Here is a 55,075-nt window from a genome sequence, read left to right as displayed (position 1 = left end):
TGTACGAGATGCCCGGGTTGTCGGCGACCTGGATCGCGGCGGCGCGCGCGAGCTGGTTGGCCTTGCCGGTCACGAAGTTGTCGAACGTGAGCACGGGGTTCAGCTTCGAGCGTTCGTACATCGAATCGGCTTCACCGCCGGCGGCGGGCGCGGCGCCGGGGCCTGGGCGCCACGTGCGGCGGCCGGCGGCCGCTTCGTGCGCGGGCAGGCTGGGCAGGTCGATGTCGGCGTCGTCGGCGTTCAGGTGGTGCGCGGCAGCCGCCGACGGCGTCATCGGCGCGTCGGCCGGTGCTGCAGCAGCCTGCGCGCTCAGGTTGGCGGCGATCGCGGCGACCTGGGCGGCCGGGCCGCTCGGCGCCAGCGGCGCGCGCGGGGCGGCCGGCGCCGCGCCGGCTGCGGCGCCGCGCATGCCCGCCTTGGGATCGAGGACGAACTGGACTTCGATCGGCGTGTTCCAGAATTCGCGGGCCAGATCGGAGATCCGTCCCGAAAACTGGCTCTTGACCCAGTCCAGCTTGAAGCGGTTCGGCGCGGCGATGGACAGCGTGTTCGCCGACGCATCGAAGGCCACCGGGGCCAAGGGTTTGATCCACGTCACGTACTGCTGGGGCGTCAGCTCGCGCTCCAGCAGTGCGGAACAGTGTTGCCAGAAATCGTTCATCAAGTAACTGTCGTTTTTTGCGTGCACAGCGCGGCTCGCCGGCGCCCTTGTAGCGGTGGCGCAACAAGGCCCGAAGCGGTCGTGCGAGCGTGCCTCGGACGCCTGCGTCACAGTCGTGGAGGGGCAGGCGCGGGCCGAAGCGGCGTGCGGGATTCTTGGAGATAAGGCGAGATTCTACCGCCAAACGCGGCCACAGCGCGAGTTATCCACAGGCCGGGGCTGTGAGTCGCGGGGCCGGATCGGCGCGGGCCGGCACAGGCGGACGACTCCTAAAGTATTGACCGTCAAGAGAAAAACGGTTTAAATAGCGGGTTCCGCGAAAACCAATCCTGTATTCCTGGCGATTGCGTTCGCCCGAATGCCTCCGGTTAAGGGCACGCGGTCCCCTGAATTTCGACATTCTCGAACAAGTGAGAACATCATGAAACGTACTTACCAACCGTCCGTGACGCGCCGCAAGCGCACCCATGGCTTCCGTGTCCGTATGAAGACGGCAGGTGGCCGCAAGGTCATCAACGCTCGCCGCGCGAAGGGCCGCAAGCGCCTCGCCATCTAAGGCAGGTTGCGCGCTGTGTCCGCCGTCCGCAGTCCTGCGGAAGGTGCCGTCGAGCCGGGTGCGAATCCGTCGCAGACGAAAGCCGCCTTCCCGAAAGCTGCGCGACTTCTGAAAACGGATGAATTTTCATCCGTTTTTCGTTTGCGCCCTTGGCGGCGCTCCGCGCACTTCGTGATTTACGGCAAGCCGACCGGTCAACCCGCGCGTCTGGGGCTGGTCATCGGCAAGAAGTATGCGCCGCGTGCGGTAACGCGTAACCTCGTGAAGCGGCTGGCGCGCGATGCGTTTCGCTTGCGCCGGGCCGAGTTCGCCGGTTACGACCTGCTGCTGCGGCAGCACACGCGCTTCGACAAGAAAGCGCTGCCGAGCGCGGCTTCCGCCCCGCTCGCGGCGATGTGCGCGGCCGAGATCCGCGAACTGCTCGACAGGGCAGTCCGGGAAATCGCCCGCCGTGCGTCGAAGCCCGCGTCCGAGTGACGCATCCGTGCCCGGCGCGGCGTTCGCGCCTGCCCGGCCGGTTTTGACGCGGCGCCGTACGGCGCCGCCCAAGGTATGGAAACGGTACTGATCGCCTTGCTGCGCTTCTACAAGGTTGCCGTGAGCCCGATGCTCGGCAACCGTTGCCGTTTTTATCCTTCCTGTTCGGATTACGCGCGCGAGGCAATCCAGTATCATGGCGCCGCGCGCGGCACGTATCTCGCCGTCAGGCGCGTGTGCCGATGCCATCCGTTTTCCGCGGGCGGCATCGACCTCGTCCCGCCGCCCAACTCCGACACTCGCGCTCACGGCGAAGCCGACGCGCGGTCCCATCGACTCTGAGACAACGCATGGATATCAAACGCACCGTCCTATGGGTGATCTTCTTCATGTCAGCTGTCATGCTGTACGACAACTGGCAGCGGTCCCATGGACGCCCGTCGATGTTCTTCCCGAGCGCCACGCAGACGGTCCCCGCGGCCGCGGCCGGCGGCGCATCGGGCACGGGCGCGACGACGAACGCAGGTGACGTGCCTGCCGCCGCGGCCGGCGCCGCACCGTCGACCACGGCTCCGGCCGCGCAGGCGCAGCTCGTGAAGTTCTCGACCGACGTGTACGACGGCGAAATCGACACGCGCGGCGGCACGCTGGCGAAGCTGACGCTGAAGAAGCAGGGCGACGGCAAGCAGCCCGACCTGTACATCACGCTGTTCGACCACACGGCCGGCCACACGTATCTCGCGCGCACGGGCCTGCTCGGCGGCGATTTCCCGAACCACAACGACGTCTACACGCAGCTGAACGCGGGCTCGACGTCGATGACGGGTGACCAGAACGCGCTGAAGCTGTCGTTCGAATCGCCGGTGAAGGGCGGCGTGAAGGTCGTGAAGACCTACACGTTCACGCGCGGCAGCTACGTGATCGGCGTCGATACGAAGATCGACAACGTCGGCACCGCGCCGGTTTCGCCGACGGTCTACATGGAACTGGTGCGCGACAACACGGCCGTCGAAACGCCGATGTTCTCGCATACGTTCCTCGGGCCGGCGGTCTACACGGACGCGAAGCACTTCCAGAAGATCAACTTCGGCGACCTCGACAAGAACAAGGCCGACTACGTGACCTCCGCCGACAACGGCTGGGTCGCGATGGTGCAGCACTACTTCGCGTCGGCCTGGATTCCGCAGCAGGGCGTGAAGCGCGACATCTACGCTGAAAAGATCGATCCGACGCTGTATCGCGTCGGCGTGAAGCAGCCGGTCGCCGCGATCGCGCCGGGCCAGTCGGCCGACGTGCAGGCACGCCTGTTCGCCGGTCCGGAAGAAGAGCGCATGCTCGAAGGCATCGCGCCGGGCCTGGAGCTCGTGAAGGATTACGGCTGGGTGACGATCATCGCGAAGCCGCTGTTCTGGCTGCTCGAGAAGATCCACAGCTACATCGGCAACTGGGGCTGGTCGATCGTGCTGCTCACGATCCTGATCAAGGCGGTGTTCTTCCCGCTGTCGGCCGCGAGCTACAAGTCGATGGCGCGCATGAAGGAAATCACGCCGCGCATGCAGGCGCTGCGCGAACGCTTCAAGAGCGATCCGCAGAAGATGAACGCAGCGCTGATGGAGCTGTACAAGACCGAGAAGGTCAATCCGTTCGGCGGCTGTCTGCCGGTCGTGATCCAGATCCCGGTGTTCATCTCGCTGTACTGGGTGCTGCTGGCTTCGGTCGAAATGCGCGGTGCGCCGTGGATTCTGTGGATTCACGACCTGTCGCAACGCGATCCGTTCTTCATCCTCCCGGTGCTGATGGCCGTGTCGATGTACGTGCAGACGAGTCTGAACCCGACCCCGCCGGACCCGGTCCAGGCGAAGATGATGAAGTTCATGCCGATCGCGTTCTCGGTCATGTTCTTCTTCTTCCCGGCCGGCCTGGTGCTGTACTACGTCGTGAACAACGTGCTGTCGATCGCGCAGCAGTACTACATCACGCGCAAGCTCGGCGGGGCCAAGAAGAAGCCGGCCTGACGCCCGTGGCTCACGCGGGCGGCCCGTCCGCCCGCGAGGCACAAAAAAAGCCGCATGGTTCGCCCATGCGGCTTTTTGCTTTTTGCGGCGCCGGTTCAGCCCTTCTTCGCGTCGCCCGAATCGCCGTAGAACTGCTCGACCAGTTCCTGCACGAGGTAGCGATGGTGCGGCGACAGCGCTTCGATCTTCGACGCGAGTTCGATCGTCTCGGGCGTCGGCGGATAGCGTTCGTCGCGCGGCAGCGGTTGCGGCGTCGGGTGTTCGATCACGCTCGGCGACGGGCCGTAATGCAGCCAGTGGAGTTCGACGCGCAGCCACTCGGCGAGCGTTTCGAGTTTGTCGGACGTCGGAATCGTGCGGCCCGTCAGCCATTTATGCGCGGTCTGCGGCGAAACGGGGTGCGTTCCGCGATGGCGCAGATTGAATCGGTTCGCCAGCTCCGTCGCGCCGGTGACCTTCTCCGGGCTGCGCCGCAGGGCGAACTTCAGGCGTTCCGAGAACGCGGCTTTTTCTTCGGGTGTCGGCATGGGGGAGATTGTGCAATTCCACCGCCGTGTTTCAGACAACCATATAGGATAAACGTATCCCATTCAGACGAATCCCGGTCCTGGCGTAAGCGAATACCGAAATTGAGGGCCACAGCGTTGGGCCGCACCGGAAGGCATACTCGTCCTAAACGGAGGCGGTGGCATGGCGCCGGTATGATACTCGGCTTATCCCTGGCGGGATAAATTCGGGCGAGTCCGAATCCTGACGGGCAGCCGATGGCGTGTGAGCCGGCACGCTACAATGCCGGCGTTCCGATGCCCGAACTGTTGCGCGGGCGCACCATGTTGATTGCTCACCCGATTCGTCCAATTCCCATGCTTGCTACCGATTCCGATCCGATCGTCGCCATTGCCACTGCCGCCGGCCGGGGCGGCATCGGGGTTGTCCGCGTGTCGTTCGGGCGCGGCGGCGAGGCGGCCGCGCTGCCGCTGATCGACGCGTTGTGCGGGCAGGCGCTCGCGCCGCGCCATGCGAGCTACGTGCCGTTTCTCGATGTGCACGGCGCGCCGCTCGACCGTGGAATCGCGCTGTATTTCCCGGCGCCGCACTCGTACACCGGCGAGCACGTGCTCGAGCTGCAGGGGCATGGCGGGCCGATCGTGATGCAGCTGCTGTTGCAGCGCTGCCTGGATGCGGGGCGCGGCTTCGGGCTGCGGCTCGCGGAGCCGGGCGAGTTCACGCGGCGCGCGTTCCTGAACGACAAGCTCGACCTCGCGCAGGCCGAGGCCGTCGCGGACCTGATCGAGGCGAGCACCGAAGCCGCGGCGCGCTCGGCCGGGCGCTCGCTGGACGGCGCGTTCTCGCGGCAGATCCACGCGCTCGTCGACGACGTGATCACGCTGCGGATGCTGGTCGAGGCGACGCTCGATTTTCCCGAGGAGGAGATCGATTTCCTGGAGGCGGCCGACGCACGCGGCAAGCTCGCGAAGATTCGCGAGCAGCTCGCGCATGTGCTCGGCGACGCGCGGCAGGGCGCGCTGCTGCGCGAGGGGTTGTCGGTGGTCCTGGCGGGACAGCCGAACGTGGGCAAGTCGTCGCTTTTGAACGCGCTGGCGGGCGCGGAGCTGGCGATCGTCACGCCGATCGCCGGGACGACGCGCGACAAGGTGGCGCAGACGATTCAGGTCGAGGGCATTCCGCTGCACATCATCGACACGGCCGGGTTGCGCGAGACGGAGGACGAGGTCGAGCGGATCGGGATCGCGCGCACGTGGAGCGAGATCGAGCGCGCGGATGTCGTGCTGCATCTGCTGGATTCGCGCACGGGGATGACGGCGGACGACGTGGCGATCGCGGCGCGGTTTCCGGACGGCGTGCCGGTGGTGCGCGTGCTGAACAAGACGGATCTGACCGGTGTGCCGGCGTGCGTCGAACATCCGGTGGCGGAAGGCGACCTGACCGAGGTGCATCTGTCGGCGAAGCGTGGCGACGGGATCGACCTGCTGCGCGCGGAGCTGCTGCGGATTGCCGGGTGGCAGGCGGGGGCCGAAGGCGTGTACCTGGCGCGCGAGCGGCACCTGATCGCGCTGCGGGCCGCGCAGGCGCATCTCGAGCAGGCGGCGGATCATGCGGAACAACGGGCGCAGTCGCTCGATCTGTTCGCGGAGGAGCTGCGGCTGGCGCAGGAGCAGCTCAATTCGATTACCGGGGAGTTCACTTCGGACGATCTGCTGGGGGTGATCTTCAGCAGGTTCTGTATCGGAAAATAACCAGTCGCCCAAGGTTGTCCAAGGTCGTCTAGTCACCCCTCTGAAACCCTTGTGTACGTTAGGGTTGGTCGTCTAACGTTGCCCAAGGTTGTCTATTGACATCCAGATTTTGATGGTACACATTTAGGTACACGCAAGCGTTGTGTCCCAATCGATGTGTACCAACCATGCCGAAAACCGTCGTCCCGCTGAATGACACCCGCATCAAGGCGCTCAAGCCGAAGGCGGCGCGCTACCGTATTTCGGACGGTGGCGGCCTCGTGCTGGAGGTCATGACGTCGGGTTCGAAGGTTTGGCGCTACCGGTACACACTGCACGGCGAACGGCAGCCGATGGTCACGATCGGCGACTATCCCGCAGTCACGCTGCAGGATGCGCGCGAGAAGGCCCGCCGCTACGCTGAGATCGTCGCCAAAGGCGTTTCCCCTATCGCTGATGCCAAGAAGGATCGCGGCGCCGTGAAGCGCTTCGATACGGTTCGGGAGTTCGGCGAAGATTGGTACACAACCCAGATCGCGGAGATGTCGCCCGAGTACGGTCGGACGATCAAGCGGGCGCTGGAGAAGGACATCTACCCGGCGATCGGCAACAAGCCTCTGCCGGATGTGACGCCTGGTGACGTGCTGGCGATCTGCGACCGGATAAAGGCCCGTGGCGCCCCGAAGATGGCGCTCTCGACCCGGAACGTCATCAAACGACTGTTCGAATATGCAATCGCACGCCAGCTTGCGCTGACGAATCCGGCTCATGCCGTCGTCGCGCGCTTCGTCGCCACTCAGGACAGCCGCACGCGAGTCCTCTCCCCTGATGAGATCGGGACCGTGCTGCGGGCCGTCTACGCCTCAGACATTCGCCGCGCGCTCAAGCTCGCGATCCACCTGCTGATCCTGACGATGGTTCGGAAGTCCGAGCTCATCGAGGCGCGGTGGTCGGAGTTCGATCTCGACGCCGGCATCTGGCGCATTCCTGCTGACCGGATGAAGAAGGACAAGGAGCATTGGGTCTACTTGTCCTCGCAGGCCGTTGCGATGCTCCGTGAGTTGTACGAGCAGACGGGCAATCACGAGCACGTGTTCCCGTCGACGCGCGGCCGCGGTGACCAGCCGATCGCCAAGAGCACGCTCAATCAGGCGGTGCGCTCGCTCAGCCTTGATGTTCAGCACTTCGTCCTGCATGACTTCCGACGTACCGCCTCGACGCATTTGCACGAAATGGGCATGTCGTCGGACGCGATCGAGAAGGCGCTTGCGCACTCGATCAAGGGTATCAAGGGCGTCTACAACCGGGCCGAGTATGCCGACGAACGCCGGAAGATCCTCCAGCTGTGGGCCGAGTTTGTCGAGGCGCAGGTCGGTGGGGAGAGGAAGGTCGTGATCGGGAATTTCGGCCCGTCAGCAGCCTGATCGATATCGAGTGCCTATGATGAACGAATACGAAGTCGAAATCGTGCAAGGCAAGTTGGACGTGGCTCTGTTCCACCTCTACCAGGCGCGCCGCCGCCATGTTCGCGATCAGCATTTGCCGCCGGCCGTGCAGATGCTTGAGGAAGTGAGGGAACTGCTTGAGGGGCGGCGTCCAGACGGCGGCGCGTAAAGGTTCCCGACTGTCGGTTGGTCAACTTACTTTACGACTTGCCTCTGCCTAGCTCGACGGAGCGAAAAGCCGGAAACCTTCACCGGCCTGGCAGGGGCTCCTGGTTGAGGGCTCGCACGGAAGGATGCGACGAATGAAACAACCAGAAAGGCTGTCGCTGAAAAAGGCGATAAATGCGACGAAGAGGCGATTGAACCGACCGGGAGACTTGGCCTATGTGATTTTCTTCCCGAGTGCTATAGGGCCTATCACGCTACCCGGTCGGTTTATGCCCAATCAATTGGACGACTCCGTGAGACAGTTCCGGCAACCGGAAACCGAGCGCTATCTACGTGACGACCTATACGCCAACGGTGGATGGCTCGAATCAGCTGCGCACCTAAGCGATAGGGAAATAGCCCTTTTAGGCGATGGCTGGGGCGGCCGGATTCTGCCTTCGGGTCTTGTCGGTAGTTGGGGAAATCCGACGGATTTGGAGGAAGATTTACAAATAGCCTACGCATTAATTCCAGCTGGATTTACAGAACTGCCCGTGTCGCCTGTCGTGCTTACCATCATTCGTGAAGTGGTTCTGATGCTTCACAAGAAATACGCACCTGATGCGGACATTGGCCGCGCGCAATCTGATGCGCAATCAAAGAGGGGAAGTAAGGGGCGGCGCGCAAAGAATAACTCCGGTGGAACGCTGGCCGACGTTATCCGCATACTGAGCCGCGAGCATCCTGATTCAAGGCCGTCCGAGATATGGCCGCACTTGAAACAAGCGATACAAGAATGGTCTGGTGGCGATGTGGCTGAAATCGAGGGTAGCGGCGATAGCCGTTCATACCGATACGTTCCACCAAATGCTGAAAGCGAGGACGCTGTTCGCCCGATTTCTTATGGACAGTTTCGCAAAGAGCTGCGTAAATCTAGAGGCGGAAAAAACGGCAATTAACCGGGTTGCGGCCCGGGTGCTTCTTTTAATACGGACATCGACGAGCACAACCGTGCATGTGTCGAGACAAACTCTAAGGAGAGAGTCGATGTCCGTGAATACCAAGGGCCTTCGCCCTACCCAAGCCGCCGAAAAGCTCGGTATCGGCATGAGCACGCTCTGGTCGCGTGCGAAGCACGATGCTGATTTTCCGAAGCCGGTGAAGCTCAGCAGCCGCACCACCATCTTCATCGAGGCTGAACTCGATGCCTATCTCCAGAAGCGCATTGCTGAATCGCGCGGCATGGTTGCCGCGTAAGGAGGCTGCGTATGACCGGCAAAAACAACAAGGGCCGCAACCCCTGCCAGGGCGCGACCCAGATGACCAGCAAGGTCAATCATAGAGATATGTCGGCCGCTGCGCAATGTAAGCGCGTGCTCGAATATCTCAAGGCCGACGGGCAAACCACCTACAGCTTGCGTGCCAAAGGCATCAGTCACCCTGCGCAACGCATCAAGGAGCTTGTCCGGCTCGGTTATCGCATCTACTCACATCGTGTCTCGGCAGTCGACTCGGACGGGTTCCTGCACGCCAATGTGGCGCGATACAGCCTGCTTGAACGCGAGCCGGATCTTGTCGACATGATGGGGGCGGCATGACGCATGGGCAAGTCGAAGCGACACAGCACATCGAGCCGCGATGCGGGTGGCTTTGTGCCGATTCCCTGGATGGTGCTGGACAGCCAGGCATATCTGGACCTCTCGCACCCTGCCAAGGCGCTGCTACTGGAGATTGCCAGGCAATTCCACGGGGACGACAACGGGCGAATGATCGTCACCATAGCCCATCTGAAGCCACGGGGCTGGACGTCCAACGACACGATCCAGAGGGCCAAGCAGGAGCTTCTGGACGCCGGTCTGATTTACGAGACGGCCAAGGGGCGCAGGCCAAACCGAGCGAGCTGGTACGCGCTGACATGGCTCAGCCTGGACAAACTGGACGGGTACGACGAGGGATCTGCGGCCGGATTTGTCCGCAGTGCGTATCTGAAAACGCAGCCCTTACACCGGGAGACGGTGTAGAGAGCACTCCTATTGCACCGGGAGACGGTGTAGAGGCCATCTCTCCTACACCGGGAGACGGTGCAATAGAGGCCGTTTTTGCCACTCTCTCTACACCGCCAGACGGTGACCCTCTAGAGAAGCCATCTACACGGGCAATTTCCCAGACTGAGGTACAGCGATGAACCAGCAATCGATGCTGCCCGAAACTGAAACGTTACTGAAACGGAAACGTCGGCACGAAGAGGCCACGATGGCCGAGTTCCTTGATGCGTGCAAGGCTGCTGGCGAAAAGGCGATCCCGGCCGACGATCCGGCCTATCGCTACGCAGAGCGGGCCGGCATTCCCGATGATTTCCTGGAGATCGCATGGCTAGAGTTTCGCGAGCGCCATCTCGACAACCCGACCAAGAAATACCGGGACTGGCGGGCGGCCTTTCGGAATAGTGTGCGCGATGGCTGGTTCCGCTTATGGCGTTTTGCCGATGGGCAATGTGTCCTGACCGTCCAGGGGGAACAGGCTGCGCGCGTGCACGGAAAGGCAGTGCAGCTGCATCCCGGCAAATTCGATCCGGTCGCTTACGTGAATCGCAACCGGAAACCGTCGCGCCATAGTGGCTTTGATCAGATCGACTACCGGGAGGGCATCAATGAAGACGGTTCGTTCTGAGCGTGGATCAGGTGCGGAGGAGGCTGGTAACCACAGTTGCTCATTCGGCAACGGCTGCTGTTTCGGCAACTAGTGCACCAATTTTAGAAAGTTATCGGAGATTAAAAATGAAGATGTTCAGTAAAGCTAACGATAAGACGGAAGCCAACGGTGCGAAGCGTGACGTGACCATCCACAACGAGCCGAAGAAGCGGCCGGATCATGTGATTGCGGAAACCGACGACGCGCAATGGAAAATTCCGCTCACCATAGAAGAACAATCGGACCTTGCATACGCTTACGAGGAGCTGCGGGCTCCCGAGCAAGAGATGCTGGAAACGTTCGTTGAATGCATTTACGGCGCGACGGCGGTCAAGCTGAATATTGATATTGTGCCGAAGTCACCGGGCAAGGTACGCATCTCGGTCGGACGCGGGATTCATGTAGTGGAGTACGCGGACGTAGGAGAGATAGTACTTCGCGGGATTCTGGAGGCTCAATCTCGCAAGGAACTGGTCGCGGACCTTGTGGCGACGTTCCCTGATGAGCAGGAGTAACGATGCGCTACTACGACCTGAAACTCACCCCGACACCTGATGCGAATCAGCAAAGCGGAACGTCCGCCAGTGTCACATCACTTCTGGGGCCTAGTGGTTTTGCGAGCGGCCTGGTTACTAAGACTGCACCGACAACGGCCGCGGCATCTAGGACGTGGACCTCGCATCCCAATGGGGTTTTCAATCCATCGGCCCCGGACATCGAATTCGATTGTCCGATTGCGGACTACGCCACCGCGCCGAACGCGTTCACGATAACGATTCACGGCGTATCGCTGGCTGATCTCAGTCAGGCTACTCAGTTCGAGGGTATGCAGTTATCGCTGCAAGGGGGCATGAAAACGGGGCTGCCGCTGGCGAATCCGTTACAAGCAGGGGTGCTAGTGAACGGGCAAGTGTTCCAGTCCTATGGGAACTGGGAGGGCACCAGTATGCGGCTCGATCTGGTGGTTTTGCCGTCGTCGTACTCGCTCGACAACCCTGGAAATATTGTTCTCAACTGGAAGGCGGGTCAACCTCTCGGGCCAGCGCTGACGAACGCGCTTCTGGTGGCATATCCGGGCGTGCCGATACAGATGAGCATCAGTGACCAACTGGTGCAGAACCACGACGAAGTGCATTTTTCCTCCACGCTCCAACAATTGGCGCAGTGCATCCAAGACATTACGCGCGGGTACTTCCTCGGCGCGGACTACGGTGGCGTTCGCGTCACGCTATCGAATGGTCGCTTTCTGATCTGGGATGACACTTTTCAGCCTCCTCAAATTCAGATCGAGTTCAAGGATCTCATCGGGCAGCCGACATGGCTGGCAAATAACGTGATGGTCTTCAAGACTGTGCTTCGGGCTGACCTCCAGGTCGGCGCGCGTGTCTTGATGCCGAAAGGAACGCAAAACACCCCCGGTATGGTGATATCGACCCAGCAGTCGTTTCCCTCAACCAACCAGAACTACTACCAAACCGCGTTTCAGGGACTTTTCCAGATAGTCGAATTGCGCCACGTCGGTTCGTACCGATCTCACGATGGGAAATCGTGGGTAACGATCGTTAAATGCGTTCCGAACACTGAGCAGACAACCTGAAGGAGTGGACGAATGATTGATGGATGGGTAACGGGAACGGTTGATGGACGGCCGCGAATCACGACGAAGGGCGATGCGCAGACCATTGCGGTGAAGCTGCGAGTTGCGAACGGCGTCGGGCCGACCATTTACACGAACGCCTTCGCGAGCGACGAAGAGCCGATGGAAGCGTTGGCACTTCTGCGGCACGGTGATGTAGTGATGCTGTTTGGGGCGCTTGTACTGAGGGCTTGGGCGGGGAAGGGCGAGAAGCCTGCGAAGCCGGGGCTAGATATTGCGGTCGCGTCCGTCGTCGAGGTTCAACGTCGCGGTCCCCCTGTAGACCGTTCCGCGCACGCACGCGCACGCGCGAGAAATGCATCGATGTGGCCGGAAATGGTTCAGCTTGGCGGGGAGAACTTGCCAACCGATGCGACCAATGCGACCAGTACGCACGCGTGTACGCGCGCGCGAGGCGTATCAATTGGAGGTTGACCACATGAAGGACACTGATATCACGGGCGAGCCGGCAGAATTGTCCGACGATCGACCTGATCATGCGGCCGGTGGCGAACCACCGACCGATCGCAGACGTAAGCTGTTGGCAACCGTCGCGAACGATGCCGCTATCCGGGGAGCGACAACCGGACTTGAATACGCATCGTCCATGTTTGGAAACGAATTGGATTTGCTGACGTACACGCAGGAGGTTCGGAAGCAGGCCGATGCGGTCTGTCGAGGTGACCTCTCTGGCGTGGAGGCGATGCTTTTGGCGCAGGCGAATACGTTGGATCTGATGTTCAACCAGCTCGCGCTCAAAGCCGCTCGGAGCGACCACTTGCCGAAGATGGAATCGTATTTGCGCCTTTCACTCAAGGCGCAAGCTCAGTGCCGCTCGACAGTTGAGGCATTGGCCGAGATCAAGAATCCGCGACCGGTTGCATTCGTGAAGCAGGCGAACATAGCGAACGGACCTCAGCAGGTCAACAACGGCACCGAGTCATCAGTCCGCGCGCGAGAGAAAAGGGCTGATACGACGAACGAACTATTGGAGAGCAACCGTGGCGAACGGCTGGACACCGGAACGACGAGCCAAGCAGGCCGAGGCAATCAGGCGATGGAAACCATGGGAACGGTCAACAGGACCACAGACTGAGACCGGAAAAACGACCTCTGCCACGAACTCCCGAAAACACGGCATGCGGTCGGTCGAATGGCGGGATCGACAGAGGCAAATCAATGAGTTTTTGCGCGAGTGCCGGAAGCGATTGATGAACGAGGACTGAAGCATGCTGGCGGTGTAGTTTCCGCGGAAAACACAGTTTTGGAAACCGCCCCGGCTGTTCGCATCCATGGCACGCCCGGATGGGGAAGGCCACAGATTGCTGGGGCTCGGTTCAAATCTGCTAGGATTTTCTGAACCGCAGGGCGGTGACTGCGACAACACAATCACAATTGACGGGGAATGCCATGACAGACAACAAAACATCCGGCCTCGCCGCAGAGATGCCGAAAGCATGGTCGTATCTTGATTCGATGCTCGTTGCAGGGGAAGCCGTTCAAGAGAGCACTGTGCAGCGCCGCTTGTTTGCGCTTATTCATCGACGGGCTCTCGTGGCGGCGACGTCCGGCAGGCTTATCGGGATGACTCGTGGTCTGCTTGGTGGTTTCTCTCCGATTGACCTCCGCTGGCAAGACATCAAGACGGCTCACATAAAGGCGGGGATCTTCGGAAGTACGCTGACCGTTACCGCCCTGACTCAGCCTGACTTGGCAAGCCGCGGAGCGCTTCGTGGATTTCAGTTCACCGGCTTGCGCAAAGCCGAGGCACAAGCCATCTATCGTATCTGCCAGGCACAGGAGCAGGCGTGGCGTGAAAAGCGCCGGCAGCGAGAGCTTGAGGAGATGCGTGCCAAATCTGGCGGGTTTCAAGGAAACTTCGGCGATCCTGGTGCATCGGCTAGCGAAAGTCCGACAGAGCGGTTGCAGAAGGCTAAGGCGATGCTCGATCAGGGACTCATCAGCGATTCTGAATACGAGACCATCAAGGCCAAGGTCATCAGCCAGCTTTGACGCGTTCACCGCGGTTATTAAAAACAGGGCCGGGATGTGGATAACTTTGCGTGCGTGATTTGCTCAAAAAACAGGCAAGCACGCTGTTGCTCCATCTCTCATGGCTGATGCGCCTCTCCCGGAAAGCGGAGAAAAGTTACCCACTTCTCTACATTTGATAATTGGAGGTTATGTCAAATTGAGGAGAGAAGTTGGCTTACTTCTCCGCTTTACGGGAGGTCTGCTATCCTGAGAGCGTACTCATCTTCGCGCCCGCAACGCACATGACACCTGACGAGTTTCAAACCGCTCTCGACCAGCTCGGCTGGAAGCAGGCCGACTTCTGCCGTATGGCTGGGGTCGACAAGAACACGCCGAGCCGCTGGCTCAAGGGAACCACCCCGATTCCCGGCTGGACGCCGCGGTTTCTTGGCATGGCCCTGGAGATTCGGCGGTTGGCTACTCTCATTGAGCCACCGAAAGTGGTATGAATACCTTCCCGAGCGCCGGAAGATGATGCAGTGGTGGGGCGACTGGGAGGAATGGCCGACGATGTCGAACGTCGAGGCGGCGCGAGCGATGCTTCAGCTTTATCCAGCTGAGGATATACTTGCGAAGCGCAATTGATGACTGGAGATTTTAGGGTGCCGATAGATCCGATCGTGCTTTCCCAGGCGTATGCGCTTGTGGCGGCCGCTGGCATGTCGGACTTTGTCATCAAAACTCTGGCGCCTCGGAGCATCGGCGGCAGTCTCGTTGCTATCGATCTGATTGATTCCCCCCGACGGAGTCCCGGTACTCCAGCATTCAATAAGCCTGATCCTCGCAGGCCCGGGGTGATTCGGAGCGACGACCTACTAGCTGCCGTGCGAGACGATGTCGCATTACCGCCACTGTTATTGTTTCAGCGACCCGGGGAAGTGCGATACGAGTTGCTTGCAGGGTTTCATCGCTACCATCTATTCGCGGCCCTTGGCTATACGCATGTGTATGCTGAGGTGACCGACCATATGCCGTATTAGTGATTTCATCGCGGCGAAGTCGCTACTCGGCAATCCACTTCCTTCCATGGAACGTCTCGTACTCCTTGACGGCAGCGGCACGTTGTTTGTCGATATACGCTGCCAGATCCATGATGTGGATGCCGAGCGTTGTCTTCTGCGATCCGTCCATCCGCACGACCGGGAGCTTGATCTCGCCGCGATTGATCTTACGCACGAGGATCTCGCGGCTGAGGTGCGGGAAGTAGTCCTTCCTGACGGTTTCGATCGGGACCACCGCGGTGGCGCCGTACTGGGCCATGAGTATGAAGACCGTGTTCATTTCACTGAGCCTCTGATAGATGATGCGGCCCTGGCGGCAACATCTCTGAGATCGGCCGTTTCTCGGCCCACTCTTCGAGTTCACGGACTAGCCATCCGACACGCTTCTTCGAGAGCGCTCGCGGAGCGGGGAACTCCTTGGATGCGACCATCTTCTTGATGATCGTTTCTGACAACGACATAGCCTCAGAAACTTGGTGGATGCTCAAGAAGATCGGTTTCATCGAGACGATCGCCGGCGCGACCTTCTTTGCTATGGACATGGCATCAGCGGCCATTGACCATCCTCCGAATCTTTTGAGCTACAGGATCGATGTACTCCGTGTTAGGTTCCACGAAGTACGTTCCGCTTACCTTGATCGGCATTGGGAACAGCTTGGCGTTTCGAACCCAGTTGAGTAGCGTATTGCGGTGAGGCGCGTATTGACCGAAGGTCTGTTCGGCCCAGACACTGAGCGGTATGAGCTTAGGCTGTCGTTTCGCGGATGGTGGTGCTGGAGGTTGGAGCGGCGGAGCATTTTTCAGGGCCTCCTGAACCCTTCTTTGCCTGTTGTCGATATCTCGAATTACACGCTCGTACAGAGGCAGCTTGCGTGCCTCCTTCTCTTCCTCTACCCATCGCAAATACTCCACGACGTTCAGTTCGAGCTTGCCGTCACCGATATATCGAAAGTGCCTGTCTCGCTGAATTCGACCGTTACGCATCTGGCTGATGACGGTCGAAGCCTTGCGCTTCACCGAGGCGGCTGCCTCTTCGAGAGGAACCCATCGATCGTTGTCATGCTTCGCCATCAGCATCTCCTATCGGTTGACCACGAGTTCCCATTGTCGCCCATTGTTTACAAATTTCCGCTTGACGACGTAGCGCGGCAGACATAATCTTGAACTGCGCTTGAGACAACAAGCGCCGGGTTTGGCGACCCGAGCTCTACAGGCGGACGACCGCCGCTCCAGGCGGTATTTTTTCGTCCGTTGTATCATCACGTCCATACTGTTACGGGTGGGCCGTGATGGGGAGACCTTCGGGTCTGCCGGTTTCCTGTAGGCCGGTTCGCCAACCCTGTTATGTGCCCGCCCACCCCATTTGGCGATGGGACGCGGGCTCCAAATCTACAGGAGCCATCATGTCTACCGCCGCATCCGCTCGTCCTGAGCAATCCACCGAAATCAAGCAGCTTCGCTTAGAAATCCAGTCAATCGATTCGATCTGCCAATCCCATCTGGATCAGATCGAGGCGCTTTCCGAGGTTGCGCTTCTGGCAATGGAAGCACCGGAATTTTGGGCGCATCCGGGCACTCTGCAGAATATTGTTAAGCTCATCGGTTACCTCGCGAGTGACCTGACTAGCTCGGTCAGTGCTGACGCGGAGAGTGTCCACTGCGGCTTCATCAATACGTTTGATATGGAGCGCAATGCCCGCGTTATCGACGCGTTCCGAAAGGCCCAGAAATCGGGAGCGCATCATGGATAAGCGCGAGATCGATCGTACTGGCGACTCACAGTCGCCTGAGGCAAGTTCGGTCGCCCATCCGGCCGACATCGGCGAGCTGACCATTCTTCTGGACCGGAAATTCGGTAGTGCTGCTTATATCGGGAACCGTGCGCAGCTTGAATCTGAAGGCGTTGTCCCGGCAACTACCGAGTGGCCGGAAAAATTCGATACCGCAGGTTGGGTAGCGGGTGGTATTCAGTATTGGTTGCGGAGAGCGCGTCCAGAGGGCGCAAAAGGCCCTCGCAAAGACTTTCTCAACTGCGACAACTGGCGCCTGAGCATGTATCGGTTTAATCGGGACCGTTTCGACCACGAGATCATGCGAAAAGCCGAAGAACTGCAAAAAGTGCTTGATCGCGATTCGCGAGCTGGGAGAGCGGCATCTGCCAAGCTCTGGGCGGCGACTTGTGCTGCAATGGATGATCCAAAGTTTCAGGCCTTCAAGGCACTCGTGCCGGGTCTGGTTCCGGAACCTCGGACTCGCCGCGGCGGCAGGCCGACACAGGCGCGGAAAATCGAACAGTAGGAATCGTGACGTCAAGACGATTTCGATACCGGAATCGTCTTGCGTCGACGAATGAGGCTGATTCGTCTGTGCGGTCAGTGATGACTGTCGCGCGCCGCCGAGAACGACGCTCACTTTTGACAGCTAGTCTGGTCTGTAGCGGCTAGGCAACACTACGATCTTCGAGCTCTAACTGTGCGTCACTTTGCGAATCAGCTTGCAAAGCGATGCGCATCCGAAACTGTCGCGTGCGTCACTCTGTAGACGCGACCGCTACTCTGGGGCGCCAGGCTCGGGCCGCTGAAAAACTGTTGCCAAGCGGTGCAGGCGTCGCTAATCTTGCTTCACACCCCGCCTGGGTAAGGCATCGACTGAAGTGCGCCGAAACTGATCGGCAATTGTTTGGAAAGCTCGCTCTGCGGGCACGGTGACTTGATCACCGAATTAACTGAGTAGGGCCTACGCCCAAAATCCGTCCATCGTTTCCAGATGGGCTCGTGACTGCCTCGCTGATAGGTGAAGCCCTCCATCGCCTTTTGCTTCCTGCGAAAGGCGCGATGTGCAATCCCCGTATGCCGCGCCTGCGGCAATCAATCCGTGACGTGCGCTCCCCAGCGCTAACGCCGTGTCTTGCTGCGTCCGTCTCAGTCGTCCTCGTGACGACTGGCGGCGCGCTCGGCCTCGGCGTCTGGAATCTCGTGTCGGCTCGCTCGGCACGCATCAATTCGCGCGGTCGGGGCATTGGCGCCCCCCGATCGGTCGCACAGCCAAAACACGGATCAAACGGGGGAAGCGTCTTCCCGCCACGCGTCGAACCTCATCGGGTTCGTGCGTGCCGGGCTACGTCAGCTGGCTGGCGTAGAACGCTCCCAATCTCACCAGGCCGAGGCTCGTGCCCCCGTTTGTTGTCTCCCAGCTGCGTTTTCGCGGCCCCGTCCAGCGGACAGGGAGACAACTGGGGGTCGAGCCTCACGTCATGGATTCGGGGTACGCATGTCGCACAAATCTCTCACGGCCGACCTGTGCCGTGCTGCGCGCGGGGCGCGTGGCAAACAGGCAAACTCGACCTCCAACGGTCGGGAGAAGTCGCTCGCGCGTTTCGCGCGGTTTCTGTGGGATATGGGCTTTCAGGTTCACACGACCGGTCAGCTCAAAGAGAAGCATCTGATGGCCTGGTCGAACGACATGACGGGCCGAGGATGCTCGAAGCGGACGGCCGTCAACAACATGACGCACATCCGGACAGCGCTCGAAGGGATTGGTCGCCGGCCGTTTGCCGACAAGATGAGCAATGCGGCGCTCGGTCTGTCGGGCGCGAGCCGGGCCGGTACGAAGCGGCCGATGATGCGAGACGACTTGGAGCTGTACCGCGCCGCCGTTGCTGCGATCGACCCGGGTATTGCGGTTGTGCTTGAGCTGCAGCTCGAACTCGGGCTGCGAGCGAGAGAGGCGGTTCAAAGCATCAAATCGCTGGCTGATTGGCGGCGCGCACTCGCGAGCCCGATCGGGGATGGCTTCGTGACCATCATCCACGGGACGAAGGGTGGCAAGACGCGACGGAGTCCGCCATTGGATCGGCAGCGCGCCGCCGAGCTGGTGGGGCGAGCCATTGGACTGTCGAACGAGTACGGCGGGAAGCTGGTCCGAAAGCCAGATCTGAGGCGGGCGATGGAGCGCTATCACTATGTCGTGCGCAGGGTCGGCATGACCGATGAGCGCGCACCGCATAGCCTCCGCTACGCGTACGCGACCGAGCACCTTGAGCGGCAGAAGGCAGCCGGCGTATCGCGCCGGGAAGCGGCCGCTGGCGTGTCGACATGGCTTGGCCACGGAGACGGGCGAGGGACGTGGGTGGAGCGGGTCTACGGGCGCGAGGCGCTTGCCGAGGTGGAGGTGCGCCATGCATAAGCCCGTCGACACGCTGCCCGAGGTGGGCCACTCACGCTGGAGGCAAATTGCTCCGTTTGTGGGCGTCTGCCGGGAGACATGGCGAAAGCTGTGCCTGACCGGGCGGGCACCTCAGCCGATTCAACTATCGTCGCGGTGTACGGTATGGAAGAACAGCGAGATTCATGCGTATCTTCGAGACCCGTTGCAGTTTCGCCCTGGCCAATGACTAAGTTGTGTTCCACCTGGGTTTCGCCAAGCGTCGCCCGAATGACTGCTGACCCAGTGTCAGTAGGCCGTTGGCCGTCTTCGTCCTGGTGGTTTCGAGAACCGGCGATACGTCTGCGAACTCCAAGATCATTTCTTCATGGCCGGTATCGGTTGCGATCACCGCCTCATACGCGAATCGACAGATCTGCCTGTTCATTGCGTCGACAGCATCTTCATCAACGTCACTACTATGCAGGAGTCCGTGTTGACCGAATGTCTCTCTGTACTCGGTGGAACCCACAATGATCAGCTTTGGACTGACTGGAAAAAGAAGAGCGATTGGGCCATCTTGATCGATGGTGTAGGGCCGTTGCTCCGTGAAAGGAACTGCGGGATCGAACCATAAAACTGGGTTGTCGCTAGTCAGGAAGCGACGGTCGGTCGTGTTATGGATCGCTGCGAATCCTAGCCGATCATAAAGACTGCCCATTCCCTTGAGCATATCCGTCATTGCACGAATGCTCTGATGCGGGTCGATGGACACTTGCACGAGTTCGGCGATGTTTTCTAACCCAGGGGGAGGTGGGGGGAGCGTTCCATTGGCCAGCAGGACCTTCATGGTGTCTTTGACCGACTGTGCGAGCGTAGCCTCTACGAGATCTCGTGCGGCAGGAACACGAACACGTTGCAGTGACATGAACTCGAAGATGTTGGGGAGTCGATCGTTCACGTCTTCGCGTCGATGTAGTCGCGCCACCGTCTCAGGCCAACTGCTTTCGATGACCGAAAACAGGCTTTCGAGTGTGTTGTTGTCTTGGCCGCCTCCGGAAATTGGCTGAGAGTAGTAGTAGCGGCGAAACTGCGTAGCGTCGGGAGTGACGTGCAGTGGCTTGCTGGGCTCGTCTTTTCGATAGACGAGCAGCCTCCCATCTGCATCGCAGAAGGACTTGAGGTAGGCCTTGGGGACGTAATGATGGCGTTTGGTCTGCTGCATGAAGTCCCCCGTGCGGAGTCGTTTGAGATTGTGTGCAAAGCCCTAGATGCAAGCGATGTGTAGGCTTGTCTACAATATCGGAATCAGTTTTGCTACCCCTAGAATGAACACGCAAAGGGAGATTGCCGAAAGGGTCCAATTTGCGACGATGAAGAAATTGTTGACTGTACCGTCAAGTACGTGGGTTGGAGCCGTGCTGGCAATGATGTCGGCAATATGATTGGCCATACGCCTGAGCGTGATGAAGCCGGTTATATAGCCTGATGCTAATGCGGCGAATGCAAGGCAGATCCCAATTAGAAAGCAGACGCCGGCATGTGTTGCCGCAACCTTGGGCGCATATCCACCACCATACATTGCGACAACACCAGCGAGTCCGGCAGCATTGATCACTATGAGATGCTTAACGGTTTCGAGTGCCCACTGCATAAGCTGGGACGACACGGCCGTCACCATTCCAAGAAGGAACTCGCGGACGGTCTTCTGCGTTTCGTCAGGAGCATCCTTGAGGTATCGATCGACTTTCGGTTGACGGTTCTTCCACATTTGGCCACCTCTGGCGTGACGAAAGCAAAATCTGTCATTCTTACGAATGACGAACAAAGGTTTCGAGCGCGTTTAACGCCATTGGCCAGTTTGAGAGCCCGGCATCAACCAGCTTCAGCGTGAGGTGCTTGATCGCTTCGCCCGGTAGCGACTTGAGCTGATCCAGGAGCCGAGACTTCTCGGGCGTGGGCAAATCGGACTCAGCGATCCGCTGGCCGATCAGCTCCTTCAGCGTGTCCTCGTGGAGTTTGACGGTCACGACGCCAAGGATCGCAGACAAGCCGCCGTCGTCGGCAAGGAAATCCATCCCCTTAGCGGTGATCCGAGGCAAGCCACTCGACATATGGCCGTCGAGACCGTACTTGATCGCGCTGTCGGCCAGGCCGTGCTCCTCGAGATAAACGAGATTGGCGGCGTAGCGCTGCATAGCGTCGTCGTCCATGGTGCTGAACAACTGTCGGATGTCATGTGAGCGGGGGTAGCTTTCTGCGAGCATTGTTAGCAGCTCGCGCTGGTAGTCGCGGTCAAGGTGCATGCTCTCTCCGATGGTTCTTCGCGGGGCGTATGGCTCGGCGTATATTCTGACACCGTTTCTTTTCGGCTCGGGCGGGCATCTTGCGAATCGTGTGCCTTGCGAGTTCGGTTGCTCGACGGAGATTAGTCGGCCCCTTATTTTATTTGGGGGCGGATTGATATTGCCTTTTTTCGTGCTACCTTCCGAACAGGAGCCATTTTGTGCTAACACAAAACGACGATCAGAAAAAGCCGTGACTCAAACAGCTGAGGGTATCGCTCGCGTCCCCGTGAAGTTTTTGCGGCCTCCAGTCTATGAGGTTGCATGTGGCGTGTACTTCTCCGCAAGCCATCCGCTCTTGACCGCGCATATCGGAGCGTACTGGGAGCGCGTTAGAAAGGAATTTCCGAACGTCCAAGACGCGCCTCCCCTTGTCAATGTTGCCGACACACAAGGCGACATCCCGCTGATTAATTTTGAGCTAGCGAATCTTCCGCCGTTGCGGCGAGCATGGTTCCACAGTGCGGATGGGCAGAATCTGATTCAGGTTCAGCAAGATCGGTTCATTTTCAATTGGAAGCGAGCGTCTGATAGCGACTCATACCCTAGCTACGACGTTGTGATTAAGCGATTCGAGACTCAGTTGGCCGGATTTTGCGCTTTTTGTCGTGAGGTAGGCGTCGGAGAGTTATCGTTCCGCCAGTTTGAGCTGATTTATGTGAATCACATCATGGATTCGAATGGATTGGCGGCGACAGGGCTGACGGAGCTTTTTGTTGACCACAAGCGAGCATCGGGGAAGCGCTTTTTGCCTTCGCCGGAAGGTATCAATTGGACGTCAGTTTACGAGCTGCCGGGTAACGCGGGACGATTGCAGATCCTTGCCCAAAGCGCGTTCAGACTCCCATCCAAGGAAAAATTGGTACGACTTGATATCGCGGCTCGAGGACTTTCGGCGGATAAAACAGATGAAGGGCGCCGCGCGTGGTTCGATTTGGCTCACGACTGGATCACGCATGGATTTGCAGATGTAACAAACCCAGATCTTCATTCGGAAAAATACTGGCAGAGGACTTCATAATGGACTGCGTTGCTACTGCGGTGCCGTATGCAGATTCGATTGAGGCATTTGCTGGGACAGGCTACACGCAAGATGTGCCGCTTCTTCCTCGTCATTTGCGTTACGTGATGGTTCAACTTCCCGGAGCCCATGTGAAGGCGTGGGAGATCAAAGAGCGCGATAGCGTGTCAGTCATGCAATTTTTGGATGTTGGTGAATCGTTGGCTACTGCGGCTGATGATGAAATTGAATCGGATGTGAGCGCGTTCGCAGTTGCCTCAACGCCCTCAGTCGACTCGGATGACGATAACCAGTTCACGTATAGGCATATTCATCTGAAACAGGTGTTTTCCGTACAGGCAACTTATAAGCATGTTGGTAGGCTCAAGCCTCGGAAGTTCTCGTTCGACGAGTGAGATAAATGTCAAAGCCGTTTTGGATTGCGGTCAAGGGCTCTGACCTAGCCCAAGGGGATTTACTTCACAAGTGTCTCGTTCCTCAGTTTGGAGAGAACTTCGGAGCAACGGGCGACGGTGCGAGTGAGACGGTGCCCGTTGGTGAGGCCGATCTTGTTATCGTGACGCAAAGCTGCGATTTGGAGAACGGTAAGGTCGATCTGGTCGCCATGTGCCCGGTCTACACGTTGGACGAGTTCGAAGAAGAGAATCCTGATTTCAAGACGAAGGGACGGTGGGAAGAGGTTCGCAAAGGGCGCGTAGAGGGGCTGCACTTACTGGGCGGCCCTACGAAGCCGGCAGACAATCGCGATAGCCTAGTTGTGGACTTTGGCCAGATTTTCAGTCTCCCTCCTGATTACCTTTCAAAGCTTGCGGATGCTTCGGGGGAGCGTTGGCGTCTTGACTCTCCATTTCTCGAACATTTCTCGCAGGCGTTCGCGCGATATTTCATGCGAGTTGGGTTGCCGTCTCAAATCCCGAAGTTCACCAAGTGAAGTAGCTCACTTCGTATTTTTGGTACACACTACGGTACACAAAGGCCCTGCCAACTTGACGGGGCCTTGTCGTATATGGAGTCTGGCGGAATTGCTAGGTTCTGTATCGAAGTAGTTACCTGTCGTCACCTAAGTTTCGCAGGAAAGAAACTGAAAAGCCCCGCCAGACATAGATCGACTCCCGATATTCCGCAAAGTTTACCAATCGACAACTAGCGGTTTTTGGCATGCAAGATGGCATACACCGCGCCTCTACGCGAAAATCTGTATGCCAAAGATACCTTGGGGCCTTATCTGGCATGATTGACGAGCGTGCACTGTCTGGAAGAACAGCGAAATCCGTGCGTATCTGAAAAGCCCGTTGGATTACCGTACCGCGGAAGGGTGAAGTCTAAGAACTGGTGTCGAGTGCCAATTTACATTTCCGGTGCGCAGTGACGTTCCGACTTGAGCCACGGGAACCTGAAAGCTGCGCGCAAGTAGCTATATCATCAAAATTGGGGATGCGGCCTTATTTGGCCTGAATACAATGCAGAGGCTCGAGAGTATATCCGGTAGATACCGCGCCGGCACCGGGCACCATTCCAGCGCATGCATCGTTACCGGAGCTGCCATGACTGCCAAACGCCCCTTCTCCGTCGCACCGCACTGGCACAATGTTGCGGCATTTCTCATGGCGGTAGGCCTGCTTATCGCACTGGGACTCGGCGGGTGCCACAAGTCCGACGTCAACTTATCCGACAAGCCTGCTGAGTCCTCGCAGCCGTATGAGAACGCGCCTGCTGATAGCTGGGTGTATCTCGATGCGAATATCCCTCTCGCTCAGTTGGCCGAGTTTGTTAATGCGGCAGTGCCGCCCTCGTTTTCGGGGAATGGGCAAACGCCTGAGGCGTGCAAATTTGGCAAAATATCGTGTGTGCATGCAAATTACGAGTACGGCGCAACGCGCGGACAGGCTGTTATAGGCCCTGCGCCCCAACACGAAGACGCAATACTGGTCCAGGTGCCAATAGCTATGACCGCCAATGCGAAGCTTTCTGGCACCATAGCCCAAGTGCTTTCTCTTAAGAAAAGCGTCTCGGCCGCAGCAGAACTTCGGATCACTCTCGGGCTTCGACTCGACGGAAATGGGTGTCCGGTTCTTGACTTTGCGGCCGACCACAATTGGACCCATCATCCTCAACTCGAGATTGCGCACAACGTGAATGTGGATATTGATGACATAGCAAACAAAATATTCAACGGCTTTCAAGCCGATGTTCGGCAGAAGCTGCAGGCTCAACTGTCGTGCGTTAAATTCAAGCAGTTGGTGGCCACGTACTGGAAGCCTTATACCTTCCCTGTTCAGGTAGCGCCGCAGCAACCGACCATCACTGTGGTGGTCACCCCCACGCAACTCGCCGTGGATGTGATGGAAGTCACTGATGACAACCTGCACATCCTCGCACTCGCTAAAGCCAAGACGCTGGCGACGACGACGCCTGACTCCAGCTACCCGGTCTCGGCCCCCGATGTCACCTCGCTCAGCAAGGTTCGCCGACCGGGGAATAGCGCCATGCACATCGTGTTGCCAGTGACGGTCGGCTATCCCGAAGTCACGACCGCGTTGCGTAGCTACGTGGTGGGCAAGACCTTCTCGACTAGCATCGCAGGCCAATCCGCCAGTGTCGAGGTACTAGACGGCACGATTTATCCGTCTGGTGGCTCGCTCGCCGTTGGCCTCAAAATCAAAGCCAGCCTCCCTGGGAAGCTGCTCGACACGTCTGGCTGGGTGTATCTTACTGGTCAGCCGGTGGTGGCTGCCGACGGCAACACGCTCGTGCTCGACAAGGTGACGTTCGCCCGCCAACTGGACAATGATCTGGTCATTGCGGGTAGCTTCGTGTTTCAGGACCTGATCCGTGCCAAGGTGCAGGAAGCCCTCACTAAAGCGCTGAACCTGCCGCAGCGCAAAGACCATGCGTTGCAAGCACTCAGCGACACGGTTGCTGCCAAGGCGAAGGGCAACGGCTACGCGCTCGAGCTGGCCAACCCGAAAGTCAGGCTGAACCGGGTCGTCGTGGCGAATTCGTTGGTAGTCGAGCCACAGGTCGACACCGACTTGGTCATTCATACTGACCTCAAAGCACTTTATACTTCGATGCAGACCAAACACTGATTGGGGGGGGCGATCTCGAATAGGTGGCCATTACACGCTTGGGGATAGCTTGGTCACTTTGCGTTTGTGGTACACCAAAATCTGCGAATGCGTTACATGCTTTTCTGTATAAGGATCTAACGACGTTTGCTAGGTCCTGTATGGACCCAGCCGGACCCGAGACCATCAAGAAAATGCGGAATCCATTTACAGATAATGGTTCCTCTAGCCAACCAAATCTGACGCGCTTCATTGGTATCCAAGGGGCGATGGTACACGGTTAAGTACACACGAGACGTCGCCGATTTTCCCGTGTACAAACCGTGTCCAAGATCGTTACGACACTCAATGACACGCGCGTCAAGGCGCCGAACCCAAGGCGAGCGGGTACGTCGTGGCTGATGGCCAAGGATTCGTGCTCGAAGTAATGGCGAGCGATGCAAAAATCGTGCGCTACACGGCGAGTCGTCGCCGCCGCTCGTCCAATCAATTGCAATGAGCCTGACCGTCGCGATCATCGACGTTGGAATTGAATATCCTGAAAAAGCTACTTAGTGGTGGGTTGGCGGCCCATTGTTGTCTTACAATTTGGATTCGACTCATTTCGCAAAACCTTGCTTCGCAGCTTGAATTCAAAAAATATCAAATATGCCAACGCGATTTACCGTGCGGCGACCCCTGTCATCCGTATTCATGGCATGGAGGGCGGACGCTGGAAGCGAAACGTAGCGAAGGGCGCGAGAATCGGCCCATGGCTTCAGGCCAAATATGACATCCTGAATGCCGCAGTCTGGAGCGCGAAGGCCCCCTGCTTATACTTGGTCGCCGGTAACGATGAGGTGATCCGGTATGTAGGTATCTCCCGAAACCGGCTCAAAGACCGTTGGCGGACATCTCCCGCATACTACGCGGACCCGATGATCCGCCTTCCCGAAAAGCAGCTTTTTCATAGCCAATGCTGGAAGCACATCGAACTCGAATGCGCCCGCCACCCCGAAAACAGCTATGAGGTTCGGTGTATTGACGGTGCCAGCTTGCTCCCTCTTCTTGAGCATTTTGGGCCGCCTCTTTCAGCATTCGCCGCGCTCCAGGGTGACGAGGAAGGCATCGTTGCCGGAGTCGAGCGCTGGATGTGCAATAACAAGGGGCCGGAACTTGTGACGTGGAACGTTGCGATGACCGGGGGCAGTGCCAGCAACTCGCGCAGCTCCGAGTCCGAGTGAAACGCCCGCTCCTTGAAGCGACGAAAAATTCTCACCGTTGGGAGTTGAGTGGTGCCGCATCGGCGATGCTCAGTCGACTCCTGTAGAGTAGCCAACCAAAGAGACCAGAAATGAACAGGCCGTTTGTCGTCGTCACTTGCGCTGCGTTGTTATCCGCATGCACGGTTCAGCAACCCATTGCCCGGTATGCTATTTCCGCTGACAACCGTGCAGCGATTAAAGTGCTTCACGCCAGGGACGTCGCAGTCGGGCCGTTCGTTTCGGCCGGCAAGATAGACCCGGATTGCCGAGGCGGGATGATTGTCACGCCTCCGGATGGTCTAACGTTCGAGGGGTACATACAGAAGGCGCTGGCAGATGAACTGAAGGTAGCTGATTCGTACAACGATGTCGTGCCGAAGGTGACTCTTTCTGGCCGCGTTGAAGAGCTTGAGTTCGCTTCGATGGAGGGGCTCACTGGTGGCTATTGGAGCATCAAGCTGGTAGTCAGCTCATCCAACGGCCAGTCACTGACCGTTCAACACAAATCCACGTTTAAAGCAGGTTTCGAGGGCTCTGAAGCTTGCCGGCGCGTTGCAGCGCAATTTCCCGCCGCGGTACAGGATGTCATTCACGCGCTAGTCACCGACAAGGCTTTTACGGCGCTGTTGCAGTAGCATGAGCTGGCGTCGACCGGCCGCGCACGAAGACGTGCACCCAGCCGGCGCAACGACATGGGCAGCTATCCAGCCTATCCGCCGTCCTTCGTGGTCGGCTTCTTACGGTGGCCGGTACGTGAAATCATCGCCGTGGTACCTGTATCGGCAATTCATGGTGCACAGGTTGGTACACGGGATTTTGATTCTTCGCTTGAGGGCTCGTGCAGTAAGCCACCGGGATACCTGCCAACATTCTGTATCGAAATGAACGGGCGGGCCGAGAGAGCCCCCAAGCTGCAACACATAACGAACGCGGGGCATGCATGGGATTCGGATTCGGAAAACGCGGCGAGCCGTCGGCCAATTCGACGATCGACATGGCGAAAAGCCAGCGGTCGCGGTCGAATGACAACTTCACCGAAGGGCTGACGGTGCGTCGTGCGTTCGCGGTTTTCGAGTGCTGTGCGTCGTATGGCGCCTACGTCGACCTCAACGACGTCGATACCGGCTGGAACTACCTGCGGGAGGAGGGGCTGGTCTCGACCGGTCTGGAAACCGCGTGGAAGGACCTGGACGGCATCCTGCTGACCTATGCCAACGCCGGCGTGCTCGCCAAACCGGACAAGGAGCGCGCGGGCCAGCTGATGGATGCGATAGAAGCGCAGCTCGAAGCCGCGTGCGGCAAGGTGGAGGGCATGGTGGATGCGGTCGTCGCGATCAATGTCGCCCGGCTCAAATACCCGCCGAAGAGCTGGATCGTCGACGGGATATTCGCTGCCGTATTCGGCGTGATGGGCGGCACGATCCTGGGCCTCATGGCCGGCAAGCTCGCCGACAATACCCCGGCGGTCGAGAATGTCGTGTTCGCCCTCGTGATAATCGGCTCGGTGCTGGTGGCGCGATACCGCCATCAAAAGAAGATCGTCGCCGCCGACGCGAAAATCGCGCAGGCGCGCGCCGAGCTTGACCGCATGGTCGTCAGGAACCTGTCGCCTTCCGCCTATCCGCCACCGATGCCGGCCTCGGGTGCTGCCTGAAGTCGCCATCGGGCGCAGCGCCTGCCGCTGACGTCTGTCGAAGCTGATTCCGTCGCGAGGCCGACGTCGGCCGCGCGCATTACACCGAGGGCCACGATGTCAATCAATCCGACCGAACGCAACGCCATCATCCGCGCCGTCTTTGCCGACGGCGCGTCGTATCCCGACCTGACGCCCGGCCACGTCGCATTGATGCGGCGGCTCCGGGTGGTCTGGCTGCCGGTCGAATCCGGCGCGCCGGCCATTTATCCGGAATCGCCGCTCACGGGGAGCGACGCGACGATCGATCTCGCCAAGGCGATCCTCGATACCGACGACGACGTACGGGCCATTCGCACGCTGGCCGAACTCGGCCATCTCGTGCCCGAGTTCGTCACGGCCGCAGGTGAGCTGGCGCCGGGACACTATGTGATCCCGGAGGCGCTTCGCGAGGCATTCGATTTTCCGGAAAGCGGTGTCGATGCGTCGGGGCATTTCGAATTGCGCGCCGAACATCTCGACCTGCTGCGCGCGGCCCTCTGGATGACGGTCGACTCGTACTCGATCGACGACGTGCTGAGCGAAGACGACTTCTGGCCGTTACCGTGCATCGACGGCAAACGGCCTTACGGAGAGTGCTCCTACATCCAGATCGACATGGCCGAACTGCTCGGCGAGCCGTACCAGTACGACGCCGAGCGCAACCTGATCGAAGACGCGGACAAGGATGCACGCCTCGAGCGTCTCCATTACGAAACGCTCGCCGCGCTCCAGGTATTTCTGATGCATGCCGAGCTGACCACGCCGGCCTGAGGGCGTGACGGTCCGGATCGTCGAATCTGCATCGATACGCGAGCGGATCGACTCGTCCGGGCCCGCACCCGCATCAATCCCAGTGATGGTGATGGTAATACCCGCCATCGCTGTAATAGCCGCCTGCGGGCACGACGATACAGCCGCTCAACAACACGGCGACGCTGGCAATCAGCAAAAGGGTCTTCTTCATCGCATTCACCTGCTGGGGTTCGACATGAAACCCAGCATAGCGAGCGCCCGCAACACCGGCTGTAAGCGATCGTTTCCCTGTTCCGCAATCCGTAACGGCGGATTATTCCGGTCAGAATGACCGTAACAAATGCGCGCAAACAGCAGATGTTTTCAGGCGGCGACGACCCTGTTGCGCCCGGTGTCCTTCGCACGATAGAGCGCGGCATCGGCGGCTTCGATCAATGCATCGGGCGTCGAGAGATCGTCGGCCGACACGGTCGCGCAGCCGACGCTCACGCTCACGCTCACGCGCCCGGCCGGCGCGGCAGGCATCGCGAGATCGAGCCGCAACACCGCTTCGCGCGCCTCCTCGGCGACCACCCGCGCGCCGCGCGCGCCCGTGTTCGGCAGCACGATCGCGAACTCCTCGCCGCCGTAACGCGCAACGATGTCCGCGGGCCGCCTCACCGCGCCGGCCAGTGCGTTCGCGACCGCAATCAGGCACGCATCGCCCTTCACGTGACCGAACGCGTCGTTGTACGTCTTGAAGTGGTCGACGTCGATCATCAGCAGCGACAACGGCTCGCCCTGTCGGCGCGCCTGCAGGAACAGCGTGTGGAAATGGTCGTTGAAGTGGCTGCGGTTGAACGCGCCCGTCAGCCCGTCGCGCGCGGACGAACGGATCAGCGTCGCATGCGCCTCGAACAGCCGCTGGTACAGCATCGTCACTTCCCACGCGAGCACGCAGACGAGCACGCCGGGCGTGAACATGCTGAACACGCGCGCGAGGTACCAGCCGACCGTGTAGCGATGGGTGCTCATCAGGTTCAGCGTCGTGTCGGTGAGGCACGCGAGCACCGCGATCGCGAGCCACAGGTCGAGTGTGGTGCGAAGCCGGCCGGTCACGACCACGGCGGCGAGCGCCAGCGCATTGAGCAGCCACACGACGAGCGCGACGCCGCTGACGGGCAGCACGGCCGCATCGCCCGGCGGACGAAACGCGGGCGGCAGCGGCACGTGCAGCGCGAACAGGCACAGCAATCCCGCGGCGACCGCCGGCCCGCCAACCAGCGCGAGCGTCCACCGGCGCGTCTGCCGCGCGCCGATCGGCGCACGCATCCGCCGCTCGCGCGCGAGCAGCGCGACCATCACGAAAGCCGGGAAGCCCGCGTGCCAGAACACCCACATCCACGCGGCACTTTGCGGCCGTGCGCCGAACAGCCCGTGCGGCGCGAACACGCCCGGAAAGGTGAGCAACTGCAGCGCGACGGCGAGCGCGGAGAACGCGTAGGCGCCGCCGAGCGCGCCGAGCACGGGCTGGCGCGTCACGGTGAACTGCGCGCCGAGGAAGAACGCGGCGATGCTCGCGGTGGTGAACACGGTGAGCGCGCACATCGGCATGAACGGCTCGACGGTCGGCAGGGCGACGTCCGCGTGCGGCGCGGCGATCCCGAGCGCGAGCAGGATGACGAGCGCCGTCAGCGCGCCGAACCAGAGCTGACGGCGCGTCGTGTGCTGGATCAGGATGCCTTCCATGGAGTTCCCCGGCGCGTAGGCGGAAACGCCCGGTCTTGCGCCGGGCGGCAGGCAGCCGGCCGCTGCGCGTCCGGTGCGGCCTGATGCTATCGCGTTATGGAAGTGCGCTCAAACCCCGAGGCCGGGGCCGAAGTTGCCGGCGACCCAGTGCGTGACGGCGTCGACGTCCGCGTAGTCCTGCTCGGGCAGGCCGTCGAGCATCGACAGCACCTCGTTGCTGGCGCCCGCGTCGCGCGCGGCATCGACGATCGCATCCTTGTTGGCCGGGTAGCGGACGGCGGCGAGGACGTCGGCGATCTGCAGGTCGATCGTTTCGTGGGGAATGTCGTGGCGGGGGCGGGCGGGCTGGTCGTTCACGGCGGCGTCTCGCGGGTTGGGCGGGAATCGGATCGAGGCGGAATTCGGGTGCGTAACGGCGCGCGATACGCGCTCACCGTCCGGGGCGGCCCGGACGGCGCGCCCTGCGGATGCACGGCAAGCGACTCAATGCCCGCGTCGCACGCGGCGCCATGGATGCTTCCAGTCGATGTGCGGTGCGTTTTCGTCGCGCGGGTGCTGACGCCGATGTTCCTGCCACAGTTCGTCGGAAAACAGCGCCGCCACGATCACGAGCGGCAGCACGAGGAAAATTCCGAGTATGACTTGCTCGATCACGATAGCCTCCCTGAGGTGGCAGGAACCCTTGCTCCCATTCTAGGCTCTGAACCTCGCCCGCGTTCAATTTCTTACAGTGCGGAACGGGCCCGGCGCGGCCATGCCGCACGGGCGTTTCGTGCGTGCGCGGGCCTCAAACAGGATACGAACATGCAACTCCAGAACGATAGCAACACGCTCGCGCTGCGGCCGCTGGAGCGCCAGGACCTGCGCTTCGTCCACGAGCTGAACAACGACGCGAAGATCATGCGCTACTGGTTCGAGGAGCCGTACGAAACCTTCTCGGAGCTGTCGCAACTGTACGACCGTCACGTGCACGACCAGCGCGAACGCCGGTTCGTCGCGGTCGATGCGCAGGGCGAACTGGTCGGCCTCGTCGAGCTGATCGAGCTGGACTACATCCATCGCCGCGGCGAGTTCCAGATCATCATCGCGCCGCAATGCCAGGGGCGCGGCTATGCGGGCCAGGCGACGCGTCTCGCGATCGAGTACGCGTTCAAGGTGCTGAACATGCGCAAGCTGTACCTGATCGTCGATACGTCGAATGCGGCGGCGATTCATGTGTACGAGAAATGCGGATTCCAGCACGAGGCCGAATTGAAGGAAGAATTTTTCGGCAACGGCGCGTATCACAATGCTTATCGCATGTGCATCTTTCAGCGCGATTATTTCGAACGTCAGCAGTCCGGTGCGAATCGCGCCGGTTAAAGGGGCACGGGCGCGACATGCCGGCGGCGGAGCGTGCGCGGGCGCCGCACGCATGCGGGGAAATACGGATAAATACGGGCGCGCTTATACCTGGCATTTTTCTTGTTTCAGGTAAATGCGATTCCGCGTTGCGGTAAAGTCGAATCGTTTTGAATGACTTTATGTGCGATGCATCAAAAAGATCCGGATAGCGAAATGGATTATCCAAACCGTTCAACCGCTGCATTGTAAATTTGCTGAAAGTCTTGCCGGGCAATGCTTTCCGCCCGGCGGCGCGGGCCTGTCCGCCGCGCGGCGCGCGTCGCGCGGCCGGGGCGCGGTACAAAAGGCGGGTGGTGTACGGGGTGCGACAATCCGCCGCTATTGCGGTCGCACAACAAATGTGCTTGCTATCGTTTGACGGTCTTCTAAAGTGAAAAACGTGGGTTGACGATCACCTTTAAACACATAGCTAACCCAAGCCTGGTGCCCGCAAGCCTGGAGACAGAACATGATGAAGCGTACCGGATTCCTTTTTGCCCTCGTCGGCGCATTTTGTGCGGTGTCGATTGCCCAGGCCGGCGGCGATGCAGCCGTCAAGCCGAAGCAGGAAATCCAGTTGACGAAGAACGCATGGGGCTGCCTGTCGAAAGACAATCTGGACTCCGTACTGAGTCACGAGCGTGACGGCCAGTCGCAGGCGAAGCAGCAGTACTTCGACGACTACCGTTGCCTGTCGGTGCCGGAAGGCCAGCGGTTCCGCGTGGTGTCGGTCGACCAGGGCGACGTGCAGTTCGTCAGCGCCGACAACAGCGACCAGCAGGGCCTCTGGACCGATTCGCGCTTCGTCAAGCAATAACCGCCCCGTCGCCGCGCAGTCACACGACGCGCGAGCGCGCCGGCCCGATGCGCCGGCGGCCCGAACCGAGCCCGGCCCGGCGCATGCCGGGCCGTTGCGCTGTGGGGGCATGACACGCGCCGGAGGGCGCGCATTCGGTATCATCACGGCCCGACCGAACCGAATGCCCGCCCGGGCCGTATCCGCATGGCGCTGAAATCCACGATCTACAAAGCTGAACTGCAAATCGCCGACATGGATCGGCATTACTACGCCGATCACGCGCTGACGGTGGCGCGCCATCCGTCGGAGACCGACGACCGGATGATGGTGCGCATCGTCGCGTTCGCGCTGTTCGCGCACGAGCGGCTCGAATTCTGCAAGGGGCTGTCGGACGTCGACGAGCCCGATCTGTGGCAGAAGGACCTGACGGGCGCGATCGACGTGTGGATCGAGGCCGGCCAGCCCGACGAACGGCGCATCTCGAAGGCGGCCGGCCGCGCCGGACAGGTCACGGTGATCGCCTACGGCGGCAAGACCTCGGATATCTGGTGGCAGGGCGTGCGCAGCAAGGTCGAGCGGCTGCGCAACGTGCAGGTGCTGTCGCTGGCCGACGGCGTCGCGGCCGCGCTCGGACAGCTCGCGGAGCGCACGATGCGCCTGCAGTGCACGGTGCAGGACGGCGCGGCATGGATCTCGAGCGCCGACCACGATCCGGTTGCGGTCGAATGGACGGTGCTGAAGGCGCGCGCGGGCGCGTGACGACCCGCGCGCCGGCCGCGTTCAGCCGATCGCGGCCGGCGGCCCCTTGAATTCGAGCATGTTGCCTTCCGGGTCGAACAGGTAGATCGACGGCCCGTAGCCGCCGGCGCCGTAGCGCTCCGCCGGGGCGCCCGGCTGCGCGCCGTGCGCGGCGAAATGCGCGATCAGCGCGTCGGGGTCGAACGGTTCGACGCGCAGGCACAGGTGATCGAGGTTGCGTCCCGCGCCGGGCGGGCCGCTGTCGGGACGGTCGATCGGGCCGCCGACCGACAGCAGGTCGATCAGCGCATCGCCGGCCCGCAACTGCACGAGGCCGAGATCGGGTTGCTCCTTTTCCACGTGGCAGCCGACGGCGTCGCAGTAAAAGCGCGTCATCGTCGCCATGTCGGTCACGCGCAGCACGATGTGATCGATCGCGCGGATGGTCGGTTTCATGGGCAGGCACTCCTTCGCAGTCGGCGAGCATCGAGTGTAGACGCATCGCGCCTGCGCTGCCGGCCGGAACGCGGCACAATCGACGGACGAAAAAAAGCCCGTTCACGCAGTGCGGAACGGGCTTAATCCATATCAGGAGGAGACATGGAGGAGACAGTTCCAACTATACACACGGCGATGGTGCGACGCAATATTCCGAATGAAAAAAAACGTCAGGACGGCGATTTGTCGCATCCGCACTGCAGCAAAATGGTGACGAAACGATGACGGAAACCGCGTTGTCGCAGCTGTCGCGGGCGTTTTGACGGACTTATTTTCGATCGATGTGTCCCCGGTTCGCTGGAGCGAATCACAGAGCAAGATTCAGGGCGCGTCGGCAGGTGCCAATGTCTAGAGTAGGCGCCATCTACACTAGAGAGTGCGAGGTTCAGATGAAAACCGCCTATCCGACCGATGATGCCCGCTGGGGCGCCGTGACCGAGCGCGATCCGCATGCGGACGGCGCGTTCTTCTATGGCGTGCGCACGACCGGCGTGTTCTGTCGGCCGACCTGCGCATCGCGGCTGCCGCGTCGCGAAAACGTGTCGTTCTTCGCCGATCCGGCGGCGGCGCGCGCGGCCGGCTTTCGTCCCTGCAAGCGCTGCCAGCCGGAAGGGCTGCCGCGCGAGCTGGAAATCGTGAACCGCGCGTGCGCGGTGCTCGACGCGCAAGCCGAGCGGCTCACGCTGGAGCAGTTGAGCGACGCGGTGCACGTGAGCCCGTTCCACCTGCAACGGATCTTCAAGCGCGTGGTCGGCGTGTCGCCGCGGCAGTACCAGGCCGCGCAGCGCGGCGCCGCGTTGCGCCAGGCGCTGCAGGACGGGCAGCCGGTCACGCAGGCGGCCGTCGACGCGGGCTTCAACTCGCCGTCGCGGCTCTATGCATCGGTGCCGCGCGAGCTCGGGATGACGCCGTCCGCGTTCCGCCGCCAGGGCGCCGGCCTGCGGATCGATTATGCGAGCGCGTCGACGTCGCTCGGCACGGTGCTGGTCGCCGCAACCGGGCAGGGCATCTGCCGGATCGCGTTCGGCGACGATGCGGCGTCGCTCGTCGGCGAGCTGAAGGACGCGTTTGCACGCGCCGAGCTGGTCGAATCGCCGGCACGGCTCGCGCCGTTCGTCGCGCAGATCCGCGCGTACCTCGACGGCACGCGGCACGCGTTCGACCTGCCGCTCGACATCGCGCCGACCGCGTTCCAGCAGCGCGTATGGGAGGCGCTGACGCATATTCCCTACGGCGAAACGCGCAGCTACTCGGAGATTGCGGAGGCGCTGGGCGCGCCGCGCGCGGTACGCGCGGTCGCGTCCGCGTGTGCGTCGAATCCGGTCGCGCTCGCGATCCCGTGCCACCGTGTCGTGCAAAAGGGCGGCGCGCTTGCGGGGTATCGCTGGGGCGTGCGCCGCAAGGCGACGCTGCTCGCGTCGGAAGCGAGTCGCGCGCGTGACGACGAAGCCGAATCCGTTGCGGAGGGCAACGCAGTTTGAGCATCGCAAAAACAACGAGGATGCCCATCGCGGACGGCGGCCATGTGCCGCCGTCCGTGCAGATGGAGCTGCGCTTCAATGCGCCTTACGACTGGGCGCGCGTGCTGCGCTTCTTCAGCGGGCGCGCGATTCCCGGTGTCGAGCAGGTCGCGGGCGGCGTGTACCGCCGCATCGTCGACCTGCACGGCGATGCAGGCCGGCTCACGGTCGCGAAACATCCGCGCAAGCATTGCCTGGTCGCGACGGTCGAAGGGGCGGTGGTCCGCCACGTCGACGATGCGTTCACCCGACGTGTCGCGACGATGTTCGACCTCGGCGCCGATCCGGCCGCGATCGGCGGCGGGCTCGCGCGCGATCCGTGGTTCGCGCCGCTCGTCGAGGCCGCGCCGGGGTTGCGCGTGCCGGGCGCATGGTCGGGGTTCGAGCTGGCCGTGCGCGCGATCGTCGGCCAGCAGGTGAGCGTGAAGGCGGCGACGACGATCGTCGGCCGGCTCGTCGAGCGCGCCGGCGAGCGCGTCGTGCCGGTCGACGACGGTGCGCCCGCGTGGCGCTTCCCGACGCCCGATGCACTGGCCGGCTGCGATCTCGACAAGATCGGGATGCCCGGCAAGCGGGTGGCGGCATTGACGGGCGTGGCGCGCGCGGTGGCGGCCGGCGACGTGCCGGTCGATCGCGAGCATGCCGATCTCGCGGCGCTGCGCCGCGCGTGGCTCGAACTGCCCGGCATCGGCCCGTGGACCGTCGAGTACATCGCGATGCGCGCGTGGCGCGACCCGGACGCGTGGCCGGCCTCCGATCTCGTGCTGATGCAGTCGATCGCCGCGCGCGATCCGGCGCTCGACCGGCTCGCGAGCCAGAAGCGCCGTACCGAAGGCTGGCGGCCGTGGCGTGCGTACGCGGCGCTGCATTTGTGGAACGAAGTGGCCGACCGGGCAGGCGGCGCGCGCGGCGGGTGAACGCGCCGGCCCACGGCCGGGTGCCACCGGACGGGGCCGCGACGCAACCCGTTGCGCGGCCGTGCCGAAAGACGCCGGCAGCCCGCCGTTCCGGCGCCGTCGCGAATCCGGCGCCGGCCGGAGCCCGGGCGCGCGAGGTGCGCCCAACTCCCTGCTCCCGGCCGGTTCAGCGGCCGGGTTGCACCTGCCGCCCGCTGCCCGCGTATCGCGTTCCATCGGACGAAAGTGCGTGACCGACCGGGCCGGCCGGAACCCGCAACGCATGCGGCGACCCCGTGCCCGGCGGGCCGCCGCGGCCCGCGCACCGTGCCCGTGGCCACCTCAAGCGCGTGTTCCGGCGAGATGTTAAAGTGCCCGCTACCAACGAAGCGACCAACAATCCAGCCGGCCGCGCGCGGCGTTCTGCGCGCGGCCGTCACGCACTTGCGTCTCCATGTCGAACACCATGACTCACCGCCAGTCCGAACTGCTGCTGAATCGCCTCGACGCGCTGAGCTCGGGCCCGACGCGGCAGCATCTGCCCGACGGCCTGCGCGGCATCGAAAAGGAAAGCCTGCGCGTGACGCGCGACGGGATGATCGCGTTCACGCCGCATCCGCGTGCGCTCGGTTCTGCACTCACGCATCCGGCGCTCACGACCGATTACTCCGAGGCGCTGATCGAGCTGATCACGCCGGCGGAGCGCGACGCCGCGATCACGCTCGAGCGTCTCGACGATCTGCATCGCTACGTGTACGCGTCGCTCGGCGACGAGATGCTGTGGAACGACTCGATGCCGGGGCGGCTGCCGGCCGACGACCAGATTCCGATCGCCGACTACGGCGCGTCGAACATCGGCCGTCTGAAGACTGTGTACCGGCGCGGCCTCGCGTATCGCTACGGCCGCACGATGCAGTGCATTGCCGGCATCCACTACAACTACTCGCTGCACGAGGAAGTGTGGCGGCGCCTGCATGCGGAAGAAGGCTCGACGGCCACGCTGGTCGATTACCAGTCGGAGCGCTATCTCGCGCAGATCCGCAACTTCCGCCGCCGCAGCTGGCTGCTGATGTACCTGTTCGGCGCGTCGCCCGCGCTCGACACGAAGTTCCTGCGCGGCAAGCCGCACAAGCTCGACACGTTCGACGCCGATACGCTGTACCTGCCGTATGCGACGAGCCTGCGGATGAGCGATCTCGGCTACTCGAACACGACCGCCCAGGCCGCGCTGCACGTCGACTACAACACGCTGCCCGGCTATCTCGATGCGCTGTCGAAGGCGGTGAGCGAGCCGTATCCGGCATACGAGGCGATCGGCACGCATCGCGACGGCGAGTGGATCCAGATCAACACGAACGTGCTGCAGATCGAGAACGAGTTCTACTCGACGATCCGGCCGAAGCGTGTCACGTACTCGGGCGAGCGGCCGCTGCATGCGCTCGCGTCGCGCGGCGTGCAGTACATCGAGGTGCGCTGCCTCGACATCGACCCGTTCGAGCCGACCGGCATCGCGCTGGAGACCGCGCGCTTCATCGACGCGTTCCTGCTCGCGTGCGCGCTCGACGAGAGTCCGGCGCTCGACTGCCCCGCGTACCAGGAAGCGAACGCGAACTTCGGCAGCGTGACGATGGAAGGCCGCAAGCCGGGACTCATGCTGTCGCGCGACGGCGAGCCGGTCACGCTGCAAGCGTGGGCCGATGCGCTGCTGACCGATATCGAGACCGTCGGCCGCCGTCTCGACGAGATCCGCGGCGGCGACGAGCATGCGCGCGCGATCGCCGCGCAACGCGAGAAGCTCGCCGATCCGGCGCGCACGCCGTCCGCGCGCGTGCTGGGCGCGATGCGCGAGCACGGGGAGTCGTTCCTCACGTTCGCGCTGGCGCAGAGCGAGGCGCATGCCGAGCATTTCCGCGCACGTCCGCCGTCGGCGGACACGCTGCGCGCCGAGCAGGCGCTCGCTGCGAAATCGCTGGCCGAGCAGGCCGAGCTCGAAGCGAAGGAGGCCGGATCGTTCGACGCGTTCGTCGCGGCCTATCGCGCCTATACGCTGAACCGCTTCAGCGTCTGACGTTCGTGCACGCGGCCGCACGCGCGTCGGCGTGCGTGCGGCGTGCGCGCCGTTACGTGTTCGATCCGATGTTCGCCCCGGTTCGGTCGGTCGTCAGTGATGCGCGTACGTGCCGCGATCGATCGCGTGCGGCAGTGCCGGTCGTCCCGATTCCACGTTCGCCCGGCCGTCGCCGCCGTAGCCGGCCGCTTCGCCGCGTGCCTGCGCGGCATGCTGCATGATCGCCTGCAGGTTCTCCGGAAAGTCGGGACTGCTCGCGAGGCTCGTCCGGTAGCCGGCGGCCTGCAGTTCCACGAGTTCCTGCCGGACCTCGGCACGCGTCAGCGTCGACGCGCCCTGTGCGTGAGCCGCGAAGGCCGCGCCGATCAATGCGAACGCGCAGGCCACCTGCTTCATCGTCTTCATCGTGTCCACTCCGTGAGGTTCCGGTGCCGTGCCGTGGCGGCGCGGGCGGAACCGATGCAACCAGTCTAGGCTTCGGACGCCAAACGAAACATCCCGCGCACCGTCAGGCACCTTTACCGCACCTGCAACATTGCGCACGCGACGACGTCGCCGCATGCCGGCGAACCGTTCGCGACGGGCTGCCTGACGAGCCCGACAGCGACTCGCCCGCTACCGGTCATTGCACTGCGGCCGATCGGTATCGGGTCGCGGCGCATCGGGCTTGTCCTCCTTGTACAAGCGTCGCGCGCCACCTAACCTCATTTAAGCGACCGATCGGTTGGCCGTGCGACGTCGTTGCGTGCGCAAGCGCCGAGGCGCTCACCCGGGGCGAGCGCGCAGGGCTCGGAACCCGATGCGAGGCATGGGGGCGGGTGAGTGCCGAAGTACCCCGTTCGATCCGGCGCAAGCGCTGACGCCTGAACCCGGTCGACCGCGCAAGGCATGGGACCAGAGTAAGTGCTAAAGCACCAACTCTGGTCGACACTGGAGACACGATGAACGCCACCGACGCCTTACCACCCGGCATCGTCTTCGCGCAGCCGCTGACGCCCGTCGCCCACTCGCTGTTCCTGTCCTTCCTCGTCGCGGCGATCCCGATCGCGGTCGCGCTGGTTGCGCTGGGCGTGCTGCGCCGCCCCGCGTGGCAGGCATCGCTCGCGGGGCTCGTCGCCGGCCTGGCGGTCGCGATCGGCGCGTGGGGCATGCCGGCAGCGCTCGCGTTCGACGCGGTCGGCGCAGGCATGGCGCTCGCGGTGGTACCCGTGATGTGGATCGTCTTCAACGCGCTGCTGCTGTACAACATCGCGGTGAAGTCGGGCCGCTTCGACCAGTTCCGGCAGTGGATGCTCGACAACCTGCCCGACGATCGCCGCCTCGTGCTGCTGGTCGTCGCGTTCTCGTTCGGCTGCCTGCTCGAAGGGATCTCGGGATTCGGCACGCCGGTCGCGATCACGAGCGCACTGCTGATCGCGCTCGGTTTCCCCGCGCTCGAAGCGCTCACCTATACGCTGCTGTTCAACACGGCGCCGGTCGCGTTCGGCGCGCTCGGCGTGCCGATCACCGTGCTCGGCGCGGTGACGTCGCTGCCGCCCGCGACCCTCGCGCAGATGGTGGGCCGCCAGTTGCCGTTCTTCGCGCTGCTGCTGCCGTTCTACGTGGTCGGCGCGTACGGCGGGCTGCGCTCGATCTCCAGGCTGTGGCCGGCGCTGCTCGTGTCGGGCGGCAGCTTCGCGATCGCGCAGTTCGTCACGTCGAACTTCCTCGGCTACCAGCTCACCGACGTGCTGTCGTCGCTCACGTCGCTGATCGTCACGATCGGCTTCCTGCAGATATGGAAGCCGCAGCCCGATCCGCAGTTCGCGCTCGCACGCAGCGTGCCCGCCGCGGCCGGCGCCGCGCGCGCGGGCTTCGGCGGCTGGCTGCCGTGGCTCGTCGTGTCGGTGATCGTGATCGTGTGGGTGCACGCGAACGTCGCGGCGATCGGCGACGTGAAGATCAAGTGGCCGGGCCTGCACAACGCGGTGTTCGTGTCGCTGTATCACAAGCCGTATGCGGCAATCTGGGACTTCCAGCCGCTCGGCACGGGCACCGCGATCCTGGTGTCGGCGATCGTCACGGCCGCGCTGACGCGCACCGGCGTCGGCGATTTCCTCGCCTGCGTGGCGAAGACCTGGCGGCAGACGTGGATCGCGATCGTCACGGTGATGATGATCGTCGGGCTCGCGTACCTGCTGAACTACTCGGGGATCAGCTACACGCTCGGCACGGGCGTCGCGTCGACGGGCGCGCTGTTCCCGCTGGTGTCCGCGTCGCTTGGCTGGATCGCCGTGTTCCTGTCCGGCAGCGACACGTCGGGCAACGCGCTGTTCGGCAACCTGCAGGTCGTCGCCGCGCGGCAGCTCGGCCTCGATCCGGTGCTGATGGCGGCGACCAATTCGTCCGGCGGCGTGATGGGCAAGATGATCTCGCCGCAGAACATCGCGACGGGGGTATCGACGACGGACCTGAAGGGGCAGGAGGGCGTCGTGTTTGCGCGCACGTTCTGGCACAGCGTGATCCTCACGCTGCTGCTCGGCGTGCTCGTGTTCCTGCAGCAGCACGTGCTGACGTGGATGATTCCGGTGCTGCCGAAGTGACACGACGCGGAAAGTGAAGGCACGAAAACGACGAGGGACGGCGCGGGAACACGCGCCGGAAAATGGCGGCAAGCGTGACGCGAATCCGGCAAACGCGCGGCGGCTCAGCGCGCGTTTGCCCGTCGCGTCGCGGGGCGAGCGTCGTCCGCTTCCCCGCCGGCCGGCAGGATGCACGCCAGGAACGCGTCGATCGCGGGGCTCTGGCGGCGCGCTTTCAGGTAGTACACGTATTCGTCGATCGTCGTGTCGACGCCGCGCAGCGCGATCACGCGCAGGTCGGGATGGCGCTCGGCCTCGCCGAGCGGAAACAGGCTGCCGCCGACGCCGTGCAGGATCGCCTCGCGGATCGCTTCGCGGCTGCCGATCTCGGCGCTCGATGCGGCCGCGATGCCGGCCGCGGCGAGGATCGTCTCCGTGCAGCGGCGCGTGACCGAGCCTTCCTCGCGAATCAGCAGCCGCACGTCGGCAAGCCGCGCCGGCTCGATCGCGTCGAAGCGTGCAAGCGGATGGGTGCGGTGCACGACGAGCACGAGCGGATCGGTCGAGATCACCTTGCGTTCGAGGCCTTCGGCATCGTTGCGCTGCGACGAGACGGCGAGGTCGATGCGGAATTCCTGCAGCGCCTGCAGGATCTCCTCGGAGTTGCCGATCCGGCACGTGAGCGCGATCGACGGATGCGCGTTCGAGAAGCGGCCGACCGCCTCCATGATGTAGTACGGCCCCGTTGCGCCGATCCGCAGGTGCCCCTCGAACAGGCCGCCGACGTTGCGCAGCATGATGTCGGCCTGCGCCTCGAGCGCGATCATCTTCTCGACGAGCGGCAGCAGCTCGATCCCCGTCTCGGTGACCTCGAGCTTGCGGCCGTTGCGGTAGAACAGCTCGACGCCGTACACCTGCTCGACTTGCCGGATCTGCGCGGCGATGGTCGGCTGGCTCACGCCCAGGTGGCGTGCGGCGCGCGTGATGCTGCCCTGCCGGACGGTCGCGTGGAACGCCTTCAGCTGATCGAACACGACTCGGCTTCTCCCCCTCTTGAGCGCGCGCCAGCGTAGCGCAGGCGTATGTCGGCCGCATGAAACGCCTGTCACCGGCCGTTTCGAAAAAAAACTGGGGGTCACCGCAAGAAACCTGCTGGAACCGGTCACGGCCGGGACATGCCGGTGCGGGGTAATAGTGCGTAATACACCAACCGCCGGCCCCGCTCGACCGGCACCCCGACTCCCACCGATAACAAGGTTTTTTCATGTCCTCGAACAATCGACGCGATTTCCTGCGCCTCGCCGCGCAGTCGGCCGGCGCGATGGCCGCCTACGCGGGCTTCCCGCCCGCGATCCGCAATGCGCTGGCGATGCCGGCCGCCTATCGCACCGGTACGATCCGCGACGTCGAACACGTCGTGATCTTCATGCAGGAAAACCGTTCGTTCGACCATTACTTCGGCGGGCTGCGCGGCGTGCGCGGCTTCAACGACCCGCGCCCGCACCTGCTGCCGGGCGGCGCGCCGGTGTGGCAGCAGCCGCCGGCGTCGGTGTTCACGAAGAACTACCATTCGCGCGGCCTCGATCCGTCGGCGCCGTACGTGCTGCCGTTCTACCTCGATCCAAAGCAGACGACCGAGTTCCAGCCGGGCACCAACCACGGCTGGAGCAGCGGCCACCTGTCCTGGAACAACGGCCAGTGGGACCAGTGGGTGAACCAGAAGCAGGACGTGCTGACGATGGGCTACCTGAAGCGCCAGGATCTCACGTACCACTACGCATTGGCCGACGCGTTCACGATCTGCGATTCGTACTTCTGCTCCGCGCACGCCGACACGGCGCCGAACCGCATCTACCTGTGGACCGGCACGATCGACTCGCGCAACATCTACGGCACCCCGCCGAACGGCCCGGGCATCGGCGAGCGCGACAACGTGAACGGCTACACGTGGACCACCTACGCGGAGCGCCTCGAGAACGCGAAGATCAGCTGGAAGGTGTACCAGGGCGGCACCGGCATCCCGGGCGACCCGACCGACAACTACACCGACAACTCGCTGATGTTCTTCAAGAAGTTCCAGGTGCAGGAAGGCGCGAGCGGCCCGCTCGTCGACAAGGGCGCATCGAACCACACGCTCGTGGAACTCAAGGCCGACGTGCAGGCGAACCGGCTGCCGCAGGTGTCGTGGATCGTCGCGCCGTACAAGTACAGCGAGCATCCGCAAGCGTCGCCGACCGACGGCGCGTTCTACATCAACATGGTGCTCGAGGCGCTCACGTCGAACCCCGAGGTGTGGGCGAAGACGGTGTTCATCCTCAACTACGACGAGAACGACGGGCTGTTCGACCACGTCGTGCCGCCGGTGCCGCCGGTGACGAGCGGCGTGGGCGGCCAGGGCATCGTGTCGTCGAACCTGCTGTCGAACCTCGGCGACGAGCTGCTCGACCTGAACAAGTACCCGGGCGAGATGAGCCCGCTCGTACCGGGCGCCGACCCGGGCGGCATCCAGCCGATCGGCCTCGGGCCGCGCGTGCCGCTGATCATCATCTCGCCGTGGACGAAGGGCGGCTGGGTCTGTTCGGAGACGTTCGACCACACGTCGGTGCTGCGTTTCCTCGAAGCGCGCTTCGGCGTGAAGGAGCCGAACATCAGCGCGTGGCGCCGCTCGATCTGCGGCGATCTCACGTCCGCCTTCGACTTCTCCGCGCGGCCCGACGCGCGCCCGGTGAGCTTCACGGTGCCGCAGCACATCGCGACGGCCGGCCAGGCATACCAGGTGCCCGCGCAACAGTCGATGCCGGCGCAGGAAGCCGGCACGCGGCCCGCCCGCGCGCTGCCGTACGAGCTGTTCGTGCACGGCCGCGTGAGCGGGCACGACGACACCGTGTCGCTCGATTTCGCGAACACCGGCGACGCGGGCGCGGCGTTCTACGTGTACGACCGCCGCAATCCGGCGACGCCGCCGCGCCGCTATGCGGTGTCCGCGCGCGACCGCTTCGTCGATACCTGGAGCACGTCGGCCGCGCGCGGCGATTACCATCTCGCGGCATACGGCCCGAACGGCTATCTGTGCGAGTTCCAGGGCAACACGCGGCTCGCGACGGACGGCCGCCACGCGAACCCCGAGGCGCGGATCGGCTACGACGTGTGCAACCGCCACGTGTACCTGCAACTGCGCAACAGCGGGCGCGCGACGTGCCGCGTGACGGTCGACAACGCGTACAGCCATGCGCATGCGCGGACCTACACGCTGGAGCCGGGCGAGCGCATCGAGGATCACTTCGCGCTGGCGTCGAGCCACGGCTGGTACGATCTGACGATCACCGCGACGACGCTGCGCGGCGGCGACGACAAGGTCGTGCGCCGCTTCGCGGGCCACGTCGAGACGGGCCGGCCGAGCCAGAGCGATCCGGGGCCGGTGAAGCAAACGGCCTGACGGCCGGCGCGCATCGCGGGCGGCGGGCAAATAACGCTCGCCGCGTGACGCATGACGCGCGACCGCCGCCTGCCGGGTGCAATCCCGTCGCATTCCGGCAGGTGGAATTGGTTTTTGGAAACTGAAAACTGTTGACAATGTGTCGGGTCGAGGGTATACAGGGATCATTCGCCGATCCGGCGCCCCCGATTTCCTACCGCAGCCTTGCTGCCCGCCCGACCATGACTGCCCCGAACGCGCTCAGCGCCATCGAACTCCTGCAAAGCCAGTCGCTCGCGATGATCGTCCAGGACATGCTCGAGCGCGCGATCGTCTCCGGCGAATACGCGCCCGGCGAGAAGCTCAACGAAGTCGAGATCGCCACCCGGCTGAACGTGTCGCGCGGCCCGGTGCGCGAAGCGTTCCGCGCGCTCGAACAGGCCGGCCTGCTGCGCAACGAAAAGAACCGCGGCGTGACGGTGCGGGTCGTGCCGCTGCGCGAGGCGGAGGAAATCTACGAAGTGCGCGCGATGCTCGACGAGTCGGTCGCGCGCGCGCTCGCGAAGCGCATCTCGCCGGACACGCTGAAGGTGCTGAAGGGCATCATCCAGTCGATGAAGGACGCCGCGAAGACACACGACTTCACGCGCTATACGGAGCTGAACGTGCAGTTCCACGACGCGATGGTCGTCGGGGTCGGCAACACCCATCTCACCGACACCTACCGCCGGCTCGTGCGCCAGCTCGGGCTGCTGCGCCAGGCCGCGATCGAGGCCGAGGAGGATGCGATTGCCGTGTCCGCGGCCGAGCACGACAAGATCGTGCAGGCGCTCGCGGGCGGCGACGAGGAGCAGGCCGTCGCGCTGGTGCGCGAGCACGTCGCGCACGGTCTTGCGCGGATGCGCCGCACGCACGAGCAGGGGTTGCCGGCGGCGGGCAAGGCGGCGCGGGAGAAGGCCGGCGTGTGAGCGGGCGCGGTACGCGGCACCGCACATTGTGCGAAAACGCTGGACCGATCTGCCTTGTACGTTGCTCCGGCCAGGTTCAATGCCGTTTGAACCCGACGATGTCCGGAGCGGATGTGGCGATCGCCGGCGCGGAGGCTATTTGCCGCGTCGTTTATCGAAGAAGTCGTCCAGGATCCAGCCCGTGCCGGAGGTGCAGCGCACCTGGGTGTACGCGTAGATCTTCGCGACGCGATCCGCCAGCGGGATGCAGGATTCGCCTTTCCCGACCGTGAAGATCGGCGCGCTCCGGTCGTCATTCGGCTCGGCGAAGACAGGCATGTCCTGACGTGCCGTCCACGTTTCATCGGTGTATCTGGAGCACGCGCCGATCGTCACGGTGACCAGGGCCAATAGCAGCAAGCGCGTCATTTCTTCGGGTATCGACGGATTCCGATCAATCGCTTCGAATGGCGCAGACCGATCGTCAGATCCGCAGGGGGCAATGATACCCGCCGGGGAACTGCCATCCTCATCGCCCGATGTCCCGATGAGATAGCCGATCGCATCGCGCCCCACTCACCGTCACGCCTTGTCCGCCTTCCCCGCCGCGCTCGCGAACGTCGCGAGCCACTTGTCGACGGCCGATGGCGACCGGTTCTCGTCCTCCGCGCGCTCCTTGCGGCGAATGGCATTGCGCACGACGTGCGCGCCGACGTAGCGGAACGGTTCCGCCGGGAACCGGCCGAGCGGGCCGCGCACGATCGGGCTGCGCGTCCACGCATTGTCGAGGCCGAGCACGAGCGACGACAGGATCTGTCCGCCCATGTAGGTCGGCCCGACACCGTTGCCCGAATAGCCGAAGCCGTAGAACACGTTCGGCGCGCCGTCGAGGCGGCCGAAGAACGGGAAGCCGGTGACGGAGCGGTCCGACGGCCCGTTCCAGCTCGCGGTGACCGGCACGCCCGCGAGCGACGGGAAGAACTCGCGCAGGCTTTGCGTGAGTTGCGCCTCGTACGGCGAGCGCCGGTCGAACACGGGTGCGATGCGGCTGCGCCACGAGAACGTGTTGCCGCCCTTGCCGAGCATCAGACGGCCGTCGGCGGTGGTGCGGTAGTAGTAGACGAAGATGCGCGAATCGAGCACCGACACGCCGTCGACGAGCCCGGTTCGCGCGAGCAGCTCCGGGCATCGCTCGGTGATGACCATGTCGCTCGACACGACCGCGATCGTGCGTTCGAATTGCGGGAAGCGGCTCGCCATCCACGCGTTGATCGCGAACACGAGCGTGCCCGCGCTCACGCTGCCGGACGGCGTGCGCACGACGGCGGGCTGGCCCGGCGTGAAATCGAGCATCGGCGTGCGCTCGTAGATCCGGATGCCCATCGCGAGCGCGACGCGGCGCAGCCCGCGCACGAGCTTGCCGGGATGCACGGTCGCGGCGATCGGCGAGTACACGCCGTCGAGATTGCGCGCGGAACCCGAGCGGCGCGCGACCTCGGCGGCCGGCAGCGGCTCGTAGCTATGCATGCCGCACGCGGCGAGCGCGTCGAGCACCGGCGCGAGCGTGCCGACCTGCGCGCGCGACGTCGCGGTGTACAGCGTGCCGTCGAGCCGCAGTTCGGCGTCGATGTCGTGTGCGCGGCAGAAATCGGCGATGTGCTGCACGGCCGCTTCGGATGCCTTCACGAGCCGGATCGCCTCCGCTTCGCCGAACAGGCGCCGCAGCGTCAGGAATTTCGCGGACCACGTGAGCAGGCAGCCGCCGTTGCGGCCGCTCGCGCCGGCGCCGCACAGGTCGGCCTCGACGATCGCGATGTCGAGCGTCGGGTTCTGCTGCTTCGCCTGGATCGCGGTCCAGAGCCCCGTGAAGCCGCCGCCGACGATGCAGACGTCGGCCTGCGTGGCGCCCTGAAGCGCGGGGGCGAGATCGCCGTCGTTGAACAGCGCTTGTTCGATCCAGAAGGGTCGCATCGAATGTGTCGTCAATAAGGGGCGGGGGCCGTGCCGGGCACGGCGGGAAAGCTGCCCGCCGCGCGGTGAGTTGCGGCGGTGCGGGCCGCGCGCGCAACCGCACGCGGCGGGGTGCATCGCATCGCGTCAGGCGGCCGCTTCGGCGGACACGCGGCGCACGCCCATCGCCCGCAGCGTGTCGGCGATCGCGGCGACGGCGCCCGGAATGCCGGCTTCGCCGAAGTGGCCGATGCAGCCGACCCGGAACGTCTCGACCTCGGTCAACTTGCCCGGATACAGGATGTAGCCGCGCTGCTTGACCTCCTGATAAAACCGCTTGAAGTCGTAGTTCGGATCGTCCGGCGCATGGAACGTGACGATGATCGGCGCCTGGATCGCCGGATCGAGGAACGGCCGGAAGCCGAGCGCGAGCATGCCGTCGATCAGCGCGCGATAGTTGCGCCGATAGCGGCCGCCGCGCGCGGCGAGTCCGCCTTCGTCGACGTATTGCGCGACGGCCGCGTCGAGCGCCGCGACCACGTGCGTCGGCGGCGTGAAGCGCCATTGCGTCGTGCGCTGCATGTAGACCCACTGGTCGTACAGGTCCATCGCGAGCGAGTGGCTGTTGCCTTCGCAGCGTTCGAGCGCGCTGCGCCGCGCGATCACGAAGCCGAGCCCCGGCACGCCTTCGAGGCATTTGCCGGACGCGGCGATCACCGCGTCGAACGGCGTCGTGCGCGCATCGATGTCGATCGCGCCGAACGAGCTCATCGCGTCGACGATCAGCGCGCGCCCGTGCTTCGCGACGACCTGCGCGATGTCGTGCAGCGGGTTCAGCACGCCGGCGCCCGTCTCGCAGTGCACGAGCGCGACGTGCGTGATACCGGCATCCGCGGCGAGCGCGCGGTCGACGTCGGCCGGATCGACGCGGCGATCCTCGCGGTAGTCGATCGTCGTCAGCGTGCGGCCGAGCACGCGGCAGATCTTCGCGATGCGCTGGCAGTACGCGCCGTTGTTCGGCACCAGCACGTGGCCGTCGCGCGGCACGAGCGTGCCGAGCGCCGCTTCGACCGAGAACGTGCCGCTGCCTTGCAGCGGCACGCATTCGTGCGTGCCTTCGCCGTGCACGATCTGCAGCAGGCGTTCGCGCAGCCGCGCGGTGATCGCGTTGAAATCGCCGTCCCACGACCCCCAGTCGCGCAGCATCGCGTCGCGCGTGCGCTCGGAGGTCGTCAGGGGGCCGGGGGTAAGCAGGACAGGCTGGGCGGCGGGCGTCATGGTGTCTCCTTGGTGAAGTCGGGACGTCACGTGAATGCGGTGGAACATCAGTGTCGATGCGGGGTGCGCCAGGCCTGCGTACGGCGCAGCAGGCGGTGCGAGATGCACGCGAACAGCACGCAGGCGCACGACGACGTCGCGAGCACGAGCGTCGCCATCGCGGCGGCCGGGCCCATCTGGCCCGCGTCGTCGAGGTTCAGGATCGCGACCGAGGCGGGCTGCGTGTCCGGCGAGTAGAGGAACGCGACGGCCGAGACCGTCGTCATTCCGTTGACGAACAGGTAGCGCGCGATCAGCAGGATCGCGGGCAGGCACACGGGGACGGTCACGCGCAGGAAGGTCCTGTAGAACGGCACCTTCAGCGATGCGGACACGGCCTCGAACTCGCTGTCGATCTGCCTGAGCGCGGTGACGGCGGTCAGGTGGCTCGACGCGTAGTAGTGCACCACCGTGACGATCGCGAGCAGCCACAGCGACCCGTACAGCCCGTTCAGCGGATTGCCTGGCGCGTTGAACAGGAAGATGTAGCTGATGCCGAGCACGAGTCCCGGCACGCCCATCGGCAGGATCGCGCACAGGCTGAGGAAGCCGCGCAGCCCGCGCGCGCCGCGCGTCTTCTCGATCAGATAGGCGCCGCCGAACACCACGATCGTGCCGCCGATCGCGACGGTCGCGGCCATCCGCAGGCTGTTCCGGTACGCGTCGAAAATGCCGGCCGCGATCAGTCCCATCCGGTAATGCTGCAGCCCGAGGCTCATCTGGTACGGCCAGAACTTCACGAACGACGCGAACACCGAGATGCCGACGACCGCGACGAAGAACGCGCAAACCAGCCCGCAGTAAGCGAGCATCGCGGCATCGAAGCCGCGCGACGGCTTCGGCTGGTACGGCGTCGAGCGCGCGCCGAGCTGCGACTGCTGGCGGCGGCGGATGAAGAAGTCGACGCCGAACGCGACCAGCGCGGGGCACAGCAGCATCAGGCTCACGACCGCGCTGCGATTGAAATCCTGCAGGCCGATGATCAGCTTGTAGATGTCGGTCGACAGCACGTTGTACGAGCCGCCGATCACGACCGGCACGCCGAAGTCGTTGATGCACATCGTGAACGCCACCATCGTCGCGCTGATCAGCCCGTACTTGGCGCCGGGCAGCGTGATCGTGAAGAACCTGCGCAGGCGGCCCGTGCCCATCGCGTCGGCGGCCTCGTAGAGCCGGCCGTCGGCGAGCGACAGCGCTGTGACGAGGATCATCAGCACGTGCGGGAACGATGCGTACACCATGCTCAGCACGATGCCCGGCAGCCCGTAGATCGAATGGCCGTGCAGCAGCGGCTTCAGCAGCCCCGCGTTGCCGAACCAGTAGATGAACGACACCGCGGACAGCAGCGTCGGCGCGAGCAGCGGCAGCAGCGCGATCGTGCGCGCCGCGTTCTTCAGCGGCATGCACGAGCGCGTCAGCGCATACGCGAACGTGAACGCCATCGGCACGACGATCGACGTGACGAGCGCGCCGACCGTCAGCGAATGCAGCATCGAGCGCAGCACGCCGCTGTCCTCGAGATACGCGACGAAGTTGTGCGCGCCGACGAAACGCCCGTCCGCATCGACGAAGCACTTCTGCACGACGAGCGCGAGCGGCAGCAGCAGGAACAGCGACATCAGCGCGGCCATCGCGACGAGCGCGAGCTGCGCGACGCGATCGTGCCAGTGCGTGATCTGCCGCACGTCGGCGGGGGCGGAGGCGCCGCGGCGGCGCTCGGTCAGGACGGCGCTCATTGCAGTCGCTCCTTCGCGCACGGGAACACGCGGACATGCTCGCGATCGAGCGCGAGGTCGATGCGCGCGCCGGCCTGCACGCCGGTGCGGTCGACGTCGTGATACGACAGGTCGGCGACGATCTCCTGGCCGTCGAGCCCGTCGATCCGGAAGCTCACGCGGCAGAACGCGCCGAGGAATTCGAGTTTCTCGACGCGGCCGGCCAGCAGGTTGTCGGCCGTTTCGCCCGGCACGCGAATGCGCAGGTCCTCGGGCCGCACGTAGACCGAGACCGCCGCGCCCGGCGCGGGGCGTGCCGCGCCGTGGCGGCAGTCGAGGCCGACCGTGCCCGCGCGCAGCGTGCCGTCCCGCGCGACTTCGGCGGGAATCGTGTTGACGCGGCCGATGAAGTCCGCGACGAACGGCGAGGCGGGCTGCCGGTAGATCTCGAGCGGCGTGCCGATCTGCTCGATCACGCCGTGGTTCATCACGACGATGCGGTCGGCCATCGACAGCGCTTCCTCCTGGTCGTGCGTGACCATGATGGTCGTCACGCCGAGCCGCTGCTGCAGCGCGCGGATTTCCTGGCGCAGCCGCACGCGCACGCGCGCGTCGAGCGCCGACAGCGGTTCGTCGAGCAGCAGCAGGCCGGGCGACGTCGCGAGCGCGCGCGCCAGCGCGATGCGCTGCTGCTGGCCGCCGGACAGCTGGCCCGGATGCTTGCGATGGCTGTCGGGCAGGCCGACCAGCGCGAGCAGCGTGTGCACGCGCTCGTGGATCGCGTCGCGCTTCATCTTCCGGTTCACGAGCCCGTATGCGACGTTGTCGTATACGGTGAGGTTCGGGAACAGCGCGTACGACTGGAACACGATGCCGTAGTCGCGCAGTTGCGGCGGCAGCCGCGAGATGTCGCGGCCGTCCTGCATGATCCGGCCGGCGTTCTGCGTCTCGAGCCCCGCGATGATCCGCAGCAGCGTGGTTTTCCCGCAGCCGGACGGCCCGAGGAAACAGATCATCTCGCCCTTCATCACGCTCAGGTCGATGTCGGTCAGGACCTGCGTGTCGTTGTACCGCTTCTCGATGCGTTCTACGCTCAGATAAGGTGCCATGCGCGCCTCCATGGTGGGGCGGCCCGGGGGCCGGATTCGACGACGGGAAGGGTGGCGCGGGGTGCGGCCCCGCTGCCGGTCGCGGCGTTACTGCTGCGTTTTCGCGCCGTAGCGCTTCTGCCACGTATCGAGGATCGACTGGCGATTCTTCGCCGACCACACGAAGTCGTTCTTCACGAGCAGGTCCGCGTAGTTGTCGGGGATGCCGGCCAGCTTCCGTGCGACGCCCGGATACGCGACGATCGCCCACCAGCGCGCGGTGATCTGGTTCGCGTCCTTGCTGGCCATGAAGTCGGCGAGCTTCTTCGCGGCGTCGGGCTGCTTCGTCGTCTTCATGATCGCCGTGCCTTCCATGTCCCAGCCGAGCCCTTCCTTCGGGAACACGAGATCGATCGGCGCGCCCTGCGACTGCAGTTCGTGGCCGCGGAACTCGAACGAGATGCCGATCGGGAATTCGCCGGTGCCGGCGAGCGTGCACGGCTTCGAGCCCGAGTGCACGTACTGCGCGACGTTGCGGTCGAGCGCGTCCATGAATTTCCAGCCGCGATCGTCGCCGAAGGTCTGCAGCCAGGCGGTCACGTCGAGGTAGCCGGTGCCCGACGAAACCGGGCTCGGCATCACGATCGCGCCTTTATAGACGGGCTTCGTCAGGTCTTCCCACGACGTCGGCTTCGGGATGTTCTTCGCCTGCGCGGCGACGCGGTTGTAGCAGATCGTCGCGCCCCACACGTCCATGCCGACCCAGTGCGGCGGCGTGCTTGCGTCGCTGTACTTGCGCGTGAGCTGGTCGAAGCCCTTCGGCGTGTACGGCATCAGCATGCCCTGCAGGTCGAGCAACGTGAGGCTCGACGCGGCGAGGCCGAGCACGACGTCCGCGCGCGGGTTGTTCTTTTCCGCGAGCAGCTTCGCTGTGACCGAGCCGGTCGAGTCGCGTACCCAGCGGATCTCGATATCGGGGTTCGCTTTCTCGAATGCGTCCTTGTAGGGCTTCATCGCCTCGTCTTCCAGCGCGGTGTAGACGAGCAGCGACGTCCTGGCGTGCGCCGCCTGCGCGGCGCCGAGCGCGACCGCGGCGGCCAGCGCGAGGCGGGCCGCGCCTGCCGCCCATGCATTCAAACGCGTGTTTACCGGCACTTCGTTCATCTTCAGACCCCTTGACTGTGGCGCCGCGGCACACGGCGGATGAGTGGAGACCAGCCCTCTTGATGCACCGTTGTTTTGCTTTCTGTTCTCTGCATGTTGTTGACAATCTACAAATCATCCATTTTAATGTCAAGCATGGAAAACACCTCCCTTCGGCGCGGCGCGAGCGCCGACGGCTCTACCCTTCGAACCGAAAGGAATGAACGTCATGACTGAAACGCCTGTATCCGTGGAAGTGAACGGCCGCCGCTACAACTGGATGAGCCGGCCCGTGGTGGTCGTCTGCGTCGACGGCTGCGCTTACGAATATCTGGAAGAAGCCGCCGAGGCCGGCGTCGCGCCGTTCCTGCGCACGCTGCTGAAGCCCGGCACGGCGCTCAAGGGCGAGTGCGTGGTGCCGAGCTTCACGAACCCGAACAACCTGTCGATCGTGACCGGCGTGCCGCCGGCCGTGCACGGGATCAGCGGCAACTACTTCTACGATCGCGACACCGGCGCCGAGGTGCTGATGAACGATCCGAAGTACCTGGTCGCGCCCACGGTGCTCGCGACCTTCGCCGAACAGGGCGCGCGCGTCGCGGTCGTCACCGCGAAGGACAAGCTGCGCCGCCTGCTCGGCAAGGGGCTGAAGGGCATCTGCTTCTCGTCGGAAAAGGCCGACGAGGCGAGCCTCGAGGAAAACGGCATCGACAACGTGCTCGAACTGGTCGGCAAGCCGGTGCCGAGCGTGTACAGCGCGGACCTGTCCGAGTTCGTGTTCGCGGCCGGCGTGCGCCTGCTCGAGACGCGCCCGATCGACCTGATGTACCTGTCGACCACCGACTACGTGCAGCACAAGTGCGCGCCCGGCACGCCCGGCGCGAACGCGTTCTACGCGATGATGGACGCGTACCTGAAGCGCCTCGACGAACTCGGCGCGATCGTCGCGATCACGGCCGACCACGGGATGAACGCGAAGCACGACGACGAGACCGGCGAGCCGAACGTGATCTACCTGCAGGAGCTGTTCGACGAGTGGCTCGGCCACGACGCCGCGCGCGTGATCCTGCCGATCACCGATCCGTACGTCGTGCACCACGGCGCGCTCGGCTCGTTCGCGACCGTCTACGTGCCGGCGTCGGCCGATGCCGACGCGCTGCGTGCGCGCCTCGCTGCGGTGGACGGCATCGAGGTCGTGCTGACGGGCGCCGAAGGCTGCGCGCGTTTCGAGCTGCCGCCCGCGCGGATGGGCGACCTGATCGTGATCTCGAAGCAGGACGTCGTGCTCGGCACGCGCCGCATCAAGCACGACCTGTCGGGTCTCGACGTGCCGTTGCGCTCGCACGGCGGCATCTCCGAGCAGATCGTGCCGCTGATCTTCAGCAAGCCGGTCGCGACCGACGTCGCGGGCCGCGCGCGGCTGCGCAACTTCGACATCATCGACATCGCGCTCAACCATCTGCAGTGATGCGCACGCATCCGCAAGGGGACACACTCATGAACGCCATTGCAGCATCGACGGACGCCCGCGAGATTCGTCGCGAAGCACTGCGAATCGACGGCGAACGGATTCATCGGGACGCGGTGATCGACGTGCGCAACCCGTACGACGGCACGCTGGTCGGCACCGTGCCGAAGGCGACGCTGGACGACGTGCGGCGCGCGTTCGCGGTTGCACGCGCCTACCGGCCGACGCTCACCCGACACGATCGCGCGGCGATCCTGCGCCGCGCGGCCGACATCGTGCGCGCGCGCACCGCCGAGATCGCGGCGGTGATCACGGCCGAGGCCGGCCTGTGCATCAAGGATTCGACCTACGAAGCGGGCCGCGTTGCCGACGTGCTGACGTTCGGCGCCGGCGAAGTGCTGAAGGACGACGGGCAGATCTTCTCGTGCGACCTGACGCCGCATGGCAAGAAGCGCCGCGTGTACACGCAGCGCGACCCGTTGCTCGGCGTGATTTCCGCGATCACGCCGTTCAACCATCCGATGAACCAGGTCGCGCACAAGATCGTGCCGTCGGTGGCGACCAACAACCGGATCGTCGTGAAGCCGTCGGAGAAGGTGCCGCTGTCGTGCTGCCTGTTCGCGGACATCCTGTACGAAGCGGGCCTGCCGCCGCAGATGCTGCAGGTCGTCACCGGCGATCCGAGGGAGATC

Annotated in this window: 60 protein-coding genes and 1 pseudogene (1 of these 61 cut by a window edge); 41 read left to right on the top strand and 20 right to left on the bottom strand. The window is 63.3% G+C overall.

Going from position 1 to position 55,075, the window contains the following annotated elements; genetic code table 11:
- Positions 1 to 661: the start of a chromosomal replication initiator protein DnaA gene (dnaA, locus tag GQ56_RS0126550; protein WP_031401532.1), read on the bottom strand. The gene continues 908 nt to the left of window position 1, outside the view; the window shows 661 of its 1,569 coding nt (coding positions 1-661); its start codon is at positions 659 to 661; its stop codon lies off the left edge, out of view.
- Between the two features lie 421 nt (positions 662 to 1,082).
- Between dnaA and rpmH the strand changes: the two genes are divergently transcribed.
- The 4 genes from rpmH to yidC all read left to right on the top strand — a co-directional run bounded on the left by rpmH (position 1,083) and on the right by yidC (position 3,709).
- A complete protein-coding gene (rpmH, locus tag GQ56_RS41940; RefSeq protein WP_004198824.1) occupies positions 1,083 to 1,217 on the top strand; it encodes a 50S ribosomal protein L34 in 135 nt (44 codons plus the stop codon).
- 15 nt (positions 1,218 to 1,232) lie between these two features.
- Positions 1,233 to 1,694, top strand: a complete 462-nt coding sequence (gene rnpA, locus GQ56_RS0126545) for a ribonuclease P protein component (protein WP_031401531.1) — start codon at positions 1,233 to 1,235, stop codon at positions 1,692 to 1,694.
- 75 nt (positions 1,695 to 1,769) lie between these two features.
- A complete protein-coding gene (yidD, locus tag GQ56_RS0126540) occupies positions 1,770 to 2,036 on the top strand; it encodes a membrane protein insertion efficiency factor YidD (RefSeq protein WP_031401530.1) in 267 nt (88 codons plus the stop codon).
- A gap of 8 nt (positions 2,037 to 2,044) precedes the next feature.
- Entirely contained in the window at positions 2,045 to 3,709 is a 1,665-nt protein-coding gene (gene yidC, locus GQ56_RS0126535; RefSeq protein ID WP_031401529.1) for a membrane protein insertase YidC, read from the top strand.
- A gap of 95 nt (positions 3,710 to 3,804) precedes the next feature.
- Here yidC and GQ56_RS0126530 read toward each other — a convergent pair whose 3' ends face one another.
- Positions 3,805 to 4,236 (bottom strand): transcriptional regulator, encoded by a 432-nt coding sequence (locus tag GQ56_RS0126530; RefSeq protein WP_031401528.1) that lies wholly within the window; start codon positions 4,234 to 4,236, stop codon positions 3,805 to 3,807.
- Positions 4,237 to 4,572: 336 nt separating this feature from the next.
- Between GQ56_RS0126530 and mnmE the strand changes: the two genes are divergently transcribed.
- The 15 genes and pseudogenes from mnmE to GQ56_RS46675 form a co-directional block, all read left to right on the top strand.
- Complete coding sequence (gene mnmE, locus GQ56_RS0126525; protein ID WP_031401527.1) at positions 4,573 to 5,967, top strand: tRNA uridine-5-carboxymethylaminomethyl(34) synthesis GTPase MnmE; 1,395 nt, start codon at positions 4,573 to 4,575, stop codon at positions 5,965 to 5,967.
- A gap of 167 nt (positions 5,968 to 6,134) precedes the next feature.
- A complete protein-coding gene (locus GQ56_RS0126520) occupies positions 6,135 to 7,370 on the top strand; it encodes a tyrosine-type recombinase/integrase (protein WP_031401526.1) in 1,236 nt (411 codons plus the stop codon).
- Between the two features lie 19 nt (positions 7,371 to 7,389).
- Positions 7,390 to 7,560, top strand: a complete 171-nt coding sequence (locus GQ56_RS45665; protein ID WP_161788579.1) for a hypothetical protein — start codon at positions 7,390 to 7,392, stop codon at positions 7,558 to 7,560.
- Positions 7,561 to 7,693: 133 nt separating this feature from the next.
- Positions 7,694 to 8,497, top strand: a complete 804-nt coding sequence (locus GQ56_RS44745; protein ID WP_152601862.1) for a hypothetical protein — start codon at positions 7,694 to 7,696, stop codon at positions 8,495 to 8,497.
- Between the two features lie 88 nt (positions 8,498 to 8,585).
- Positions 8,586 to 8,795: a helix-turn-helix transcriptional regulator gene (locus GQ56_RS0126510; RefSeq protein WP_031401525.1), complete on the top strand. Its 210-nt coding sequence runs from the start codon at positions 8,586 to 8,588 to the stop codon at positions 8,793 to 8,795.
- Between the two features lie 11 nt (positions 8,796 to 8,806).
- The gene (locus tag GQ56_RS0126505) at positions 8,807 to 9,136 is read left to right on the top strand and encodes a helix-turn-helix domain-containing protein (protein ID WP_031401524.1); all 330 of its coding nucleotides are present in this window, start codon (positions 8,807 to 8,809) and stop codon (positions 9,134 to 9,136) included.
- Positions 9,137 to 9,139: 3 nt separating this feature from the next.
- Complete coding sequence (locus GQ56_RS0126500; protein WP_031401523.1) at positions 9,140 to 9,559, top strand: helix-turn-helix domain-containing protein; 420 nt, start codon at positions 9,140 to 9,142, stop codon at positions 9,557 to 9,559.
- A gap of 160 nt (positions 9,560 to 9,719) precedes the next feature.
- On the top strand, positions 9,720 to 10,208 hold the full coding sequence (locus GQ56_RS46255) for a hypothetical protein (protein WP_063962869.1): 489 nt from the start codon (positions 9,720 to 9,722) through the stop codon (positions 10,206 to 10,208).
- A gap of 107 nt (positions 10,209 to 10,315) precedes the next feature.
- Positions 10,316 to 10,744, top strand: coding sequence for a hypothetical protein (locus tag GQ56_RS0126490; RefSeq protein ID WP_031401521.1), 429 nt, complete (start codon positions 10,316 to 10,318; stop codon positions 10,742 to 10,744).
- 2 nt (positions 10,745 to 10,746) lie between these two features.
- Entirely contained in the window at positions 10,747 to 11,826 is a 1,080-nt protein-coding gene (locus tag GQ56_RS0126485) for a hypothetical protein (protein ID WP_235212764.1), read from the top strand.
- Between the two features lie 12 nt (positions 11,827 to 11,838).
- The gene (locus tag GQ56_RS44740; RefSeq protein WP_152601861.1) at positions 11,839 to 12,300 is read left to right on the top strand and encodes a hypothetical protein; all 462 of its coding nucleotides are present in this window, start codon (positions 11,839 to 11,841) and stop codon (positions 12,298 to 12,300) included.
- A 4-nt stretch (positions 12,301 to 12,304) separates the two neighbouring features.
- Positions 12,305 to 12,961: a hypothetical protein gene (locus GQ56_RS0126480; protein WP_043301666.1), complete on the top strand. Its 657-nt coding sequence runs from the start codon at positions 12,305 to 12,307 to the stop codon at positions 12,959 to 12,961.
- A 314-nt stretch (positions 12,962 to 13,275) separates the two neighbouring features.
- Positions 13,276 to 13,878, top strand: a complete 603-nt coding sequence (locus GQ56_RS0126475) for an SHOCT domain-containing protein (RefSeq protein WP_031401518.1) — start codon at positions 13,276 to 13,278, stop codon at positions 13,876 to 13,878.
- A 191-nt stretch (positions 13,879 to 14,069) separates the two neighbouring features.
- The gene (locus GQ56_RS39580) at positions 14,070 to 14,348 is read left to right on the top strand and encodes a transcriptional regulator (RefSeq protein ID WP_043301665.1); all 279 of its coding nucleotides are present in this window, start codon (positions 14,070 to 14,072) and stop codon (positions 14,346 to 14,348) included.
- Positions 14,349 to 14,388: 40 nt separating this feature from the next.
- Positions 14,389 to 14,484 (top strand): annotated as a pseudogene (locus GQ56_RS46675) (SOS response-associated peptidase family protein); the annotation flags it as partial.
- A gap of 417 nt (positions 14,485 to 14,901) precedes the next feature.
- Here the strand turns inward: GQ56_RS46675 and GQ56_RS0126465 are convergent.
- From GQ56_RS0126465 to GQ56_RS43235, 3 genes are read right to left on the bottom strand one after another with little or no spacing between them, the layout of a single operon-like run.
- Positions 14,902 to 15,180 carry a pyocin activator PrtN family protein gene (locus GQ56_RS0126465; RefSeq protein ID WP_031401517.1) on the bottom strand — a complete coding sequence of 93 codons (279 nt, stop codon included), beginning with the start codon at positions 15,178 to 15,180 and terminating at the stop codon, positions 14,902 to 14,904.
- Position 15,181: 1 nt separating this feature from the next.
- Positions 15,182 to 15,457, bottom strand: a complete 276-nt coding sequence (locus GQ56_RS0126460; RefSeq protein ID WP_235212763.1) for a helix-turn-helix transcriptional regulator — start codon at positions 15,455 to 15,457, stop codon at positions 15,182 to 15,184.
- Positions 15,447 to 15,971: an excisionase gene (locus GQ56_RS43235; RefSeq protein WP_161788578.1), complete on the bottom strand. Its 525-nt coding sequence runs from the start codon at positions 15,969 to 15,971 to the stop codon at positions 15,447 to 15,449. Before GQ56_RS43235 ends, GQ56_RS0126460 begins: the two co-directional genes overlap by 11 nt.
- A 332-nt stretch (positions 15,972 to 16,303) precedes the next feature.
- Here GQ56_RS43235 and GQ56_RS0126450 point away from each other — a divergent pair, with 332 nt between their 5' ends.
- The 3 genes from GQ56_RS0126450 (at position 16,304) to GQ56_RS0126445 (ending at position 19,085) form a co-directional block, all read left to right on the top strand.
- Entirely contained in the window at positions 16,304 to 16,651 is a 348-nt protein-coding gene (locus tag GQ56_RS0126450) for a hypothetical protein (RefSeq protein ID WP_031401514.1), read from the top strand.
- A complete protein-coding gene (locus GQ56_RS44730) occupies positions 16,644 to 17,198 on the top strand; it encodes a hypothetical protein (protein ID WP_152601860.1) in 555 nt (184 codons plus the stop codon). The genes GQ56_RS0126450 and GQ56_RS44730 overlap by 8 nt, the downstream gene beginning before the upstream one ends.
- A 972-nt stretch (positions 17,199 to 18,170) precedes the next feature.
- On the top strand, positions 18,171 to 19,085 hold the full coding sequence (locus GQ56_RS0126445; protein WP_031401513.1) for an integrase domain-containing protein: 915 nt from the start codon (positions 18,171 to 18,173) through the stop codon (positions 19,083 to 19,085).
- Between the two features lie 208 nt (positions 19,086 to 19,293).
- Here GQ56_RS0126445 and GQ56_RS0126440 read toward each other — a convergent pair whose 3' ends face one another.
- The 3 genes from GQ56_RS0126440 to GQ56_RS0126430 form a co-directional block, all read right to left on the bottom strand.
- Entirely contained in the window at positions 19,294 to 20,268 is a 975-nt protein-coding gene (locus tag GQ56_RS0126440) for a DUF4238 domain-containing protein (protein ID WP_031401512.1), read from the bottom strand.
- Positions 20,269 to 20,337: 69 nt separating this feature from the next.
- Positions 20,338 to 20,814, bottom strand: coding sequence for a hypothetical protein (locus tag GQ56_RS0126435; protein WP_031401511.1), 477 nt, complete (start codon positions 20,812 to 20,814; stop codon positions 20,338 to 20,340).
- Between the two features lie 40 nt (positions 20,815 to 20,854).
- Complete coding sequence (locus GQ56_RS0126430) at positions 20,855 to 21,349, bottom strand: hypothetical protein (RefSeq protein ID WP_031401510.1); 495 nt, start codon at positions 21,347 to 21,349, stop codon at positions 20,855 to 20,857.
- Between GQ56_RS0126430 and GQ56_RS41915 the strand changes: the two genes are divergently transcribed.
- From GQ56_RS41915 to GQ56_RS0126395, 8 genes are all read left to right on the top strand, one after another.
- Positions 21,348 to 22,409 (top strand): TIGR04255 family protein, encoded by a 1,062-nt coding sequence (locus GQ56_RS41915; protein ID WP_081894975.1) that lies wholly within the window; start codon positions 21,348 to 21,350, stop codon positions 22,407 to 22,409. The genes GQ56_RS0126430 and GQ56_RS41915 overlap by 2 nt on opposite strands.
- Positions 22,409 to 22,804 carry a hypothetical protein gene (locus GQ56_RS0126425; protein WP_152601859.1) on the top strand — a complete coding sequence of 132 codons (396 nt, stop codon included), beginning with the start codon at positions 22,409 to 22,411 and terminating at the stop codon, positions 22,802 to 22,804. The genes GQ56_RS41915 and GQ56_RS0126425 overlap by 1 nt, the downstream gene beginning before the upstream one ends.
- Before the next feature lie 5 nt (positions 22,805 to 22,809).
- Positions 22,810 to 23,340: a hypothetical protein gene (locus tag GQ56_RS0126420; RefSeq protein WP_031401508.1), complete on the top strand. Its 531-nt coding sequence runs from the start codon at positions 22,810 to 22,812 to the stop codon at positions 23,338 to 23,340.
- A 613-nt stretch (positions 23,341 to 23,953) separates the two neighbouring features.
- Entirely contained in the window at positions 23,954 to 25,498 is a 1,545-nt protein-coding gene (locus GQ56_RS41910; RefSeq protein WP_075123021.1) for a DUF4403 family protein, read from the top strand.
- A gap of 593 nt (positions 25,499 to 26,091) precedes the next feature.
- A complete protein-coding gene (locus GQ56_RS0126410; protein ID WP_235212762.1) occupies positions 26,092 to 26,700 on the top strand; it encodes a hypothetical protein in 609 nt (202 codons plus the stop codon).
- A 110-nt stretch (positions 26,701 to 26,810) separates the two neighbouring features.
- Entirely contained in the window at positions 26,811 to 27,356 is a 546-nt protein-coding gene (locus tag GQ56_RS0126405; RefSeq protein WP_152601858.1) for a hypothetical protein, read from the top strand.
- A gap of 305 nt (positions 27,357 to 27,661) precedes the next feature.
- The gene (locus GQ56_RS0126400; protein ID WP_031401504.1) at positions 27,662 to 28,375 is read left to right on the top strand and encodes a hypothetical protein; all 714 of its coding nucleotides are present in this window, start codon (positions 27,662 to 27,664) and stop codon (positions 28,373 to 28,375) included.
- A gap of 96 nt (positions 28,376 to 28,471) precedes the next feature.
- Entirely contained in the window at positions 28,472 to 29,167 is a 696-nt protein-coding gene (locus GQ56_RS0126395; RefSeq protein WP_043301663.1) for a hypothetical protein, read from the top strand.
- A 345-nt stretch (positions 29,168 to 29,512) separates the two neighbouring features.
- Here GQ56_RS0126395 and GQ56_RS0126385 read toward each other — a convergent pair whose 3' ends face one another.
- The 3 genes from GQ56_RS0126385 to GQ56_RS46095 all read right to left on the bottom strand — a co-directional run bounded on the left by GQ56_RS0126385 (position 29,513) and on the right by GQ56_RS46095 (position 31,531).
- The gene (locus GQ56_RS0126385; protein ID WP_031401502.1) at positions 29,513 to 30,877 is read right to left on the bottom strand and encodes a GGDEF domain-containing protein; all 1,365 of its coding nucleotides are present in this window, start codon (positions 30,875 to 30,877) and stop codon (positions 29,513 to 29,515) included.
- A gap of 108 nt (positions 30,878 to 30,985) precedes the next feature.
- A complete protein-coding gene (locus GQ56_RS0126380) occupies positions 30,986 to 31,234 on the bottom strand; it encodes a DUF2795 domain-containing protein (RefSeq protein WP_031401501.1) in 249 nt (82 codons plus the stop codon).
- Between the two features lie 126 nt (positions 31,235 to 31,360).
- Positions 31,361 to 31,531, bottom strand: coding sequence for a hypothetical protein (locus GQ56_RS46095; protein ID WP_006489933.1), 171 nt, complete (start codon positions 31,529 to 31,531; stop codon positions 31,361 to 31,363).
- Between the two features lie 150 nt (positions 31,532 to 31,681).
- Between GQ56_RS46095 and speG the strand changes: the two genes are divergently transcribed.
- The 3 genes from speG to GQ56_RS0126360 all read left to right on the top strand — a co-directional run bounded on the left by speG (position 31,682) and on the right by GQ56_RS0126360 (position 33,818).
- Positions 31,682 to 32,239: a spermidine N1-acetyltransferase gene (speG, locus tag GQ56_RS0126370; protein WP_031401500.1), complete on the top strand. Its 558-nt coding sequence runs from the start codon at positions 31,682 to 31,684 to the stop codon at positions 32,237 to 32,239.
- 490 nt (positions 32,240 to 32,729) lie between these two features.
- Positions 32,730 to 33,077 (top strand): surface attachment protein Sap1, encoded by a 348-nt coding sequence (gene sap1, locus GQ56_RS0126365; protein ID WP_031401499.1) that lies wholly within the window; start codon positions 32,730 to 32,732, stop codon positions 33,075 to 33,077.
- A gap of 186 nt (positions 33,078 to 33,263) precedes the next feature.
- On the top strand, positions 33,264 to 33,818 hold the full coding sequence (locus GQ56_RS0126360) for a YaeQ family protein (RefSeq protein WP_031401498.1): 555 nt from the start codon (positions 33,264 to 33,266) through the stop codon (positions 33,816 to 33,818).
- 21 nt (positions 33,819 to 33,839) lie between these two features.
- Here GQ56_RS0126360 and GQ56_RS0126355 read toward each other — a convergent pair whose 3' ends face one another.
- Positions 33,840 to 34,253 (bottom strand): VOC family protein, encoded by a 414-nt coding sequence (locus GQ56_RS0126355; RefSeq protein WP_031401497.1) that lies wholly within the window; start codon positions 34,251 to 34,253, stop codon positions 33,840 to 33,842.
- Positions 34,254 to 34,684: 431 nt separating this feature from the next.
- Between GQ56_RS0126355 and ada the strand changes: the two genes are divergently transcribed.
- From ada to gshA, 3 genes are all read left to right on the top strand, one after another.
- Positions 34,685 to 35,776 (top strand): bifunctional DNA-binding transcriptional regulator/O6-methylguanine-DNA methyltransferase Ada, encoded by a 1,092-nt coding sequence (gene ada / locus GQ56_RS0126350; protein WP_031401496.1) that lies wholly within the window; start codon positions 34,685 to 34,687, stop codon positions 35,774 to 35,776.
- Between the two features lie 20 nt (positions 35,777 to 35,796).
- Positions 35,797 to 36,732, top strand: coding sequence for a DNA-3-methyladenine glycosylase family protein (locus GQ56_RS0126345; RefSeq protein ID WP_031401495.1), 936 nt, complete (start codon positions 35,797 to 35,799; stop codon positions 36,730 to 36,732).
- Positions 36,733 to 37,165: 433 nt separating this feature from the next.
- Positions 37,166 to 38,779: a glutamate--cysteine ligase gene (gshA, locus tag GQ56_RS0126340; protein ID WP_031401494.1), complete on the top strand. Its 1,614-nt coding sequence runs from the start codon at positions 37,166 to 37,168 to the stop codon at positions 38,777 to 38,779.
- A 93-nt stretch (positions 38,780 to 38,872) separates the two neighbouring features.
- On the opposite strand, the gene GQ56_RS0126335 is transcribed toward gshA, so the two are convergent.
- Complete coding sequence (locus GQ56_RS0126335; RefSeq protein ID WP_031401493.1) at positions 38,873 to 39,184, bottom strand: DUF4148 domain-containing protein; 312 nt, start codon at positions 39,182 to 39,184, stop codon at positions 38,873 to 38,875.
- A gap of 536 nt (positions 39,185 to 39,720) precedes the next feature.
- Here GQ56_RS0126335 and GQ56_RS0126330 point away from each other — a divergent pair.
- Entirely contained in the window at positions 39,721 to 41,361 is a 1,641-nt protein-coding gene (locus GQ56_RS0126330) for an L-lactate permease (protein ID WP_031401492.1), read from the top strand.
- Positions 41,362 to 41,465: 104 nt separating this feature from the next.
- Here the strand turns inward: GQ56_RS0126330 and GQ56_RS0126325 are convergent, their stop codons facing one another.
- Positions 41,466 to 42,374 (bottom strand): LysR family transcriptional regulator, encoded by a 909-nt coding sequence (locus GQ56_RS0126325; protein ID WP_031401491.1) that lies wholly within the window; start codon positions 42,372 to 42,374, stop codon positions 41,466 to 41,468.
- 230 nt (positions 42,375 to 42,604) lie between these two features.
- Here GQ56_RS0126325 and GQ56_RS0126320 point away from each other — a divergent pair, with 230 nt between their 5' ends.
- Both GQ56_RS0126320 and GQ56_RS0126315 read left to right on the top strand, forming a co-directional pair.
- On the top strand, positions 42,605 to 44,776 hold the full coding sequence (locus GQ56_RS0126320) for a phosphocholine-specific phospholipase C (protein WP_031401490.1): 2,172 nt from the start codon (positions 42,605 to 42,607) through the stop codon (positions 44,774 to 44,776).
- Between the two features lie 221 nt (positions 44,777 to 44,997).
- Positions 44,998 to 45,723 carry a phosphonate utilization associated transcriptional regulator gene (locus GQ56_RS0126315; protein ID WP_031401489.1) on the top strand — a complete coding sequence of 242 codons (726 nt, stop codon included), beginning with the start codon at positions 44,998 to 45,000 and terminating at the stop codon, positions 45,721 to 45,723.
- Positions 45,724 to 45,858: 135 nt separating this feature from the next.
- On the opposite strand, the gene GQ56_RS0126310 is transcribed toward GQ56_RS0126315, so the two are convergent.
- The 6 genes from GQ56_RS0126310 to GQ56_RS0126285 form a co-directional block, all read right to left on the bottom strand.
- Entirely contained in the window at positions 45,859 to 46,131 is a 273-nt protein-coding gene (locus GQ56_RS0126310; RefSeq protein ID WP_031401488.1) for a hypothetical protein, read from the bottom strand.
- A gap of 153 nt (positions 46,132 to 46,284) precedes the next feature.
- On the bottom strand, positions 46,285 to 47,673 hold the full coding sequence (locus GQ56_RS0126305; RefSeq protein ID WP_031401487.1) for an FAD-dependent oxidoreductase: 1,389 nt from the start codon (positions 47,671 to 47,673) through the stop codon (positions 46,285 to 46,287).
- 126 nt (positions 47,674 to 47,799) lie between these two features.
- A complete protein-coding gene (locus GQ56_RS0126300) occupies positions 47,800 to 48,930 on the bottom strand; it encodes a 2-aminoethylphosphonate--pyruvate transaminase (RefSeq protein WP_031401486.1) in 1,131 nt (376 codons plus the stop codon).
- 47 nt (positions 48,931 to 48,977) lie between these two features.
- Positions 48,978 to 50,705, bottom strand: coding sequence for a putative 2-aminoethylphosphonate ABC transporter permease subunit (locus GQ56_RS0126295; RefSeq protein WP_031401485.1), 1,728 nt, complete (start codon positions 50,703 to 50,705; stop codon positions 48,978 to 48,980).
- A complete protein-coding gene (locus GQ56_RS0126290; RefSeq protein ID WP_031401484.1) occupies positions 50,702 to 51,793 on the bottom strand; it encodes a putative 2-aminoethylphosphonate ABC transporter ATP-binding protein in 1,092 nt (363 codons plus the stop codon). The genes GQ56_RS0126295 and GQ56_RS0126290 overlap by 4 nt, the downstream gene beginning before the upstream one ends.
- 87 nt (positions 51,794 to 51,880) lie before the next feature.
- Positions 51,881 to 52,936, bottom strand: coding sequence for a putative 2-aminoethylphosphonate ABC transporter substrate-binding protein (locus tag GQ56_RS0126285; RefSeq protein WP_031401483.1), 1,056 nt, complete (start codon positions 52,934 to 52,936; stop codon positions 51,881 to 51,883).
- Positions 52,937 to 53,144: 208 nt separating this feature from the next.
- Here GQ56_RS0126285 and phnA point away from each other — a divergent pair, with 208 nt between their 5' ends.
- On the top strand, positions 53,145 to 54,383 hold the full coding sequence (phnA, locus tag GQ56_RS0126280) for a phosphonoacetate hydrolase (RefSeq protein ID WP_031401482.1): 1,239 nt from the start codon (positions 53,145 to 53,147) through the stop codon (positions 54,381 to 54,383).
- A gap of 29 nt (positions 54,384 to 54,412) precedes the next feature.
- Positions 54,413 to 55,075, top strand: a 663-nt coding sequence (locus GQ56_RS0126275; protein WP_031401481.1) for an aldehyde dehydrogenase family protein, incomplete at its 3' end; no start/stop codon positions are given.

This window comes from Burkholderia paludis, assembly GCF_000732615.1.
Classification (GTDB): Bacteria; Pseudomonadota; Gammaproteobacteria; order Burkholderiales; family Burkholderiaceae; genus Burkholderia; species Burkholderia paludis.
Note: the sequence above shows the minus strand (reverse complement) of the source record. Positions and strands in the feature narration are given on the sequence as shown.

Excerpts from the sequence above, each read along its gene's own strand:
- rpmH (WP_004198824.1), top strand. The coding sequence starts at position 1,083 with ATGAAACGTACTTACCAACCGTCCGTGACGCGCCGCAAGCGCACCCAT.
- yidD (WP_031401530.1), top strand. The coding sequence starts at position 1,770 with ATGGAAACGGTACTGATCGCCTTGCTGCGCTTCTACAAGGTTGCCGTG.
- yidC (WP_031401529.1), top strand. The coding sequence starts at position 2,045 with ATGGATATCAAACGCACCGTCCTATGGGTGATCTTCTTCATGTCAGCT.
- GQ56_RS0126530 (WP_031401528.1), bottom strand. The coding sequence starts at position 4,236 with ATGCCGACACCCGAAGAAAAAGCCGCGTTCTCGGAACGCCTGAAGTTC.
- mnmE (WP_031401527.1), top strand. The coding sequence starts at position 4,573 with ATGCTTGCTACCGATTCCGATCCGATCGTCGCCATTGCCACTGCCGCC.
- GQ56_RS0126520 (WP_031401526.1), top strand. The coding sequence starts at position 6,135 with ATGCCGAAAACCGTCGTCCCGCTGAATGACACCCGCATCAAGGCGCTC.
- GQ56_RS45665 (WP_161788579.1), top strand. The coding sequence starts at position 7,390 with ATGAACGAATACGAAGTCGAAATCGTGCAAGGCAAGTTGGACGTGGCT.
- GQ56_RS44745 (WP_152601862.1), top strand. The coding sequence starts at position 7,694 with ATGAAACAACCAGAAAGGCTGTCGCTGAAAAAGGCGATAAATGCGACG.
- GQ56_RS0126510 (WP_031401525.1), top strand. The coding sequence starts at position 8,586 with ATGTCCGTGAATACCAAGGGCCTTCGCCCTACCCAAGCCGCCGAAAAG.
- GQ56_RS0126505 (WP_031401524.1), top strand. The coding sequence starts at position 8,807 with ATGACCGGCAAAAACAACAAGGGCCGCAACCCCTGCCAGGGCGCGACC.
- GQ56_RS0126500 (WP_031401523.1), top strand. The coding sequence starts at position 9,140 with ATGGGCAAGTCGAAGCGACACAGCACATCGAGCCGCGATGCGGGTGGC.
- GQ56_RS46255 (WP_063962869.1), top strand. The coding sequence starts at position 9,720 with ATGAACCAGCAATCGATGCTGCCCGAAACTGAAACGTTACTGAAACGG.
- GQ56_RS0126490 (WP_031401521.1), top strand. The coding sequence starts at position 10,316 with ATGAAGATGTTCAGTAAAGCTAACGATAAGACGGAAGCCAACGGTGCG.
- GQ56_RS0126485 (WP_235212764.1), top strand. The coding sequence starts at position 10,747 with ATGCGCTACTACGACCTGAAACTCACCCCGACACCTGATGCGAATCAG.
- GQ56_RS44740 (WP_152601861.1), top strand. The coding sequence starts at position 11,839 with ATGATTGATGGATGGGTAACGGGAACGGTTGATGGACGGCCGCGAATC.
- GQ56_RS0126480 (WP_043301666.1), top strand. The coding sequence starts at position 12,305 with ATGAAGGACACTGATATCACGGGCGAGCCGGCAGAATTGTCCGACGAT.
- GQ56_RS0126475 (WP_031401518.1), top strand. The coding sequence starts at position 13,276 with ATGACAGACAACAAAACATCCGGCCTCGCCGCAGAGATGCCGAAAGCA.
- GQ56_RS0126465 (WP_031401517.1), bottom strand. The coding sequence starts at position 15,180 with ATGAACACGGTCTTCATACTCATGGCCCAGTACGGCGCCACCGCGGTG.
- GQ56_RS0126460 (WP_235212763.1), bottom strand. The coding sequence starts at position 15,457 with ATGGCCGCTGATGCCATGTCCATAGCAAAGAAGGTCGCGCCGGCGATC.
- GQ56_RS43235 (WP_161788578.1), bottom strand. The coding sequence starts at position 15,971 with ATGGCGAAGCATGACAACGATCGATGGGTTCCTCTCGAAGAGGCAGCC.
- GQ56_RS0126450 (WP_031401514.1), top strand. The coding sequence starts at position 16,304 with ATGTCTACCGCCGCATCCGCTCGTCCTGAGCAATCCACCGAAATCAAG.
- GQ56_RS44730 (WP_152601860.1), top strand. The coding sequence starts at position 16,644 with ATGGATAAGCGCGAGATCGATCGTACTGGCGACTCACAGTCGCCTGAG.
- GQ56_RS0126445 (WP_031401513.1), top strand. The coding sequence starts at position 18,171 with ATGTCGCACAAATCTCTCACGGCCGACCTGTGCCGTGCTGCGCGCGGG.
- GQ56_RS0126440 (WP_031401512.1), bottom strand. The coding sequence starts at position 20,268 with ATGCAGCAGACCAAACGCCATCATTACGTCCCCAAGGCCTACCTCAAG.
- GQ56_RS0126435 (WP_031401511.1), bottom strand. The coding sequence starts at position 20,814 with ATGTGGAAGAACCGTCAACCGAAAGTCGATCGATACCTCAAGGATGCT.
- GQ56_RS41915 (WP_081894975.1), top strand. The coding sequence starts at position 21,348 with ATGCTCTCTCCGATGGTTCTTCGCGGGGCGTATGGCTCGGCGTATATT.
- GQ56_RS0126430 (WP_031401510.1), bottom strand. The coding sequence starts at position 21,349 with ATGCACCTTGACCGCGACTACCAGCGCGAGCTGCTAACAATGCTCGCA.
- GQ56_RS0126425 (WP_152601859.1), top strand. The coding sequence starts at position 22,409 with ATGGACTGCGTTGCTACTGCGGTGCCGTATGCAGATTCGATTGAGGCA.
- GQ56_RS0126420 (WP_031401508.1), top strand. The coding sequence starts at position 22,810 with ATGTCAAAGCCGTTTTGGATTGCGGTCAAGGGCTCTGACCTAGCCCAA.
- GQ56_RS41910 (WP_075123021.1), top strand. The coding sequence starts at position 23,954 with ATGACTGCCAAACGCCCCTTCTCCGTCGCACCGCACTGGCACAATGTT.
- GQ56_RS0126405 (WP_152601858.1), top strand. The coding sequence starts at position 26,811 with ATGAACAGGCCGTTTGTCGTCGTCACTTGCGCTGCGTTGTTATCCGCA.
- GQ56_RS0126400 (WP_031401504.1), top strand. The coding sequence starts at position 27,662 with ATGGGATTCGGATTCGGAAAACGCGGCGAGCCGTCGGCCAATTCGACG.
- GQ56_RS0126395 (WP_043301663.1), top strand. The coding sequence starts at position 28,472 with ATGTCAATCAATCCGACCGAACGCAACGCCATCATCCGCGCCGTCTTT.
- GQ56_RS0126385 (WP_031401502.1), bottom strand. The coding sequence starts at position 30,877 with ATGGAAGGCATCCTGATCCAGCACACGACGCGCCGTCAGCTCTGGTTC.
- speG (WP_031401500.1), top strand. The coding sequence starts at position 31,682 with ATGCAACTCCAGAACGATAGCAACACGCTCGCGCTGCGGCCGCTGGAG.
- sap1 (WP_031401499.1), top strand. The coding sequence starts at position 32,730 with ATGATGAAGCGTACCGGATTCCTTTTTGCCCTCGTCGGCGCATTTTGT.
- GQ56_RS0126360 (WP_031401498.1), top strand. The coding sequence starts at position 33,264 with ATGGCGCTGAAATCCACGATCTACAAAGCTGAACTGCAAATCGCCGAC.
- GQ56_RS0126355 (WP_031401497.1), bottom strand. The coding sequence starts at position 34,253 with ATGAAACCGACCATCCGCGCGATCGATCACATCGTGCTGCGCGTGACC.
- ada (WP_031401496.1), top strand. The coding sequence starts at position 34,685 with ATGAAAACCGCCTATCCGACCGATGATGCCCGCTGGGGCGCCGTGACC.
- GQ56_RS0126345 (WP_031401495.1), top strand. The coding sequence starts at position 35,797 with ATGCCCATCGCGGACGGCGGCCATGTGCCGCCGTCCGTGCAGATGGAG.
- gshA (WP_031401494.1), top strand. The coding sequence starts at position 37,166 with ATGTCGAACACCATGACTCACCGCCAGTCCGAACTGCTGCTGAATCGC.
- GQ56_RS0126335 (WP_031401493.1), bottom strand. The coding sequence starts at position 39,184 with ATGAAGACGATGAAGCAGGTGGCCTGCGCGTTCGCATTGATCGGCGCG.
- GQ56_RS0126330 (WP_031401492.1), top strand. The coding sequence starts at position 39,721 with ATGAACGCCACCGACGCCTTACCACCCGGCATCGTCTTCGCGCAGCCG.
- GQ56_RS0126320 (WP_031401490.1), top strand. The coding sequence starts at position 42,605 with ATGTCCTCGAACAATCGACGCGATTTCCTGCGCCTCGCCGCGCAGTCG.
- GQ56_RS0126315 (WP_031401489.1), top strand. The coding sequence starts at position 44,998 with ATGACTGCCCCGAACGCGCTCAGCGCCATCGAACTCCTGCAAAGCCAG.
- GQ56_RS0126310 (WP_031401488.1), bottom strand. The coding sequence starts at position 46,131 with ATGACGCGCTTGCTGCTATTGGCCCTGGTCACCGTGACGATCGGCGCG.
- GQ56_RS0126305 (WP_031401487.1), bottom strand. The coding sequence starts at position 47,673 with ATGCGACCCTTCTGGATCGAACAAGCGCTGTTCAACGACGGCGATCTC.
- GQ56_RS0126300 (WP_031401486.1), bottom strand. The coding sequence starts at position 48,930 with ATGACGCCCGCCGCCCAGCCTGTCCTGCTTACCCCCGGCCCCCTGACG.
- GQ56_RS0126295 (WP_031401485.1), bottom strand. The coding sequence starts at position 50,705 with ATGAGCGCCGTCCTGACCGAGCGCCGCCGCGGCGCCTCCGCCCCCGCC.
- GQ56_RS0126290 (WP_031401484.1), bottom strand. The coding sequence starts at position 51,793 with ATGGCACCTTATCTGAGCGTAGAACGCATCGAGAAGCGGTACAACGAC.
- GQ56_RS0126285 (WP_031401483.1), bottom strand. The coding sequence starts at position 52,936 with ATGAACGAAGTGCCGGTAAACACGCGTTTGAATGCATGGGCGGCAGGC.
- phnA (WP_031401482.1), top strand. The coding sequence starts at position 53,145 with ATGACTGAAACGCCTGTATCCGTGGAAGTGAACGGCCGCCGCTACAAC.